Origin of the sequence: Variovorax sp. CCNWLW225 (genome assembly GCF_037204045.1) — a bacterium.
In the GTDB taxonomy this organism is placed as follows: domain Bacteria; phylum Pseudomonadota; class Gammaproteobacteria; order Burkholderiales; family Burkholderiaceae_C; genus Variovorax.
Genome location: NZ_JBBCBV010000007.1, coordinates 1 through 55,243 on the forward strand (window position 1 = coordinate 1; position 55,243 = coordinate 55,243).

At 65.7% G+C, this 55,243-nt stretch carries 58 protein-coding genes and 1 pseudogene (1 of these 59 cut by a window edge); 34 read left to right on the top strand and 25 right to left on the bottom strand.

Annotated elements, in window-relative coordinates; genetic code table 11:
* Positions 1–124: 124 nt before the first annotated feature.
* The gene (locus V9L20_RS13970) at positions 125–1,207 is read right to left on the bottom strand and encodes an aromatic ring-hydroxylating dioxygenase subunit alpha (RefSeq protein WP_337297049.1); all 1,083 of its coding nucleotides are present in this window, start codon (positions 1,205–1,207) and stop codon (positions 125–127) included.
* Between the two features lie 336 nt (positions 1,208–1,543).
* Here V9L20_RS13970 and V9L20_RS13975 point away from each other — a divergent pair, with 336 nt between their 5' ends.
* From V9L20_RS13975 to V9L20_RS13985, 3 genes are read left to right on the top strand one after another with little or no spacing between them, the layout of a single operon-like run.
* Complete coding sequence (locus V9L20_RS13975) at positions 1,544–2,569, top strand: ABC transporter substrate-binding protein (RefSeq protein ID WP_337297050.1); 1,026 nt, start codon at positions 1,544–1,546, stop codon at positions 2,567–2,569.
* 20 nt (positions 2,570–2,589) lie between these two features.
* On the top strand, positions 2,590–3,111 hold the full coding sequence (locus tag V9L20_RS13980; protein ID WP_337297206.1) for a nucleoside deaminase: 522 nt from the start codon (positions 2,590–2,592) through the stop codon (positions 3,109–3,111).
* 24 nt (positions 3,112–3,135) lie between these two features.
* Complete coding sequence (locus V9L20_RS13985) at positions 3,136–3,966, top strand: urease accessory protein UreD (RefSeq protein WP_337297051.1); 831 nt, start codon at positions 3,136–3,138, stop codon at positions 3,964–3,966.
* Positions 3,967–3,979: 13 nt separating this feature from the next.
* Here V9L20_RS13985 and V9L20_RS13990 read toward each other — a convergent pair whose 3' ends face one another.
* Entirely contained in the window at positions 3,980–4,852 is an 873-nt protein-coding gene (locus V9L20_RS13990) for a LysR substrate-binding domain-containing protein (protein WP_337297052.1), read from the bottom strand.
* A 108-nt stretch (positions 4,853–4,960) separates the two neighbouring features.
* Between V9L20_RS13990 and V9L20_RS13995 the strand changes: the two genes are divergently transcribed.
* The 4 genes from V9L20_RS13995 (at position 4,961) to metC (ending at position 9,574) form a co-directional block, all read left to right on the top strand.
* Entirely contained in the window at positions 4,961–5,551 is a 591-nt protein-coding gene (locus V9L20_RS13995) for a mercaptosuccinate dioxygenase (protein WP_337297053.1), read from the top strand.
* Positions 5,552–5,660: 109 nt separating this feature from the next.
* Positions 5,661–7,268: a rhodanese-like domain-containing protein gene (locus V9L20_RS14000; protein ID WP_337297054.1), complete on the top strand. Its 1,608-nt coding sequence runs from the start codon at positions 5,661–5,663 to the stop codon at positions 7,266–7,268.
* A gap of 58 nt (positions 7,269–7,326) precedes the next feature.
* Positions 7,327–8,337, top strand: a complete 1,011-nt coding sequence (locus V9L20_RS14005) for a Bug family tripartite tricarboxylate transporter substrate binding protein (protein WP_337297055.1) — start codon at positions 7,327–7,329, stop codon at positions 8,335–8,337.
* A 34-nt stretch (positions 8,338–8,371) separates the two neighbouring features.
* Positions 8,372–9,574, top strand: coding sequence for a cystathionine beta-lyase (metC, locus tag V9L20_RS14010; protein ID WP_337297056.1), 1,203 nt, complete (start codon positions 8,372–8,374; stop codon positions 9,572–9,574).
* 16 nt (positions 9,575–9,590) lie between these two features.
* Here the strand turns inward: metC and V9L20_RS14015 are convergent, their stop codons facing one another.
* The 8 genes from V9L20_RS14015 to V9L20_RS14050 form a co-directional block, all read right to left on the bottom strand.
* On the bottom strand, positions 9,591–10,424 hold the full coding sequence (locus V9L20_RS14015; protein WP_337297057.1) for an alpha/beta hydrolase: 834 nt from the start codon (positions 10,422–10,424) through the stop codon (positions 9,591–9,593).
* A gap of 33 nt (positions 10,425–10,457) precedes the next feature.
* Entirely contained in the window at positions 10,458–10,805 is a 348-nt protein-coding gene (locus tag V9L20_RS14020; protein WP_337297058.1) for a DUF1161 domain-containing protein, read from the bottom strand.
* Between the two features lie 152 nt (positions 10,806–10,957).
* Positions 10,958–11,377, bottom strand: coding sequence for a sel1 repeat family protein (locus tag V9L20_RS14025; protein WP_337297059.1), 420 nt, complete (start codon positions 11,375–11,377; stop codon positions 10,958–10,960).
* Between the two features lie 132 nt (positions 11,378–11,509).
* Entirely contained in the window at positions 11,510–12,775 is a 1,266-nt protein-coding gene (locus tag V9L20_RS14030) for a glutamate carboxypeptidase (protein ID WP_443098581.1), read from the bottom strand.
* Positions 12,776–12,902: 127 nt separating this feature from the next.
* Complete coding sequence (locus V9L20_RS14035) at positions 12,903–13,109, bottom strand: YbdD/YjiX family protein (protein WP_337297060.1); 207 nt, start codon at positions 13,107–13,109, stop codon at positions 12,903–12,905.
* Positions 13,110–13,117: 8 nt separating this feature from the next.
* A complete protein-coding gene (locus V9L20_RS14040) occupies positions 13,118–15,184 on the bottom strand; it encodes a carbon starvation CstA family protein (RefSeq protein ID WP_337297061.1) in 2,067 nt (688 codons plus the stop codon).
* A gap of 133 nt (positions 15,185–15,317) precedes the next feature.
* Entirely contained in the window at positions 15,318–15,842 is a 525-nt protein-coding gene (locus tag V9L20_RS14045) for a C40 family peptidase (RefSeq protein ID WP_337297208.1), read from the bottom strand.
* A gap of 101 nt (positions 15,843–15,943) precedes the next feature.
* Positions 15,944–16,312, bottom strand: a complete 369-nt coding sequence (locus V9L20_RS14050) for a DsrE family protein (protein ID WP_337297062.1) — start codon at positions 16,310–16,312, stop codon at positions 15,944–15,946.
* A 55-nt stretch (positions 16,313–16,367) separates the two neighbouring features.
* Here V9L20_RS14050 and V9L20_RS14055 point away from each other — a divergent pair, with 55 nt between their 5' ends.
* The 6 genes from V9L20_RS14055 to V9L20_RS14080 all read left to right on the top strand — a co-directional run bounded on the left by V9L20_RS14055 (position 16,368) and on the right by V9L20_RS14080 (position 22,176).
* Positions 16,368–17,384: an AraC family transcriptional regulator gene (locus tag V9L20_RS14055; protein ID WP_337297063.1), complete on the top strand. Its 1,017-nt coding sequence runs from the start codon at positions 16,368–16,370 to the stop codon at positions 17,382–17,384.
* 45 nt (positions 17,385–17,429) lie between these two features.
* Positions 17,430–18,449: an AraC family transcriptional regulator gene (locus V9L20_RS14060; protein WP_337297064.1), complete on the top strand. Its 1,020-nt coding sequence runs from the start codon at positions 17,430–17,432 to the stop codon at positions 18,447–18,449.
* Between the two features lie 147 nt (positions 18,450–18,596).
* Positions 18,597–19,337, top strand: coding sequence for a nitroreductase (locus V9L20_RS14065; RefSeq protein ID WP_337297065.1), 741 nt, complete (start codon positions 18,597–18,599; stop codon positions 19,335–19,337).
* Positions 19,334–20,989 (top strand): AMP-binding protein, encoded by a 1,656-nt coding sequence (locus tag V9L20_RS14070; protein ID WP_337297066.1) that lies wholly within the window; start codon positions 19,334–19,336, stop codon positions 20,987–20,989. The genes V9L20_RS14065 and V9L20_RS14070 overlap by 4 nt, the downstream gene beginning before the upstream one ends.
* Positions 20,982–21,425: a MaoC family dehydratase gene (locus V9L20_RS14075; protein WP_337297067.1), complete on the top strand. Its 444-nt coding sequence runs from the start codon at positions 20,982–20,984 to the stop codon at positions 21,423–21,425. The genes V9L20_RS14070 and V9L20_RS14075 overlap by 8 nt, the downstream gene beginning before the upstream one ends.
* Before the next feature lie 88 nt (positions 21,426–21,513).
* Complete coding sequence (locus V9L20_RS14080; RefSeq protein WP_337297068.1) at positions 21,514–22,176, top strand: dihydrofolate reductase family protein; 663 nt, start codon at positions 21,514–21,516, stop codon at positions 22,174–22,176.
* Positions 22,177–22,194: 18 nt separating this feature from the next.
* On the opposite strand, the gene V9L20_RS14085 is transcribed toward V9L20_RS14080, so the two are convergent.
* Both V9L20_RS14085 and map read right to left on the bottom strand, forming a co-directional pair.
* Positions 22,195–22,566: a VOC family protein gene (locus tag V9L20_RS14085; protein WP_337297069.1), complete on the bottom strand. Its 372-nt coding sequence runs from the start codon at positions 22,564–22,566 to the stop codon at positions 22,195–22,197.
* 71 nt (positions 22,567–22,637) lie between these two features.
* On the bottom strand, positions 22,638–23,384 hold the full coding sequence (gene map / locus V9L20_RS14090) for a type I methionyl aminopeptidase (protein ID WP_337297070.1): 747 nt from the start codon (positions 23,382–23,384) through the stop codon (positions 22,638–22,640).
* Positions 23,385–23,532: 148 nt separating this feature from the next.
* On the opposite strand from map, the gene V9L20_RS14095 reads away from it, so the two are divergent.
* The 7 genes from V9L20_RS14095 (at position 23,533) to V9L20_RS14125 (ending at position 29,330) form a co-directional block, all read left to right on the top strand.
* A complete protein-coding gene (locus tag V9L20_RS14095) occupies positions 23,533–24,027 on the top strand; it encodes a helix-turn-helix transcriptional regulator (protein WP_337297071.1) in 495 nt (164 codons plus the stop codon).
* Positions 24,024–24,431, top strand: coding sequence for a VOC family protein (locus V9L20_RS14100; protein WP_337297072.1), 408 nt, complete (start codon positions 24,024–24,026; stop codon positions 24,429–24,431). Before V9L20_RS14095 ends, V9L20_RS14100 begins: the two co-directional genes overlap by 4 nt.
* 50 nt (positions 24,432–24,481) lie before the next feature.
* Positions 24,482–26,119, top strand: coding sequence for a sensor histidine kinase (locus V9L20_RS14105; RefSeq protein WP_337297073.1), 1,638 nt, complete (start codon positions 24,482–24,484; stop codon positions 26,117–26,119).
* On the top strand, positions 26,116–26,799 hold the full coding sequence (locus tag V9L20_RS14110) for a response regulator transcription factor (RefSeq protein ID WP_337297074.1): 684 nt from the start codon (positions 26,116–26,118) through the stop codon (positions 26,797–26,799). Before V9L20_RS14105 ends, V9L20_RS14110 begins: the two co-directional genes overlap by 4 nt.
* Before the next feature lie 172 nt (positions 26,800–26,971).
* Positions 26,972–27,454 (top strand): SgcJ/EcaC family oxidoreductase, encoded by a 483-nt coding sequence (locus tag V9L20_RS14115; protein WP_443098583.1) that lies wholly within the window; start codon positions 26,972–26,974, stop codon positions 27,452–27,454.
* A gap of 128 nt (positions 27,455–27,582) precedes the next feature.
* Positions 27,583–28,143, top strand: a complete 561-nt coding sequence (locus tag V9L20_RS14120; RefSeq protein WP_337297075.1) for a hypothetical protein — start codon at positions 27,583–27,585, stop codon at positions 28,141–28,143.
* Positions 28,140–29,330 carry a PrsW family intramembrane metalloprotease gene (locus V9L20_RS14125; RefSeq protein WP_337297076.1) on the top strand — a complete coding sequence of 397 codons (1,191 nt, stop codon included), beginning with the start codon at positions 28,140–28,142 and terminating at the stop codon, positions 29,328–29,330. Before V9L20_RS14120 ends, V9L20_RS14125 begins: the two co-directional genes overlap by 4 nt.
* Positions 29,331–29,338: 8 nt before the next feature.
* Here the strand turns inward: V9L20_RS14125 and V9L20_RS14130 are convergent, their stop codons facing one another.
* Positions 29,339–30,235, bottom strand: coding sequence for an AraC family transcriptional regulator (locus tag V9L20_RS14130; RefSeq protein ID WP_337297077.1), 897 nt, complete (start codon positions 30,233–30,235; stop codon positions 29,339–29,341).
* Between the two features lie 98 nt (positions 30,236–30,333).
* Between V9L20_RS14130 and V9L20_RS14135 the strand changes: the two genes are divergently transcribed.
* The 3 genes from V9L20_RS14135 to V9L20_RS14145 all read left to right on the top strand — a co-directional run bounded on the left by V9L20_RS14135 (position 30,334) and on the right by V9L20_RS14145 (position 33,793).
* On the top strand, positions 30,334–31,077 hold the full coding sequence (locus V9L20_RS14135) for an SDR family oxidoreductase (protein ID WP_337297078.1): 744 nt from the start codon (positions 30,334–30,336) through the stop codon (positions 31,075–31,077).
* 151 nt (positions 31,078–31,228) lie between these two features.
* Positions 31,229–32,017, top strand: coding sequence for an extensin-like domain-containing protein (locus V9L20_RS14140; RefSeq protein WP_337297079.1), 789 nt, complete (start codon positions 31,229–31,231; stop codon positions 32,015–32,017).
* A gap of 207 nt (positions 32,018–32,224) precedes the next feature.
* Entirely contained in the window at positions 32,225–33,793 is a 1,569-nt protein-coding gene (locus tag V9L20_RS14145) for a serine hydrolase domain-containing protein (protein ID WP_337297080.1), read from the top strand.
* A 13-nt stretch (positions 33,794–33,806) separates the two neighbouring features.
* Here V9L20_RS14145 and V9L20_RS14150 read toward each other — a convergent pair whose 3' ends face one another.
* A complete protein-coding gene (locus V9L20_RS14150; RefSeq protein ID WP_337297081.1) occupies positions 33,807–34,601 on the bottom strand; it encodes an SDR family NAD(P)-dependent oxidoreductase in 795 nt (264 codons plus the stop codon).
* 57 nt (positions 34,602–34,658) lie between these two features.
* Positions 34,659–35,288 carry a DUF938 domain-containing protein gene (locus tag V9L20_RS14155; protein WP_337297082.1) on the bottom strand — a complete coding sequence of 210 codons (630 nt, stop codon included), beginning with the start codon at positions 35,286–35,288 and terminating at the stop codon, positions 34,659–34,661.
* Positions 35,289–35,458: 170 nt separating this feature from the next.
* Here V9L20_RS14155 and V9L20_RS14160 point away from each other — a divergent pair, with 170 nt between their 5' ends.
* Positions 35,459–35,857 (top strand): VOC family protein, encoded by a 399-nt coding sequence (locus V9L20_RS14160; protein WP_337297083.1) that lies wholly within the window; start codon positions 35,459–35,461, stop codon positions 35,855–35,857.
* A gap of 18 nt (positions 35,858–35,875) precedes the next feature.
* Positions 35,876–36,703 carry a helix-turn-helix transcriptional regulator gene (locus V9L20_RS14165; protein ID WP_337297084.1) on the top strand — a complete coding sequence of 276 codons (828 nt, stop codon included), beginning with the start codon at positions 35,876–35,878 and terminating at the stop codon, positions 36,701–36,703.
* Between the two features lie 21 nt (positions 36,704–36,724).
* Here V9L20_RS14165 and V9L20_RS14170 read toward each other — a convergent pair whose 3' ends face one another.
* A complete protein-coding gene (locus V9L20_RS14170) occupies positions 36,725–37,522 on the bottom strand; it encodes a helix-turn-helix transcriptional regulator (protein WP_443098584.1) in 798 nt (265 codons plus the stop codon).
* A gap of 71 nt (positions 37,523–37,593) precedes the next feature.
* Between V9L20_RS14170 and V9L20_RS14175 the strand changes: the two genes are divergently transcribed.
* A complete protein-coding gene (locus V9L20_RS14175; RefSeq protein ID WP_258501907.1) occupies positions 37,594–38,082 on the top strand; it encodes a DUF3237 domain-containing protein in 489 nt (162 codons plus the stop codon).
* Positions 38,083–38,131: 49 nt separating this feature from the next.
* The gene (locus V9L20_RS14180) at positions 38,132–39,145 is read left to right on the top strand and encodes a Bug family tripartite tricarboxylate transporter substrate binding protein (protein ID WP_337297085.1); all 1,014 of its coding nucleotides are present in this window, start codon (positions 38,132–38,134) and stop codon (positions 39,143–39,145) included.
* Between the two features lie 18 nt (positions 39,146–39,163).
* Here the strand turns inward: V9L20_RS14180 and V9L20_RS14185 are convergent, their stop codons facing one another.
* A complete protein-coding gene (locus V9L20_RS14185) occupies positions 39,164–40,066 on the bottom strand; it encodes a LysR family transcriptional regulator (protein WP_337297086.1) in 903 nt (300 codons plus the stop codon).
* A gap of 130 nt (positions 40,067–40,196) precedes the next feature.
* On the opposite strand from V9L20_RS14185, the gene V9L20_RS14190 reads away from it, so the two are divergent.
* Together V9L20_RS14190 and V9L20_RS14195 are read left to right on the top strand one after the other, a co-directional pair.
* Positions 40,197–40,991 (top strand): SDR family NAD(P)-dependent oxidoreductase, encoded by a 795-nt coding sequence (locus tag V9L20_RS14190; protein ID WP_337297087.1) that lies wholly within the window; start codon positions 40,197–40,199, stop codon positions 40,989–40,991.
* A 15-nt stretch (positions 40,992–41,006) separates the two neighbouring features.
* Positions 41,007–42,215, top strand: coding sequence for an L-dopachrome tautomerase-related protein (locus V9L20_RS14195; protein ID WP_337297088.1), 1,209 nt, complete (start codon positions 41,007–41,009; stop codon positions 42,213–42,215).
* A 1-nt stretch (position 42,216) separates the two neighbouring features.
* On the opposite strand, the pseudogene V9L20_RS14200 reads toward V9L20_RS14195, so the two are convergent.
* The 3 genes and pseudogenes from V9L20_RS14200 to V9L20_RS14210 all read right to left on the bottom strand — a co-directional run.
* Positions 42,217–42,954: pseudogene (locus V9L20_RS14200) on the bottom strand (NADPH-dependent F420 reductase); the annotation flags it as partial.
* A gap of 16 nt (positions 42,955–42,970) precedes the next feature.
* A complete protein-coding gene (locus tag V9L20_RS14205) occupies positions 42,971–43,948 on the bottom strand; it encodes a tripartite tricarboxylate transporter substrate-binding protein (protein ID WP_337297089.1) in 978 nt (325 codons plus the stop codon).
* 30 nt (positions 43,949–43,978) lie between these two features.
* Complete coding sequence (locus V9L20_RS14210; RefSeq protein WP_337297090.1) at positions 43,979–45,145, bottom strand: mandelate racemase/muconate lactonizing enzyme family protein; 1,167 nt, start codon at positions 45,143–45,145, stop codon at positions 43,979–43,981.
* Positions 45,146–45,248: 103 nt separating this feature from the next.
* On the opposite strand from V9L20_RS14210, the gene V9L20_RS14215 reads away from it, so the two are divergent.
* The 5 genes from V9L20_RS14215 (at position 45,249) to V9L20_RS14235 (ending at position 50,874) form a co-directional block, all read left to right on the top strand.
* Positions 45,249–46,145 (top strand): LysR substrate-binding domain-containing protein, encoded by an 897-nt coding sequence (locus tag V9L20_RS14215; protein ID WP_443098588.1) that lies wholly within the window; start codon positions 45,249–45,251, stop codon positions 46,143–46,145.
* 47 nt (positions 46,146–46,192) lie between these two features.
* Positions 46,193–46,447: a DUF7661 family protein gene (locus V9L20_RS14220; protein WP_337297092.1), complete on the top strand. Its 255-nt coding sequence runs from the start codon at positions 46,193–46,195 to the stop codon at positions 46,445–46,447.
* A 158-nt stretch (positions 46,448–46,605) separates the two neighbouring features.
* Positions 46,606–47,259, top strand: a complete 654-nt coding sequence (locus tag V9L20_RS14225; RefSeq protein ID WP_337297093.1) for an alpha/beta fold hydrolase — start codon at positions 46,606–46,608, stop codon at positions 47,257–47,259.
* Positions 47,260–47,273: 14 nt separating this feature from the next.
* Positions 47,274–49,658, top strand: a complete 2,385-nt coding sequence (locus V9L20_RS14230) for a DNA polymerase II (protein ID WP_337297094.1) — start codon at positions 47,274–47,276, stop codon at positions 49,656–49,658.
* Between the two features lie 88 nt (positions 49,659–49,746).
* The gene (locus V9L20_RS14235) at positions 49,747–50,874 is read left to right on the top strand and encodes a sensor histidine kinase (protein ID WP_337297095.1); all 1,128 of its coding nucleotides are present in this window, start codon (positions 49,747–49,749) and stop codon (positions 50,872–50,874) included.
* 13 nt (positions 50,875–50,887) lie between these two features.
* Here V9L20_RS14235 and V9L20_RS14240 read toward each other — a convergent pair whose 3' ends face one another.
* From V9L20_RS14240 to V9L20_RS14260, 5 genes are all read right to left on the bottom strand, one after another.
* Positions 50,888–51,529 (bottom strand): response regulator transcription factor, encoded by a 642-nt coding sequence (locus V9L20_RS14240; RefSeq protein ID WP_337297096.1) that lies wholly within the window; start codon positions 51,527–51,529, stop codon positions 50,888–50,890.
* Between the two features lie 13 nt (positions 51,530–51,542).
* Positions 51,543–52,907 carry a cache domain-containing protein gene (locus V9L20_RS14245; RefSeq protein WP_337297097.1) on the bottom strand — a complete coding sequence of 455 codons (1,365 nt, stop codon included), beginning with the start codon at positions 52,905–52,907 and terminating at the stop codon, positions 51,543–51,545.
* Between the two features lie 60 nt (positions 52,908–52,967).
* Positions 52,968–53,906, bottom strand: coding sequence for a DedA family protein/thiosulfate sulfurtransferase GlpE (locus tag V9L20_RS14250; RefSeq protein ID WP_337297098.1), 939 nt, complete (start codon positions 53,904–53,906; stop codon positions 52,968–52,970).
* 37 nt (positions 53,907–53,943) lie between these two features.
* Positions 53,944–54,954, bottom strand: a complete 1,011-nt coding sequence (locus V9L20_RS14255) for an aldo/keto reductase (RefSeq protein WP_337297099.1) — start codon at positions 54,952–54,954, stop codon at positions 53,944–53,946.
* Between the two features lie 88 nt (positions 54,955–55,042).
* On the bottom strand, positions 55,043–55,243 hold the final stretch of the coding sequence (locus V9L20_RS14260; RefSeq protein WP_337297100.1) for an MFS transporter. It continues 1,059 nt past the right edge of the window; the window shows 201 of its 1,260 coding nt (coding positions 1,060–1,260); the start codon falls outside the window, past its right edge; it ends in the stop codon at positions 55,043–55,045.

Here is a 55,243-nt window from a genome sequence, read left to right on the forward strand (position 1 = left end):
CACCCGCTGGCGGGGTGCCTTGCGCAGCGAAATAAAGGAGGAGGCCGCAGGCCGGGGGACATTCGCGGAGTAAGGTAACCCGTCGGCGGGTGCGCCGCCCCGAACAACCACAGCGCCAAAAAACTCAGGCCGCCTTCGCAATCGGAATGGTCACAGCGTTCATCCCGCGATAAACCTCCGCCTCGCCATGCTTCGCAAGCAACTGCATCAGGTGCTTGCGAATCAGCATCCCCGGCCGATCGGACTCCATCGAATATTCGACTCCCCGCCGCCGCGTATCGACCAGCGCATCAGGGTCCGTCGATTCGAGGATGTCCTTGTCCTCGCGCGTGATCTCCTCGTCGAAGTCGATCAACATCTGCGCCGCGCAATCGGCCTCGGTGTCGTTGCGGAACAGCCATTGGCACAGCTGCATGCGGCCATCGTCGATGGGTGTGAAGCAGTTGATGATGATGTGACGCACGCCGCTCGGGTATTCGATGTCGAGCCGGCGCGAGAACGGCAGGAAGTAGGCGTTGCGCATGTGGCGCGTGGTGATCGGGTCCGTCACGCCGCTGATGGCGTGAAACTTGGCGGGATTGACGGCCTCGATCACGGTCTCCGCATGGAAGCCGTTTTCGTTCTCCACCAGCTCGTATTTGCTCGGCTTCGGGCTTGCGGCCACGCCGAAGGTGGCGCGGTGCACAAAGCTGAAGTGCGAGTTGTCGAATGAATTTTCCAGCGCCCGCATCGGGCTGGTCTGCCACTCTTCATGGAACTGGAAGATGGTGCGGTAGCCCGGGTCGGTGAATTCGGGAATCGCTGGAATATCCGCAAGCGGTTCTTCCAGGGCCACCCATGCATAGCCATAGCGCGCAGTGCAGCGGTAGGCGGTCGTCTTGTATTCCGGCGATATCTTGCGGTCGGGCTCGTACTGCGGAATGCGGATCACCTGCCCGCTGCGGTCGTAAGTCCAGCCGTGATAACCGCACTGGATGGCGCCCTGCCCGCAGGCCTTGCCTTCACCATCGACGCACCAGCCCTTCGAGAGCTTGGCCGTGCGGTGGCAGCAGCGGTCGCGCAGCGCAGCGGGCTGGCCATCCGCATCGATGAAGAGAACGATGTCTTCACCCAGCAGCGTGAAGGGCTTGGGGCCTTGGGCCAGGTCGGCAAGCGGCATGACGGCATGCCAGAACTTGCGGAAGACGGGTTGTTGGGTGACGAGCATGCGTGGACTCCTTCTGTTGTTGCGCGTGGGTACGAACGAACCTGAAAGAGCAATTTCCTGCCGCGGGGGCTGAACGCTTCTACTCTGCGCCACTTGCCATGCAAATTGCGCGCCCGCATTGTGGCCCGGGCCGGCGCAGCCTCCAAGCACCCGACGGCAATGCCCGAGCAAAAGACCGTGGCATGCGGCTTGGCATGGCTCGTGCATGAACTTGCGCAAGAGTAGAAGCGTTCAGCAGCGCACGCACCACGGTTGTGCGCTCGCCCGGAAATTGCTCTTGAAGTGCCTCCTGCCTTGGGCGGGAGGGTTCAAGACCCGAGAATTCCGAGGCCCCACATGCAACGTCGATTCTTTCTTGCGGCCAGTGCCGCCTCCCTTGCCGCTCCTGCTGTGTTCGCCCAAGGCGGCGGCAAGCTGACCCCGCTCAAGTTCACGCTCGATTTCCGCATCAACGGCCAGACCGCGCCCTTCTTCCTCGCGCACAGCAAGGGCTACTACAGGGACGAAGGCCTGGACGTGACCATCGACACCGGCGCCGGCTCGGTCGCGTCGATCACGCGCATCGCAAGCGGTGTCTACCAGATGGGCCTGGGCGACATCAGCTCGCTGGTCGAATTCAATGCGCAGAACCCCGGCACCCCGATGGTGCAGGCCGTGTACCAGTACTACAACCGCGCACCCTTCGTGATCATCGGCCGCAAGGACCGCGGCGTGACCGGCGACTTCAAGAGCCTGGCGGGCAAGAAGGTGGCCGCGGCGGCCGTTGAATCGACCCGCCGCGCCTGGCCGATGGTGGCGCGCAAGCAGGGCATGCGCAGCGACGCGTTCCAATGGCAGACCACCGACTTCAGCGCGCGCGACAACGTGATGGTGCGCGGCGACGTCGATGCAGCCACTTACTTTCACGACTCCGCCATTTCGCTCTTCGCGCGCATGAAGGCCGAGGAGCTGTCGGTGCTCAAGTATTCGGACGCGGGCGTCGACCTGTACGGCAACGCCATTCTTGCGAGCAGCAACCTCATTACGCAGAACCCCAAGCTGGTTGCAGCCTTTCTGCGCGCCACCAACCGCGCCATGGTCGAGACCTTTGCCAACCCGGCGCCCAGCATTGCGGCCATGCGCCAGCGCGAACCCATCCTCGACGAAAAGATGGAGCTCGAGCGCTGGGGCGTCACCGCGCAATACGTGGGCGCCGCCGACACGCGGGGCCACGGCCTGGGCGACATCAAGAAGCTCACGCTCGAGCAGCAGGTCGACGAGGTCGTCGACGTATTCGGCCTCAAGGTCAAGCCCGCGTCCGACGCCATCTTCAACACTTCGATGCTGCCATCGCGGAGCGAACGTACCCTCTCCAAGACATGAGCCAAGACATTACCCAAGGCATGAACATCAGCAACAGCCACACCGTACCCCCTGAAGAAACCAGGCTCGACGAGCGGGACGAGCGCTACCTGCGCAAGGCCATCGTCTGGTCGCATGCGGCGCGCCGGCGTGGCAACCGGCCCTTCGGATCGGTCATCGTCTCGGCCGCCGGCGAGGTGCTGGCCGAGGCCGGCAACAGCAACACCGAGACCGGCGACTGCACCGCCCATGCGGAGGTGAATGCGCTGCGCGCGCTGGCCGGGAAAGGCCTCACGCGCGAAGAGCTCGCAGGCGCGACCATCTATGCATCGGGCGAGCCTTGCGTGATGTGTGCGGGCGCCATCTTCTGGTCGAACATCGGCCGCGTGGTGTTCGGCATCGACGCGGAGCGGCTGCGCGTCTTTCGCGGCGAGCGGCAAGACCAGCGCGATGCGGAGCTGTCGTGCCGCGATGTGTTTCGCGCTTCGCCGCACCCTATCGAATGCATCGGGCCGGCGCTGCTCGACGAAGCGAGTGCCGCGCATGACGGAGCGTGGAAGTAAAGAACGCCCGACTAGACTCCAGGGATGCCCTGGCACGCCCATCTTCATCTCGACTACCGACAGGAATCCGCTCGCAGCGTTGCACGCTTTCGCCATGATGGGCCGCTGCGCATCCTTCAGAGCCTCTATCCCGAAGGCGATCCGATCTGCCACAACGTGCTGGTGCATCCGCCGGGCGGGCTGGTGGGTGGCGACACGCTGGGCATCGACATCGAGGCGGCGGACGGAAGCCACGGGCTCATCACCACGCCCGGTGCTTCGCGCTTCTATCGATCCGAAGGCGAGCTGGCGCTGCAGCGCACGCGCATCCGGCTGGCACAAGGTGCGCGGCTCGAGTGGCTGCCGCTGGAAGCCATCTGCTACAGCGGCTGCCAGGCCGAGAACCGCCTCACCATCGAGGCCGAGCCCGGCGCCGAAATGATCGGGTGGGACGTCACGGCGCTCGGCCTGCCGAATGCCAACCAGCCCTTCGAGCGCGGCACCTATCTGCAGCACATCGAAGTGCCCGGCGTCTGGCTGGAGCGCGGGCGTATCGATGCGGCTGACCAGCGGCTGCTGCAAAGCCCGCTGGGCTTCGGCGGGCATCGCTGCATCGCGTCGCTGTTCTTCGTGTCGGGCACGCCGGCCGCGCGGGCGCGGCGCGAGACGCTGCTTGCGCTCGCGCGCGAGGCCATCGATGCGCACGGCCTGCAGGAGAGCGCTGGCGTGACGAGCCCGCATGCGGCGATCGTCGTGCTGCGCGTGCTGGCGCCGGTGGTCGAGCCCGCGATGCAGCTGCTGCGGCAGGTGTGGCAGGCCTGGCGCGCGGAGCTGTGGCAGTTGCCCGCGAGCTCGCCGCGCATCTGGGCCACCTAGCCCCACCAAGGGTTCAAGCCGGCATGTCGGTGCGCGGCAGCCGTAGGTGCTTCTTCAGCGTCTCGAACACCTGCCGCGTGACCGGATTCACCACGTGGCTGCGCACGTACAGGTAGTAGGCCAGGTCGGGCAGGCGCGGCATGCCGTCACCCGCGCCCAGCACGCGCAGGCCCGCGTCGAGCTGCTCCACGCCGCGCGCCGTCACGCCGAGGCCGGCGCGCAATGCGGCCTTGATGCCGATCAGGCTCGACGAGGTGTAGCGCGGTGTCCAGGCCACGCCCGCGGCATCGAGCGCCTCGTGGCCGATGCGGCGGAAGATGCTCGGGCCATCGGCCATGATCAGCGGCACCGGCTTGGCCGGATCGTGCACATAGCTCGCGGCGCAGAGCCACACGGTCGGTGAATTGCGCAGCACCACGCCATCGAACTGCGGATCGGCGCGGTTGGAGATGATCATGTCGACCTCGCCGCTCTTGAGCGAGGTCATGAGGTAAGGGCTGCGGCCGATGTGGATGTCGAGCTGCAGCAGCGGAGAAGTGCGCGCCACCTCGGACAGCAGCAGCGGCAGCATGGTCTCGGCCACGTCGTGCGGTGCGCCGATGCGCAGGTTGCCTTCGAGTTCGCCCTGCCGGAGGCTGCGCAGCGCCTCGTCGTTGAGCGCGAGCAGGTGGTGCGCATAGGTCAGGAGCCGTTCGCCATGCTCGGTGAGCCGCTTCTGCCGGCCCTGCTTGGCGAACAGCGCGTGGCCCGCCTGCTCTTCGAGCCGCTGCATCTGCTGCGTGATGGCCGACTGCGTGCGCCCCAGGTGCACGGCCGCCGCAGCAAAGCTGTGGTGGCTGACGACGGCCGCGAAGGAGCGCAGCAGTTCTAGATCGAGTGTGGGCATACATTAATTTTATTGATGTATTTCTTGCGCCGGCTGCATTGTCGGGTCACGCCCCGATCACTACAGTGAATGCACGCCAAGACACGCATCCCCACTGGAGAACCCTGCATGAGCACCCTGTCCGACCAACGCCGCGAGGCGGTCGCCGCGTCCATCGCCCGGATGAAGAAAGCCATTGGCGATGCTGAACCAACCCGCGAAAAGCTCGATGCGGTGCTCGACGCGCTGCAAGGGCTGGCCGCGCGCACCGACTACTGGGGCGCCGCCGACTTTCCTGCGCCCGAGGCCGGCGAGCACCAGGCCCGCTACCTGATTGCCGAGGACCCGGACCAGAGCTACGCGCTCTACCTCAACGTGATGCGGCCGGGCAAGAAGATCGTGCCGCACAACCACACCACCTGGGCCTGCATTGCCGCGGTGGAAGGCACCGAGCACAACCGCGTGTACGAGCGGCGCGACGACGGCTCGGTGCCGGGTGTAGGCAAACTCGAAGAAACCGCGCTGGTCGTGGTTGCGCCGGGCAAGGGCATCGCGCTGATGCCTGAAGACATCCACTCGGTCGAGATCCAGGGCGAGCAGGTCATTCGGCACCTGCACATGTACGGCCGCGCGCTCGAAACGCTGAACCAGCGCACCGCGTACGACCTGGCGGCCGGCACGTACCAGACGATGGGCATCGGCGTGCAGACGCGCCGCTGAGCGCCCGCTCTTTTCTTTTGTTTTTGTTTCCGATGCGGGCCGCCGGCGCGGCCTCGCACGGCTTCGTTCGCCCTGCCGCATCCGCTCCACCGATTTTTTCCCCTTGCCCATGACGATCTCCCGCATCGATCCGAAGACCCTCAAATCCTGGCTGCACGACGGCGGCGAGATCGCGCTGCTCGACGTGCGCGAGCACGGCCAGTACGGCGAGGCGCATCTGTTCTACGGCATTCCCCTGCCCTTCAGCCGGCTCGAACTCGACGCACCCCGCCTCGTGCCGCGCCGCAGCGTGCGCGTGGTCGTGTATGACGAGGGCGACTGCGACGTGGCCGAGCGCGCCGCCCGCCGGCTTGCTGTGCTGGGCTACACCGGCGTGCATGTGCTGCAGGGCGGCACCCGCGCTTGGAAGGCCGCGGGCCATGCGCTCTTCGCAGGCGTCAACCTGCCTTCGAAGACCTTCGGCGAGCTGGCCGAAGAGGCCTATCACACGCCCCGCGTGAGCGCCGACCAATTGGCCGAGATGCTGGCGCGCAAGGAGAAGGTGGTGGTGCTCGACGGCCGGCCGGTGAGCGAGTTCCACAAGATGAACATCCCCACGGCCACCTGCTGCCCCAACGGCGAACTCGCCTACCGCGTGCGCCGGCTGGTGCCCGACACCACCACGCCCATCGTCATCAATTGCGCGGGCCGCACGCGCAGCATCATCGGCGCGCAGACGCTCATCAACCTGGGCCTTCCCAACCCCGTCTATGCGCTGGAGAACGGCACGCAGGGCTGGTACCTGAACGACCACGCGCTGGAGCACGGCGGCACGCGGCGCTATGCGGCGGACAGCGGCAACATCGATCTTCGGCCGGCCGCGAAGGCGTTGGCCGAACGCTTCGGCGTGCCCACGGTCACGGCGCAGACCGTGCGGCAATGGGCCGGAGATGCCAGCCGCAGCCTGTTTCTCTGCGACGTGCGCACACCCGAGGAATTTGCAGCCGGCACGCTGCCGGGCGCGCAGCACACGCCCGGCGGGCAATTGATGCAGGCCGGCGACCAGTACATTGGCGTGCGCGGCGCGCGGCTCGTGCTGTTCGACAACGACGGCGTGCGTGCGCCCACCATTGCGCACTGGCTGCGCCAGATGGGGCACGAGGCGAGCGTGCTTGAAGGTGGGCTCGAAGGTGGGCTCGCGAGTGGGCTGTCGCTCGCGCCCGCCGCTGCGCCACCCGAGCCCAAGCCTGCGCTGTCGACGATCGACGCACAGGCGCTGTCCGCCCGCCTCGCGCAGGGCGACGTGGCGCTGGTCGACCTGCGCCCGAGCATGCAGTTCCGCGCCGGCCACATACCGCAGGCGCGCTGGTCGATACGCCCGCGCCTGGCCAACGACATGAAGAACGAAACGCGCCAGCTCGTGCTGGTGGCCGACGACGATGCGCTCGCGGCCTGGGCCGCGGCGTCGGAGCTGGCCGGCCTCTCGCGCGCGCCGCTGCTGCTCGCAGGCGGCATGGCCGCATGGCGCGGCGCCGGGCTTCCGGTGGAAGCCACGCCCGCCCTGCCCGCCGATGCGGACTGCATCGACTACCTGTTCTTCGTGCACGACCGCCACGACGGCAACAAGGAAGCCGCGCGCCGCTACCTGGCCTGGGAGACCGGGCTGGTGGCGCAGCTCGATGCGCAGGAGCGCTCGGCTTTCAGGCTGCCTGCCGCGTCGGAGAGTCCGCACGCCTAGCCCCGCTTGCTCTTCCTCATCCGTGCGCCGTTGTCAGTTCCTTTCCAGGAGTCCCGTCATGTCGTCTGCCTATCGCATTCCGAGCCTTGCCCGCCTTTCCGTCGCTGCCGCATGGCTCGCGGCCATGGCCCTGCAGCCTGCCTCGGCCCAGCCGCTGCCGGCACGCGACGGCTTTCCGTCGCAAACGGTGAAGTTCGTCTCGCCCTTTCCCCCAGGCGGCGGCAACGACGCCACGGCCCGGCTGGTGACCACGCGGCTGGCGGAAATCATGGGCCAGGCCGCGGTGGTGGACAACCGCGGCGGCGCGGGCGGCAACATCGGCGCCAAGTCGGTGGCCGAGGCCAAGCCCGATGGCTACACGGTGCTGACCTCGCAGGTGTCGATCATGGCGGTGAACCCTTCGCTCTACTCGGCGCCCGGCTTCGATCCGCTGAAGAACTTCATGCCGATCACGCAGATCAACGCGGCGCCGCTCGCGCTGGTGGTGGAAGCCAATTCGCCCTACAAGACCTTTGCCGACCTCGCCACGCGCGCCAAGGCGAGCCCCGGCAAGGTCACCTATGCCACGCCGGGCAATGGCACGCTCTCGCACATGGTCGGCGTGGTGCTGCAAAAGAACAGCGGCGTGGACATGACCCACGTGCCCTACAAGGGCGCCGGCCCCGCGCTCACCGACCTGCTCGGCGGGCAGGTCGACGTGCTCGTGACCTCGACCTCCTCGGTCGCGGGCATGGTGCAGAACGGCAAGCTGCGCGTGCTTGCCGTCACCAGCCCACGCCGCATCGGCGTGTTCGCAAAGGTACCCACGCTCGAGGAACTGGGCTACGCCAGTGCCCGCTTCGAAGACTGGTATGGCTTTTTCGCGCCGGCCGGCACGCCGCCCGAGCGCGTGGCCTACCTGAACGAGGCCATCGTGCGCACGCTGCGCCTGCCCGAAGTAACCAAGCTCGTGAACGACGGCGGCAGCGAGGTGGTGGCCAGCACGCCCGAAGCCTTTGCCGCGCAGCTGCGTCAGGACATCGACCGCTGGTCGGGTATCGTCAAGCTTTCCGGCGCGAAGGCGGATTGACGCCCCATAGGGGCCCCGCTCGCTGAAACACACCATGTCCGATTCGTCCAAAGATCCCGCAGACCAGTCCCTCGACACCCGGCTCGTCCACACCGGCAAGGCCCCGGCCTACTTCGGCGGCTCGCCGGTCAACACGCCGCTGGTGCGCGCGAGCACCGTGCTGTTCGACAGCGTGGCCGCCATGCGCGACACGCGCGCGCGGCGCGATGGCGAGCGCGCCTTCAGCTACGGCGCACGCGGCACGCCCACCACCTTCGCGCTCGAAGACGCGGTGAGCGAACTCGAAGGCGCCCACCGCACGCGCCTCTTTCCCACCGGCCTTGCCGCCATCGGCATGGTGCTGCTGTCGTACCTGAAGCCCGGCGACCATGTGCTGATGTCGGACAGCGTGTACGAACCGGCGCGCAACCTCGTGCATTCGTTCCTCGATCCCTATGGCATCCGCTGCACCTTCTTTGCCGCGGACGGCAGCGGCATCGAAGAGCTGTTCGAGCCGAACACCAGGCTCGTGTATGCCGAGTGCCCCGGTTCGCTGGTCTACGAGATGTGCGACCTGCCCAGGCTGGCCGCACTGGCCCACGCGCGCGGCGCGCTCCTGGCGGCGGACAACACCTGGGGCTCGGGCGTTCAATACCGGCCACTCGCGCTGGGCGCCGACATCTCGCTGATGGCCGCCACCAAATACCTCTCGGGCCATTCGGACGTGATGATGGGCACCGTCGCCACCACGCGCGAGGCCTGGCAGCCGCTCAATGAGCGCTGCGATGCCTTCGGCATGACGGTGAGCCCCGACGATGCCTGGCTGGTGCTGCGCGGCATGCGCACGCTGTCCGCCCGGCTGCAAATGCACGAGCGGCATGCGATGGAAGTGGCGCACTGGCTGGAGGCACGGCCCGAAGTGGCGGCGGTGTTCTGCCCCGCGCTGCCGCAGCATCCGGGCCACGCCGTTTGGAAGCGCGATTGCCGCGGTACCAACGGGCTCGTCTCGTTCGAGCTGCAGCCGGGCATCGAGGACGCCTCGGTCGATCGCCTCGTCGATGCGCTGTCGCTGTTCGGCCGGGGCTCGTCGTGGGGCGGCTACGAGAGCCTGGTGGCCTGGGCCAACATGCGTGCAGCGCGCAGCGTGACCGACTGGAGCCGGCGCGGTGCTGTCATTCGGCTGCACGTGGGGCTCGAAGCGCCCTCGGATCTGCTGCGCGATCTTGAATGTGGCTTTGCGGCCCTGGGTGCCGGCTGAAGGCGCCTCCAGCGGCTCAGGCTGCGACCGGCTCGGGAAGGATGGCCGTCAGCGCGAAGTCGACAAGGTGGAGCCAGGTCGCTTCGAGGCCCATGATGCTGTGATGGTCGGAGCCGGGAACGGTCTGCACCGAGATGGGCGTCGGCCATGCGGCGATGAGCTTCTGCGAGCGCTCGGGCAGCACCACATCGTCATGCTCGGCCAGCAGCACCTGCGTCTTGGCGGCCACTTCCTTGCAGTGCGTCAGCGAATCGAAGCGATGCCGCAGCAGCAATGAAAGCGGTACGAGCGGAAAGCGCCTCTTGGCCACTTCCAGCATCGAGTCGTACGGCGTGACCAGTTGCAGGCTCGAGAACTCCTGCTGCGCCACCAGCTGGATGGCAACGCCCGTGCCCAGGCTTCGGCCGACCACGTGCAGGCGCGCCTGCGGAAAGGCCTTGCGCAAGTGGCGGGCGAACTGGATCGCGTCCGCCACGGAGGCAATCTCGGAGGGATGGCCTTGCGAATCGGCCACGCCGCGGTAGTTGACCGCGGCAAAGCCGAAGCCTTCCGGTAGCCAGTGCAATGCCTGCGCGGTGGCGCGCACGTCCTCGCCCCGCCCGGCAAAGTAGATGAAGAGGTCTTGCAGCGCCTCTTCGCCATGCGGGTGATAGACATACCCGCGCACCATGCCGCCCGGCACCGTGTGCGAGTAGGTGGAAAAGTCGTCGGACAGATGAACGACGGGCAGCTTTCGGGCGTTGAACAGAATGTGCCCCTGGCGTGTTGCCAGGAGCGTCCAGTACGCGGCGATGCCACCAATGGCAGCGGCCGACGCCGAGAGTGCAATGCGGAAGGCTTTGGATGACAAGGTTTTCTCCGGAAGAGGCTTTGCGCCGGGCGGCTACTTCTTGCAGTCGCCACCGACGGAAACCGTGCCGTCCTTGCATTCGGTCAGGATGCGTTCGTCGGCCGCGCGCGGGGGCGCGCCGTTCGAGGCGGCTTCCTGCGCGGGTGATGTGGGCGATGCGCCTTCGCGCTGGTAAACGATTTTCTTGCTGCCGAGCTCGCAGGTGCCCACCACCTGGCCGCTCGCCTCGGCGTTGGCGTCGACGGTGGCTACGGTAAACCGCGTGACACCGGCGGCGGCAATCTTCGATTCGATCTGGGTACGCAGTGCTTCGCAGTTTTCAGCAGCAGCGTTGGCGGTGCCCGCCGAAGCAAGCGCGATGTAAATCAACCAGGGTTTCATGATGAGTCTGTCTCGTACCGTGGGTACCGAGGGGTTTGCGAGCCAAGAGTCTAGCCCCGCATTTCCGGAAGAAGCATCCTCGCACACGCTCTGGTAACCGCAGGTCACGGCCGCCAGGATGCAGACTCATCCGTCAACAATTTGTTCGAAGCCTATTCGCAAGCGCTTCTGCCCGCCGGAGACTGGCGCAGCCTGTTCAGAAAAATGAGTTGGCTCTTCGCCGTATCGCTGCCTTGCGACGCCGCCTTCATCATCCAGCCCCGTGCCTCGCAGCGGTTGGCCTTGACGGCCGACCCGTAAAGCGTGGGCCCTGCCAGCAGCACCATGCCCAGCATCTCCTGCGCCTCGGCACTGCCCTCTCCAGCAGCCTGCCGGAGCTCATCGAGCATGGTGCGGTAGTCGCGGGCCGTCTGTGCTTCGAGTGCCAGCTGAAACCGCTGCTCGGCATGCAAGACGATCTTCGGTTCCGCCGGCTGCGCCGCGGAGAGCGCCGCCGTCAGGCAAAGGCCGCTCGCCAGCACGATGCGCCAGCGCAGCGACCAGCTTGCGATTTGATTCAATTCGGATGCCATATCGATGTCCTCCACCGGTTGTTCGGGTGAAGGGCATCGTGGCAGCAAGCGCTTGCAAAAAGAAACTGGAATTCACACAGGCAGGCTCAGGCAGTGCCTGAGTCCGTGCCTTGGTCAGCGATTTATGACGCTTCAGTTGGCGCTCAGGTCCATCAGCATGCGCGACAGCAGATAAAGCCGCGGCACCACGCTTTCGACTTCGGCGTATTCGTCCGGCGTGTGAATGCCGCCGCCCACGATGCCGAAGCCGTCGAGCACCGGCACGCCCACGCCCGCCACCAGGCTGGCATCGGCGGCGCCGCCGCTGCTTTCGATGGTGAGTTTCTTGCCGATCTCGGCGTAGATGCCCTCGGCCATGGCCACGAGCTTGTCCGACGCAGGCGAACGCGGCATCGGCGGCAGGCCGCGGATGAGCCGAACGCGCACTTCGGTGTCGGGAATCAGCTTGTTCTGCGAGATGCGGACCAGGTCCTTCTCGACCCGGTCGAGCTCTTCGGGCGTGGCGGCACGCACATCGCCCCTGGCGCTTGCGGTGGCGGGAATCACGTTGGTCGGCCCGTTGGCATTGAGCACCGTGAAGTTGACCGTGGTCTTCTTCGCCGCATCGCCCGTCTTCGCCAGCTGCAGCACCTGGTGCGCCACTTCCATCGCCGCATTGCGGCCCGCTTCGGGCGCAACGCCCGCGTGCGAGGCGAGCCCCTTCACTTCGATGAGCGCCGTGGCCGAGCCCTTGCGCTCCACCACGAGTCCGTCGGCCGGGCGGCCCGGCTCGAGGTTCAGCGCCACGTCATGCTGCTTGGCAATGCGCTCGATGAGCGCGCTGGTGCCCACCGATCCCACCTCTTCGTTCGTGTCGATGAGGAAAGTGATCTGCCCATAGTCCTTGAAGCCGATCTTCTGCAGGATCTTCAACGCCTGGAGCCCGGCGACCACGCCGCCCTTGTTGTCCATGACGCCGGGGCCGTAGGCGCGCCCGTCCTTGATGTAGAACGGCTTGGCCGCGGCCGTGCCTTCCTTGAACACGGTGTCGATGTGGGCGAGGATCAGGATCTTCTTCTTGCCCTGCCCGGTGATCGTGGCGACCACGTTGGTGCCGGGATGCGGCTCCGCCGGAAAAGTCTCGATGCGCGCGTCGAGCTTGCGCAGTTCTGCAACAACGATTTCGCGCACCTTGTCGAGCCCCTCGGTGTTGGCCGAGCCGGAGTCGATGTTGACCATTTGCTCCAGCAGCTTCAGCGCTTCTTCCTTCTGCTGCGTGGCCGCGTCCAGCGCACCCTGGTGCGGCTTCTGCGCCATGGCGGCGCCAGCGAACAGCGCGCAAGCCAGTACTGCGCCCTGGCAGGCGGCGCGCAATGGCGCGGGTTTGGTGAAGTGATTGCGCTTGTGAAGACGAGTCATGGAATCCGTTCTGTTGTTCGTTCGAAGTTGGACGAAGGAAAGCCCGCTGGTGCGGGCTCCCTCAGGCTATCACCCGCTTTCCGCGCGGGTCAAGCGAACAAAACACGGACGGACCGGATTTCGCGGCCTAGCAGCAGCGGCCCTTGCCTCCGCCGTAGCGCGCTTCGAGACGCTCGCGGAAGAAGGCCTCGTAGCTCATCGGCGGCTGGCCGGGATGCGTGGCCGACATGTGGGTCAGGTAGGCGTCGTAGTCCGGCAGCCCGACCATGAGCCGCAGCGACTGCTTGAGCGAGCGGGCAAAGTAGCGCCCGGCTTCCGGCAATGCGAGGGCCATGGCTGTGCTCAGCGCGCGGCCGATGCGGCCATCGGTTCGAAAGGCGTTTCTTGCGCGGTCGGCCGGTTGGCCGCGCGCGCGGCAAGGCAAGCCTTGATGCTGTACATCAGCACGCTCAGCACCACGAACATGAACAGCGCGCACAGCGCGGCGTCGAGCCGGTCGTTGAAGACGATGCGCGACATGGCCTCAGGCGTCTTCGCGGGCGCCACCAGCACGCCGTTGGCCAGGCCTTCGGTGTACTTGGCCGCGTGCGAGAGAAAGCCGATCTTCGGGTCGGGCGAGAAGATCTTCTGCCAGCCGGCCGTGAGCGTGCAGGCCAGCAGCCATGCGGCCGGCGCAATGGCCACCCACGCATAGCGCTCGCGCTTCATGCGGAACAGCACCACCACGCCGAGCAGCAGCGCCACTGCCGCCAGCATCTGGTTGGAGATGCCGAAGAGCGGCCACAGCGTGTTGATGCCGCCCAGCGGATCGACCACGCCCTGGTAGAGAAAGTAGCCCCAGGCCGCCACGCACAGCGCCGTGGCAAACAGGTTGGCCGGCAGCGAATCGGTGCGCTTGAGCGCGGGCACGAAGCTGCCCAGCAGGTCTTGCAGCATGAAGCGGCCCGCGCGGGTGCCGGCGTCCACGGCGGTGAGGATGAACAGCGCCTCGAACAGGATTGCGAAGTGATACCAGAAGGCCATCATGGCCTGCCCGCCGATCACCTGGTGAAGAATGTGGGCCATGCCCACGGCCAGCGTCGGCGCACCGCCCGCACGGCCGAGGATGGTGGTTTCGCCCACGTCCTTGGCGGTTTGCACCAGCATCTCGGGTGTGACCACGAAGCCCCAGCTCGAAATGGTTTGCGCCGCCTGCTGCGCAGTGCTGCCCACCAACGCAGCCGGGCTGTTCATTGCAAAGTAAATGCCCGGCTCGATGCACGAAGCCGCCACCAGCGCCATGACCGCAACGAACGACTCGGCCAGCATGCCGCCGTAGCCGATGAAACGCGCATGGCGCTCGTTGTCGAGCATCTTGGGCGTGGTGCCCGAAGAAATCAGCGCATGAAAGCCCGACACCGCACCGCACGCGATGGTAATGAACAGGAACGGGAACAGGCTGCCCGACCACACCGGGCCGTTGCCCTGCGCAAACTGCGTGACGGCCGGCATCTGCAGCGTGGGCATGACAAACACGATGCCGATGGCCAGCGCGATGATCGTGCCGATCTTCAAGAAGGTCGAAAGGTAGTCGCGCGGCGCCAGCAGCAGCCACACCGGCAAGCTCGCGGCAATGAAGCCGTAGCCCACGAGCATCCATGTGAGCGCCTTGCCGTCGAAGGTGAAGAGCGGCGCCCACTCGGGGTTCTGGCTCACGGCCTGGCCGCCGAAGATGGCGAGCATCAGCAGCACGAAGCCGATCAGCGACACCTCGCCGATGCGCCCCGGGCGAATGAAGCGCAGGTACACGCCCATGAACAGCGCCACCGGAATGGTGGCCGCCACCGTGAAGGTGCCCCACGGCGATTCGGCCAGTGCCTTCACCACGATCAGCGCCAGCACCGCGAGGATGATGATCATGATCATGAAGGTGCCGAAGAGCGCGATCATCCCGGGCACCGCGCCCATCTCCTGCTTGACCAGGTCGCCGAGCGAGCGGCCGTCGCGTCGCGTGGAGATGAACAGGATGATGAAGTCTTGCACCGCGCCCGCGAACACCACGCCCGCCAGCACCCACAAGAGGCCCGGCAGGTAGCCCATCTGCGCCGCGAGCACCGGGCCCACCAGCGGCCCCGCACCGGCAATGGCCGCAAAGTGGTGGCCGAACAGCACGTTCTTGTCGGTGGGCACGTAGTCGAGCCCGTCGTTGTGGCGGTGCGCCGGCGTCTTGCGGTTGCCGTCAAGCACCAGCACCTTCTCGGCGATGAACAGGCTGTAATAGCGGTAGGCGATCAGGTAGGTGCAGATCGCGGCGGTCACCACCCAGAGGGCGTTGACGCTTTCGCCGCGCGTCAGGGCGACGGTGCCCAGCGCAAAAGCGCCGAGCACGGCCACGGCTAGCCACACCAGGTGGCGGCGGATGCTGTGCATGGGAATGTCTCCTGGAATTGAACCCGGGAGTGTTCCGCGTCGGCCCCGAGCCCGCATCCGTCGCACCGCGCGGCCCGGGTGCGTGGCTTTGCGTAATGGAAAACCCGGAGAAAACCCGAAGGCCGGGCCAAATTCAGAGCCGGCGAACCTGCACCGGCTGACGCGACCAGTACACCCCGTCGAGCCGGTCGAGCCGCACCTCGCCGCCGGTGGACGGCGCATGCACGAACTGCCCCGCGCCTACGTAGATGCCCGCGTGCGACGGCGTGGACGCCCCGAAGAGCACCAGGTCGCCCGATCGGATGTCGGACGCCGCCACCGGCCGGCCGAACCCGGCCAAACGGGCCACCGTGCGCGGCATGGCCTGGCCGGCGCTGTTCTTGTACACGTAGCCGATGAGGCCGCTGCAATCGAACCCACCCTCGGGCGTGTTGCCGCCATAGCGGTACGGCGTGCCGACCAGGCCGAGCGCATGGATCGCGACGCCGTTCGATTGCTCGGCCGTCAGGGGCGAGGTGCTGTAGGTGCCTGTCGAAGGGGGCATGCGCGGACTTGCGCAGCCCAGCGCCAGGAGGCAGGCGCCAATGGAAAGCAGACGAAGCAGCCGGCGCGGCAGCGGCATGCGGGAACGTGGCCTGGGTGCGAGTGCGTCTTGCAAGTCTTGCATGTGGAATGGCGGGTCTTGTGGACGTGGCCAGACTCTAACGCGCCCAGCCCGCGGACCGCCGACCCCACCCGCCTACCGCGGCGCCGCTTTGCCTAGAAGCTCAACGTCGCCGCGCCCCGCTTGATCAGCTCGTGCATCACGCTGGAGCCGGCGATGACCACGCCTTCGAGCAGGCTCTCCTGCGTGTAGCCGCGGCTCTTCACGCAGGGCGTGCAGGCCCAGAGCGTGCCGCCTCGCGAAAGAAAGTCGCGCAGCATGTCGGCCAGCGGTTCCAATGGCTCGACGTGCGTCATGTCGGATGCGCCGCGCCGCACGAGATCGACACCCGCGCTGGTGAGAAAAATGGAGACCTTCAGCCCCGAGGTCATGCCGCCCAGGGCAATGACCAGTCCGACGGAGGACAATTCATGGTCGATGCCATGCGTGATTACAACGACCAGATCGCGTGTCTCGGTGTTCATAGGGGTCTCCATTGAATGAGTGGAGCCAGCGTACGCTTCATGCCGGAGGCAGGCCATGACCAAAATGCCGGAAGTCTTGACCCAAACATCGCCGGGTCGTTCGGGGGACATGCTGTCGGACTTGCTCGAGAGCATGCACGTCACCGGCATGGTGCTGTTCCGTGCCGAGTTCCGCGAGCCCTGGTGCGTGACGAGCGTCGATTCGGGCCAGATGGCCGCGATGCTCGCGCTCGGCTCGAGCCGCGTGATTCCCTTTCACATCATCGGCTCCGGCAGTTGCCGGATCGAGCTGCCCGAGCGTGAACCCATGCGGCTGAACAGCGGCGACGCCGTGCTGCTGCCGTATGGCGGCGTTCACCGCCTGAGCGGCGGCGACGCCACGGCGCCGGCGCACATCGGCCAGTTGCTGCCGCAGCTTCCGTGGGCCGGCATGCCGCTGGTGGAGCATGGCGGAGCCGGCGGCGCCACCAGCGTCATCTGCGGATTCATACGCTGCGACGAGCTGCTGTTTCACCCCGTGCTGCGGCACCTGCCCGACGTGCTGCACATCACGCCGGACACCACGCCGGCCGACCACTGGCTGGCCACCACCATCCGCCATACCGTCACCGAGGCCAGCAAGCCGCAGCCCGGATGGCGCAGCATGCTGCCGCGCCTCACCGAGCTGATGTTCGTGGAAATCCTGCGCAAGCACATGCAGGGCCTCTCGGCCGACGAGGTGGGCTGGTTCGCGGCATACAACGACGCCGTGGTCGGCTCGGCCCTGAAGCTGCTGCACGCAGCGCCGCTGGAAGACTGGAACCTGGAGAGCCTGGCCCGCGGCGTAGGCGTGTCGCGCACCGTGCTGAGCGAACGGTTCAATCACTTTCTCGACCAGCCGCCGATGCAATACCTGGCGCACTGGCGCCTGCAGCTGGCCGCCAAGCACTTGAAGAGCAGCGAGCTGCCGATCAAGATCATTGCCGACCACGCAAGGTACGAGTCGGAAGCAGCCTTCAGCCGGGCGTTCAAGCGGCGCTTTGGCGTGCCGCCGGGAGACTGGCGGCGAAGGCAGGCGCAGGGGCTGGGTTGATCGAGCGATGAACGGCGCCATGGCATCTATTTGCAAAGAGTCCGCATGAAGTCAGCAGGGTTGAAGGGCACTGTCTCCATCGAGCTCGTGCACGAGGCACTGCACGCCGCGGCGCTCAGGAACATGGACATAACCAGCGTGCTTGAAAGCGCAAAGCTGGATCGCGATCTGCTGAATGCACCCCGTGCGCGCATCTCCGCCGCCGCCTACTCGCGCATGTGGGTGGCGCTCGCCGACCTGATGGACGACGAGTTTTTCGGCCTCGACAGCCACGGGCTTCGCCGCGGAAGCTATGCGCTCATGACGCGCGCAGCTGTCAGCTCCAACAACCTGGAGCACGCGCTGCGCCGCATCCTCCGATTTCTTCACGCCACATTGGACGACTTTCATGGCGAGCTGGTCCGCTCGGCGGACGAGGCCTGTGTCATCTTGCATGACGGCGGCGTGCTGCGACGGCTGTTCGGCTACGGCACCTGGTTCATCCTCGTTCACGGCCTGGCATGCTGGCTCGTGCACAGGCGTATTCCCCTGCGCGAGATGCAGTTCCGGTGCCCGCCTCCCGGCGACGACAGCCACTACCGTACGCGGTTCTGCGAGAACGTGAAGTTCAACGGCGAGACCACGCACATCACGTTCGCAAGCGATCTGCTGGATTTGAAGATCGCGGAATCTCCGGACACGGTCGACAACTTCTTGCGCGCGGCGCCGGCCAACCTGCTGGTCAAGTACCGCAATGACGCGAGCACCAGCGCGCAGGTTCGCAACAGGTTGCGCAGCCAGTTGCCCGATGCCTGGCCGGAGCTGGAGAAGCTGGCGCAGGAACTCTGCGTTTCCGGCACCACCCTCCAGCGCCGCCTGCAGCAAGAGGGCGTGAACTACCAGCGTGTGAAGGACGACCTTCGGCGGGACATTGCCATCGACCTGCTGTCGAGCGCGACCTTGACGGTGGCTGAAGTCGCAGCCCGGACGGGGTTCCAGGAGACAAGCGCTTTTCATCGCGCGTTCAAGAAGTGGACGGGTGTCAGCCCCGGCGCGTATCGCTCCTCCCGCCCCGGGCGGGAATAGGCGCTTCCAGGGAGGCGTTCGCATGCCCAAAGGCCCCGATGGAATCGAGGCGTCCGGGCATGGGCTTCGGTTGCTTGCAGAACTAACCTCCGCTCGCACCCGCAGCTTGCGTGTGCCAAGCGCTTGTTGAAAGCAAGGAACCCTGGAATGAACCGAATGATGGCACCGCCGCTCGGCGCAGAAACGCTGCGAGCGGCAGTCGATTGGGCAATTGCCACCCGGCGCAGCGTGAGAGCGTATTTGCCGAGGCCTGTGCCACGGGAAGAAATCGAAGCGATTCTCGCGACCGCGCGCTACAGCGCTTCGGGCATGAACATGCAACCCTGGCATGTGCATGTGCTGACCGGGCCCGCGAAGGCGAGCTTGTCCGCGGCCATTGCGGCGCTCGACGACGATCCCCGCCGATCGGACGAACTGCTGGAGCCTTACGACTACTACCCGCGGGAATGGTTCTCCCCTTATCTCGAGCGGCGGCGCAAGGTCGGCTGGGACCTCTACGGCCTGCTTGGCATTGCCAAGGGCGACAAGCAGCGCATGCACCTGCAGCACGGGCGCAACTATCGGTTCTTCGATGCGCCCGTGGGCCTGTTCTTCACCGTCGACCGCTCGCTCCAGGAAGGAAGCCTGCTGGACTACGGCATGTTCCTGCAGAGCGTGATGGTGGCCGCGCGAAGCCGGGGCCTTCACACCTGCCCCCAAGCGGCCTTCCTGAAGTTTCACCGCCAGATCGGCGAGTTGTTGGAAATACCCACGGGCCAGATGCTCGTTTGCGGCATGAGCCTGGGCTACGCGGACGAGTCGTCGATAGAGAACTCGCTGGTCACCGAGCGGGAGCCGGTTTCGTCATTCACGACGTTCCACAACAATGCAAAGGAGACAAGAGCATGAGCGCGGAATCCTATGGCAAGAGCCTCGACCGCTGCGAGGCCAATCATGTGCCGCTGACGCCACTCGGCTTTCTCGATCGCGCCGCGCTGGCGCATCCGGAACGCCTGGCTGTGGTGCACGGCGATCTGTCGCGAACCTGGGCGCAGACGCGCGAGCGCTGCCATCGCCTTGCCTCGGCACTGGTGATCCGCGGCGTTCAGCCGGGGGACACCGTTTCAGTGCTGGCGCCCAACACACCCGCCGTGCTGGAGGCGCATTTCGGCGTGCCGCTGGCAGGCGCCGTTCTCAATGCGATCAACCACCGACTGGATGCCGAAGCGATTGCATTCATCCTGCGCCATGGCGAGTGCAAGCTGCTGATGGTCGACCGCGAGTTCTCTGCAACGGTCGCGGCTGCCTTGAAGCTGCTCGACGAGCCTCCAGCGGTCATCGACATCAACGACCACCTCGCGCCGGCCGGTGAACGCATCGGCGAAACCGACTACGAATCCTTGCTGGCGAGCGGAGACCCACACTTTGCCGGGCGCTGGCCGAGCGATGAATGGCAGCCCATTGCCCTGAACTACACCTCCGGCACCACGGGAGATCCGAAGGGCGTGGTCGCCAGCCATCGCGGCACCTACCTCATGAGCCTGCTGCAGATCACGAACTGGGCCATGCCGCGGGCGCCGAAGTATCTGTGGACACTGCCCATGTTCCATGCGAATGGATGGTGCTTCACCTGGGCCGTGACGGCGGCGGCGGGCACCCATGTGTGCCTGCGAAGAGTGTCGGCCGAGGCGGTGCTACAGGCTATCGACAGGCACGAGATCGATCATCTGTGCGCGGCGCCGGTCGTCATGGCCATGCTCGCGGACTCGGCGCAAGACATCAGACTGTCCCGCCCCGTGCGCGTGCTCACCGCGGGATCCCCTCCTCCGCTTGCCGTGCTCAACAGTGTTTTGGCCATGGGTTTCGATGTGGAGCACGTCTTCGGCATCACGGAGGTTTGCGGCACGCCGGTGAGCTGCGTATGGCAAGACGGCTGGGACGATCTTCCCAAGGCCGAGCAAGGAAAGCTGCGGGTGCGCCAGGGCGTGCGCGCCGCCATGTTCGAAGGCCTCATGGTCGGCGATGCGGACACCCTGGCGCCCGTTCCTCAGGACGGAAAAACCGCGGGGGAGCTCATGCTGCGCGGCAACACGGTGATGATGGGCTACTTCAAGAACGAGGCCGCAACGCGCAAGGCGCTCGCCAACGGATGGTTCCGCACCGGGGACGTCGCGGTGCTCCACGGCAACGGCTATGCGCAGATCACCGATCGTTCGAAGGACGTGATCATCTCCGGCGGCGAGAACATCTCTTCCGTCGAGGTCGAGGACGTGGTTCACGGGCACCCAGCCGTCTTGCATGCCGCCGTGGTCGCCCAGCCCGACGAAAAATGGGGCGAAGTGCCCTGCGTGTTCATCGAACTCAGGGCCGGTGCCGCGGCACCGTCGGAGCAAGAAATCATTGCCTTCTGCCGCGAGCGGCTGGCTCACTTCAAGTGTCCGCGCCGCGTGATCTTCAGCAGCCTGCCGAAAACGGCCACGGGCAAGATCCAGAAATTCCGCCTGCGCCAGCAAGCTGGAAGCCAGGAAGCCATCACCGGGCTCGCGAGGCCGCATGACTGAATTCGAACCCGCCGCCCGGGCGCCCATAGAGCCCGGCTACCGCTTCTCGCGGACCCACGCCTTCGACGAAGAGCAAGTCAGGAGGTTTGCCCTGGCCGCGGGAGACGACAACCCACTGCACCATGACGCGGAGTTTGCAAGAGGCACGCGCTTCGGCGGATTGATAGCAAGCGGCACGCACACCACGTCGCTGTTGATGGGACTGACCGCCAGTCACTTCGCCAAGAAAGGAAACGTGCTCGGAATCAACTTCTCGGTCGACCTGCTGCGCCCCGTAAGGGCGAGCGAGACGGTACTCATCGAATGGAACGTCTTGTCGATCGCGGCCCGTCCGAGAGGCGGCAGCATCATCGAGATGCAGGGCTGGGTGAAAGGCGCGGATGACCGGACCAGCGTTCTTGCGCATGGCACGGTGCTGCTCAATGAGCACAACTGAGGCATCCCCTCGCGTCTTTGGCAGAAAACGAGGCTTTGTTGTCATTGCCGAGCCACCGCGCAGCTCCTAGACTCGCCGCTTCAATGCCATGGAGCAAGGGGCTAATGCCATGTCAAAGCTTCGATTCAGGATCTCGATTTCGCTGGACGGGTTTGTCGCCGGTCCGCACCAAAGCTTGCAGGAGCCGCTCGGGGTTGGTGGCGAGCAATTGCATGAATGGGTGGTCCAGCTCGAGGCATGGCGCCGGCCGCACGGCCTGGATGGCGGCGTGGTGAACGAGAGCACGGCGGTGATGGAAGACGAACTCGCCGACATCGGCGCGACCATCATGGGCCGCAACATGTTCGGCGGCGGCCCAGGGCCGTGGGACGACACGAATCCCTGGAACGGCTGGTGGGGCCGCAATCCGCCGTTTCGTCACCCGGTATTCGTGCTGACCCACCACGCGCGCGACCCGTTGATGATGGAAGGCGGCACGAGCTTCACGTTCGTGACCGAGGGCATCGAAAGTGCGCTGGGCCAGGCCCGGCGCGCGGCAGGCGGAAAGGACGTGGCACTGGCGGGTGGGGCCAACGCTGCGCAGCAGTACCTGAAAGCCGGCCTCGTCGATGAAATGCAGCTGCACCTCGCGCCGATCTTGCTCGGCGGTGGGGAACGCCTGTTCGACGGCGTCAACACCCTGCATTCCCTTGCCCTGGTGAAGACGATCGCGGCGCCGGACGTGACCCACCTGAAATTCGCGAGGAAGTAAAAGCGCTGTGTGCGCGCGCTAGCGCAATGGCTGCTGCACAAGCTGGAGCTCGTTGCCCGAGGGGTCGCGCAGCGTCGCAAGAATGCCGCCCCATGCCTGCTGCTCCGGAAGCCCGCTAAACGCAACGCCGAGCGAGGCAAGCTCGCTGTACTTCGACTGAACGTCCGCCACATCGAAAGACAGCCCTGTGAAACGCCCGATAAGGGCCTGGTCCTCCGCGGGGGCATCCGCGTCGACATGCTCGACGACCAGGCTCATCGGTCCTGCGTCGAACACGCGAAAGCTCTCTTCGCTTCGCGGCGACTTGAGCTGCAACCCGAGCAGCTCCTCGTAGAAACGGGACGCGCCCGGCAGGTCTCGAACAAAAATGCGTGCGGTGCGAAGCTGCATGGTTTCTCCTGGCGAGCGTTGGTGAATGGCTAGGGCATACGAGAAAACGGAGGGCTACCCTTTATTTGCAATCAGTGCAGCGTCACGACGATAGGAGCACCCTTGGTGATGATCATCGTGTGTTCATACTGCGCGGACAAGTTTCCGCTTGCGCCTGCGAGCGTCCAGCCGTCAGGCGCTTCCGTCACGATGCGGCTCTTGGTCGAAAGAAACGGTTCGATGGTGATGACCATTCCTTCTTGCAGGATCCGTTTGTCCGAGGGATCGAAGTAGCCGGCGATGTGCTCCGGCTCCTCGTGCAGCGCGCGGCCGACGCCGTGGCTCCCTAGGTTTTCGATGATCTTGAAACCATAGGCCTTTGCAGTGCGCTCGATGGCGGCGCCGATGGCATTGATCGGCTGCCCCGCCCTGGCGCTCTTCATCGCTTCGGCAAGGGCTGTGCGCGTTGCGTGGCAGAGGCGGGTCTTCTGCGGATTGGTCGGGGGCACCACTCTGGTTCCGCCTGTATCGGCAAAGTAGCCGTCGAGTTCGGCCGACACATCGATGTTCAGGACATCCCCTGCCTTGATGATCCGGTCCCCCGGAATGCCGTGCGCCGCCTCTTCATTGATGCTGATGCAGGTCGCACCCGGAAAGTCGTATGTCAGCCTCGGTGCGGACCGCGCGCCCTGTTCTTCCAACAGCTGCTCGCCCAGCGCGTCGAGCTCGCGCGTGGTCATGCCGGGTTCTGCGGCATCGAGCATCTGGTGCAGCACGAACGAGACGATTCTGCCGATCCGTTTCAATGCTGCGACGTCGTCTTGGGTTTCGATGGTCATCTGAGATATTTGTGGAAGATTCGGTTGGAAGATCTTTTTTAGCTGGCGCATGGGCCTTCAAGGGCATTATCCGTTGCCTGATTCCGCTGTACGAGCCCAACAAACCAGGGAGAGCCTTGAACGTGAATTTGCATCTTCAGGGGGCCGCGTGAGCGAAGCCCCTGCCCTGCAGGACCCCGACCTGCTGCGCCGGCTGCTGCGCGCAAAAGACCGGATGGACGCCGCATCGCACGAGGAGTGGCCGGTGGGTCGTCTCGCAGAGGTAAGCGGCGTGTCCGAGGCCCACTTCGCGCGATCGTTCAAGCAGGCCTTCGGCGTTCCGCCGCACCGCTATCTGCTCACCCGGCGCATCGAGCGGGCAATGGCGCTGCTGCGCGAAACCGACCGGCCCATCACCGACATTGCCTTCGATACGGGCTGGGCAAGCCTGGGCACCTTCGGGCGCACCTTTCGCGACATTACCGGCCACAGCCCGAGCGCGGTGCGCTCGCAAGAAAAACAGGCGGTGCGCGAACTCGGCCCGGTGCCCGAGTGCATCGTGAGCGCCGCGCGCCGGCCCGGGCTCACGACCGCAGTTTCGGAGAAGCGGCGCCAGGCGGCAAACGGTACAAACAGGCCCGAACAAACACAGGAGAGTTCATGAAGCAGGGCATTGATGTAGTCGGTTTGTATGTGCGCGACCAGGACGAGGCGCTTTCGTTCTATGTAGACAAGCTGGGGTTTCGTGTTCACACGGACGTGGGCAACGGCGGCTATCGCTGGCTCACGGTGCAGCACCCGGAGCAGCCGTCGTTCCAGCTTGGGCTTTTTCTGCCCGGCCCGCCGGTGCACGACGAGGCAACGGCGCAGGCGCTGCGCGCCATCGTGGCCAAGGGTGCGATGCCTCCGCTCGTTCTCACGGTAAGCGACTGCCGCGCGGCCTACGACCGGATGCTCGCCCTGGGGGTGGAGTTCACGCAGGAGCCCGTGGAGCGCTACGGCACCGTGGACGCGGGCTTTCGCGATCCTTCCGGCAATGGGTGGAAGATGATCCAAGGCCGCGGCTGAGGCCTGCGGCACGCCATCGCACGGCCTCGCGGGCTTGCTAAAGTCCGCGCATGTTCAGATCAAGGCTTTCGCTGGCGTTCGCCGCACTGGTTACGCTGGTTTGCATCCAGGCGGCCTTCGTCTACTGGGGCTCGGCACGCGTCAATGTCTATACGCAGCACAGCCGCCTGGCGAGCGACATCCTCTCGGAGCTGCTGGAACTGTCGGCCAACAAGCAGCGGCTGCGCGTATGGGCGTCGCAGCAGTTGATGAACGCGGGAGCCTCCAGCGAAACGCGCGACCGCTGGTTGGCGGGCATGCAGGCCAGCGCGGCCCGGCTCAACGAGCTGGCGCATCGCGACCTGGCCGTGTGGACCGAGATCGCGGCCAGCGATGGCTCCGCGGTACCCGCGGAGGTCACGCAGCTGGTCGATGCGGTTGAACTGCTGGACGCCAACATTGCCGACGTGCACGAGCGGCTGCTGCGCCTGACGCCGCTGGAGCGAGGCGCCGAGTTCTCCGCCGTATGGCAGGAGCTCAACCAGGTGTTCGACGTGACGCGCGGGCGCGACCTGCGCGAACTGGTGAACGGCGCCATCGAGCGCCAGCGCCGCACGGTGCCGGTAGCCCGTGCCGCCACCGAGCGCGGCCTCGAGGCGCTGCGCCTGAAGGCCATTGCGCTGGCGGCGCTCACGCTGGCCGCGGCCGTGCTGATGGCGGTGCACCTGAACCGCCGTCTGCAGCGGCCGCTCGACCGCCTGCTGGCCGGCACGCAGGCCCTGCAGGCCGGCAATCTCGACCACCGCTTGGCCCTCGGGTCGCACGACGAGTTCGACCGGGTGGCTGAGCATTTCAACGCCATGGCGGTCGAGCTGCAGCAGCACCGCAATGCCGCCGAAGCCGCCCGGCGCCGGCTGGAAGATGCGGTTGAAGCGCGCACCGCAGACTTGCGCAGCGCGCACGACACCCTGCAGCAGATCGACCAGCGGCGCCGGCAGCTTTTTGCCGACCTCAGCCACGAGCTGCGCACGCCGGCCACGGCCATTCGCGGCGAGGCCGAGATTGCGCTGCGCGGAAGCGACAAGCCGCTCGCCGAATACAAGCAGACGCTGGGGCGCATCGTCGGCGGCGTGAAGCAGCTGGCCGGCGTGATCGACGACCTGATGCTGATCGCCCGCGCGGAAGCCGACCAGCTCGTGATGCGGCCCGGCGAGGTCGAATTGCAGCAACTCGTCGCCGACGCCGCCGAGCAGGCCGAAGCGCTCGGTGCGCTGCACGGCGTGCGGGTGCAGCTCGAAGCGCAAGACGGCACCGCGGCGCAGCCGGTGCACGTGCATGTGGATGCCGACCGCCTTCGCCAGGCGCTGATGATCGTGCTGGACAACGCGGTGCGCTATTCACACGCAGGCTGTACGGTGCGCCTTGGCTGGCGCGAGCGCGGCGAGCAGGTCGACATCGTCGTGCAGGACGAGGGCATCGGCATCGACCCGCACGAGATGCCCACTGTGTTCCAGCGCTTCCACCGCGGTCGGCGCGCGCGCGACCATCGGGTGGAAGGCACCGGCATCGGGCTGTCGATTGCGCAGGCCATCGTGGGCGCACACCATGGCCACATCGGCATCGACAGCGTGCCCTTTGCCGGTACCACTGTCAGCATCAGCCTGCCGAAATCGCACGGCGACCAGGCCGCTTCGCTGGAGGCGGCATGAACATCCTCATCGTGGAAGACGATCCGCGCGTTGCCGATTTTCTGCTGCGCGGTTTGCGCGCCGAGGGCTATGGCGTGCAGCTCGCGCGCACCGGCACCGAGGGCCTGGAGCGCGCGCGCGGCGGCGATCTCTCGCTACTGGTTCTCGACCTGATGCTGCCCGGCCTGAGCGGCCTGGAGCTGTGCCAGACGCTTCGCGCCGAAGGCCGCCATGTACCGGTGCTGATGCTCACCGCCATGAGCACGCTCGAAGACAAGGTAAAGGGCCTGCGGCTGGGTGCCGACGACTACCTTACCAAGCCCTTTGCGTTCGAGGAACTGCTCGCGCGCATCGAAGCGCTGATGCGCCGCGGCCGCGAACAGCGCCCCAAGGCCAGCACGCTGCAGCTGGCCGACCTGGTGCTCGACCGCGAGCGCATGCAGGTCACGCGAGCCGGCCGGCCGGTTTCTCTCACGGCGCGCGAACTGGCCTTTCTGGAGCTGTTGATGAGCGCCCCGGGCCGCGTGTACAGCCGCGAACGCATCCTGTCGAACGTGTGGGGCACCAACGAGGACCCGCTGACCAATGTGGTCGATGTGTATGTGCGCCGCCTTCGCAGCAAGATCGACGACGGCCATGCGCTTGCGCTGCTGAAGACCGTGCGCGGCTTCGGCTACCGGCTCGACGCACAGGAAAGCTGAAAAGAAGCTCGCCCGCGTTCATGCGCTGTTCATCTGCGCGTTAACCGTTTGTCATTCCGCGCAGAGGCTCGCGTTCATGCACGCGGCCAACACTTGATTCCTGCGCCGCGATGCGGTGCAGCGCCGGCACAACACGGCGTCGCTTTCATCTCACTGCACAGGAATCAAAAAAATGAAGATGCGACTTCTCGCCACCACCGCCGCCACCAGCCTGCTGGCCCTTAGCTTCGCCACCGGTGCCAACGCCGCGCTCGGCGCGGCGGCTTGCGCTCCTGTGACCCAAGCGCAGGTCAGTGCGCTGTTCGACCGCTGGAACGATTCGCTGCGCACACTCGACCCGGACAAGGTCACCGCCAACTACGCACCCGACGGCGTGCTGCTGCCCACCGTGTCGAACAACCCGCGCAGCACGCCCGCGGAAATTCGCGACTACTTCGTCAAGTTTCTGAAGGGCGAGCCGCGGGGCACGATCGACAAGCGCATCATCCGCATCGGTTGCAACGTGGCGCAAGACGTGGGCACCTATACCTTCAAGTTCAAGGACGGCACATCGGTGCACGCGCGCTACACCTACGTGTATGAACTGGTGAACGGCCAATGGCTCATCGCCCATCACCACTCGTCGGCAATGCCCGAGTCCGTTGCGGGAAAGTAAACGGCCGCACGCGCTGCCGCTGGAGATGCGCGCGGGGTTCCTCCTCACCGCCATTTCCAGCGTCGGCGGATGATCGTCGTCCGCCGGGGGCGATGCAAGAGCAGCCCGCCGTGTGGCACGATAAAAGCATGCTCGAGCCCTCACGCCGCATTCCATACCGCACCTGGCCAGGCGCGCTTGCCGTTCTGCTTGCCATTGCCGGGTATGTCGGCGGCCTGAAATTGTGGGACAGCCGCACCCCCGGGAGCCGGCCGCTGCCCGCGGGCGAAACGGTGGCGGTCGGGCACGCGCGGTTCGTTCCCGCCGAAGGATGGGAAATGGACGTGTCCCGCTCCAGGGCGGGCAGGTCCCTGATGCTGTTCAAGGGCGGCCACAAGTTTTTGGTGACTACCGGGTCATGGGCAGGCGGGCCCGACGGGCCGATGACGCGGCAGCAAAGGTTGATGGAACGCGGCCAGGGCTTGCAGATCGACGGCGACGTGTCCGGCTTTGTCACGCCGTGGGGCCTGCAGGGCAAGACCTTTGCCTACTACGGGTCGAAGCTGGCGGGGCGGTTCTGGCAGGTGGTCGACCTGCAGCGCCGCTCGCTGGTGCAGATCGACGTCTACGGCGCGAGCGACGGCTTGAACGAGGCCATGGCCGATGCACGCAGCATGCTCGAATCGATGGACCTGGAGGCTCCGCAGTGAAGCTCGAACTTCCCGAGCAACAGGATCGCGCCGAATGGCCGGTGGGCACCGATTCGTTCTTTCAGCCGCGCCGCGCGGCCTTCTGGCTGCTGGCGGCGCTGATCGTCAACGGGTTGTTCTACACCTTCAACATGTTCTCGGTGGGGTTCCGGGTCGTCCCCATCACTGCGTTGCTGGGACTGCTGGTGTGGGGCATCTACACGCTGGTTTTTCTGCTGGTGTTTCGCACGCTCGATTTGCTCGAGCAGCATCCGCCGGAAGCTTTTTTCCTGGCATTCGCGTGGGGCGGCCTGGGCGCGGTCTACTTTGCCGCGCCGGCGAACATTGCCATTCAGAGCCTGTGCGCCAAGCTGGTGTCGCCCGATTTCGTGGCGATCTGGGGACCGGCCATTGCGGGCCCGATCACCGAGGAGTTCTTGAAACTAGCGGGCGTGGTGCTGCTCATTCTTGTGGCGCGCAACCAGTTCCAGACCTACCTCTCGGTGCTCATCGTCGGGGCCATGACCGGGCTTGGCTTCCAGGTGGTCGAAAACCTCACCTACACCGTCAACGCTTCCATGCACTTTCCGCTCGAGAACCAGGTGTACCCCGTGCTGCTGAACCTGCTGACGCGCGGTCTGCTGAGCGGGCTGTGGAGCCACGCGGCCTACACCACGATCGCGTCTTTCGGCCTCGCCTGGTTCCTGCTGCACCCTGAACGCCCCATGGCGGCAAGAATCGGCTGCGCCCTTCTGTGCTTTGCGCTGGCCTGGGCCATGCATTTCATCTGGAACTCGCCATGGCTCGAAGATCTTTTCGACGGTGGCTACGGCGAGATGGCGGTGCTGCTTGTCGTCAAGGGCATTCCCGCGATGATTGCGGCCGGGCTCTTCTGGCGCGTGGCCGCCCGTGAGAACGGCGCCTACCTGCACGCCCTTGCGGCCTACTTCGTACCCGAGCGCGATCTGATCCGCGACGACGAGTGGGTTCGGCTGGGCGCGCCTCTGTCGCGCTACAGGGTTCGCATTGAAATGGGCTGGACCTTCGGCCTGCGCGCGAGGCGCCTGAAAACGCAGCTGCAGCGCGAGCAGTTGCGGCTTATCCGCAAGGCAATGACCTACGGGCGCGGGGCGCAGACGCTGCGGCACGAGGTGGCGATAAGGCGGCTGCGCGCCATGCTCGACCCGCTCATCGCACCCCAACCCTGAGGCACCCGCTAGCCCTGGCGTGCAAAGCGACTCGGCGGCCGGCCCACATGGCGGCTGAACGCGGTGCTGAATGTGCTGGCGGAGCCGTAGCCCACGCGCTCGGCAACTTCCGCAATGCCGACGTCGCTGCGGGCCAGCAGGTCTTTGGCGAGCGCCATGCGCCAGGCGAGCAGGTACTCCATGGGCGGCAGGCCCACGGCGCGAGAGAAGCGTTCAAAAAAAGCCGACCGCGACAGTGCGGCCTTTCTTGCAAGATCGGCCACCGTCCACGACTGCGCGGGATCGCCATGCAGGTGCCGCAGCGCGGTGGACAACCGCGGATCGGCCAACCCGCGAAGCAGCCCCGGAGGCGCGCGCTCCCCGGGGGTGGAGCGGAGGGCTTCGATCAGCAGCAATTCAACGAGGCGTTCAAGGACGAGATCGCGCCCCGGTTTCTGCTGGAGCGATTCCTCCCTTACGAGCTGCACCAGCACTGAAAGGCGCCCGATGTCGCGCACGTGCAGCAGCGCTGGAAGCAGCGAAGCCAGCAACGACGCGTCCGGCGATTCGAAGGCAAAGTAGCCGCCGAGCATTCGCATGTCCGGGGGGCCTTCGCGCCTGCCGTGGCGAATTTCTTCCGTTGGCGCGGGCACCTTCCTGGCGTCCACAAACACCGGCTCCGCAGGTTCGAGGCCCGACATGGTGAACCCCGGCGTGGCGGGCATGAGCACGAAGTCGCCCGCGGCAAGGGCAAGAGGCTCTTGTCCGTCTACCGCAAGAACGCATTCGCCTTCGAGCATGGTGCAGAAGCTGGGCTCGCCGAACGCCGAATAGCGAACCGCCCATGAGCCCGCGCCGCTGATGACCTTCGAGTACACCGCGCGCGGGCGCAGCAGCTTGACGACATCGGCGAGTGGATCGGACATGCCGGACTCCTGCAAACAAAACATGGACTATAGGTTATTCAAAGTCCTGCCCTGCGCCGATATCGTGACGCACCTTCACCCAAACTCAAAGGAACCCAATGAAGACCGTCCTGATCACCGGCTGCTCGTCTGGCTACGGCCTGGAAACCGCGCGCCACTTTCACGCGCAAGGCTGGCACGTCGTTGCGACCATGCGCACGCCGCGCGCCGAGCTCCTGCCTGTGTCGGAACGCCTGCGCGTGCTGCCGCTCGACGTGACAAGGCCCGAGAGCATTGCCGCGGCGCTCGAAGCCGCCGGACCTATCGATGTGCTGGTCAACAACGCGGGGCTGGGGCTCTTCGGTGCATTCGAGGCAACGCCCATGGCCAGCGTGCGCGAGATATTCGAAACCAATACCTTCGGCATGATGGCGATGACCCAGGCCGTGCTGCCGCAGTTCCGGCTCAGGAAGTCGGGCGTGGTCATCAACGTCACGTCCACGGTCACCCTCGCACCCATGCCGCTGGTGGCGGCCTACACCGCGAGCAAGACCGCCATCGAAGGCTTCACCGAGTCCCTGGTGTTCGAGCTCGCGCCTTTCAACATTCGCGCAAAGCTCGTCGAGCCCGGGTATGGCCCGGGCACGCAATTCACCGCCAACGGAGCTGAACGCATGCAGGGCTTGATTCCCGAGGCCTATGCCCCGCTGGCGCACAGCGTGTTCGCGGAACTGGGCAACCCGGCGGCAGTGACTAGCGCGGCCGACGTGGCCGAGGCGGTGTGGCACGCCGCTAACGACCCCGCGCCGACGTTGCGGTATCCCGCCGGTGCGGATGCGATCGCACTCGCCGGCAGCAAATAGGAAAGCCCGAGGCCCGCCGGCACCTGACCGCACAGCAGAAAGCCACGTCAGACTACAGCCGAGTAACGCCAGGCCTTCTAGCGTTCTGCTTTTTGCAGAGCTTCAGCATGGCTGATCCAATCCAGCCTGGCGCTGCATCGGAGCGCTTGCCTTGAACCTTTCTGATGATGCGGCAAAGCCGACGCCCTCGAGGCGCAAGCGCTGGCTCGGCACGGCGTTTGTGTGCGTCGTGCTCGCTGCACTTTTGCTGGGCGCGTGGGCGGTCGCTACCGGCAGGCTGAAGATCCCGGAGCGCTTCAATCCATGGGCGCCGCTCGACGTTAGTGCGCCGCCCGGTTGGCTGACCGGCTACAAGCTTTCGCGCGCCCGCAGCGAGCCTGCGCGCTGCCTGGCCGCGCTGGCGCAAACCGGCATGCAGTACGACCTGCTGCCCGACCGAACCACCGCCCCCGGCTGCGGCTTCAAGAACGCGGTGAGGCTGCGCTCCGCCGGCGTGCGGCTGGGCACGGCGCCTTCGCTGAGTTGCCCCATGGCGCTGTCCTTCTTCATGTGGGAGAGACACGCACTGCAACCCGCCGCCCTGCAGCACTTCGGCCAACCAGTGGCGGCCATCGACCACCTGGGCAGTTACGCCTGCCGCAACGTGAACCGCGGCGAAGGCGCCGTGCCGGGTGCTTCGCGCAGCCGGCATGCGACAGCCGATGCGCTCGACGTTGCCGGCCTGACGCTTGCCAACGGCCGGCGCATCACGGTGCTGCAGGCATGGCCTCGCGGCGGCTCCGCCGACGCGGCAAGCACCAGCGATCCGGCCGCGCTGCTGGTGCGCGATGCGCACCGCGGCGCCTGCCGGTTCTTCAACGGCGTACTCGGCCCCGACTACAACGCGGCGCACCGGGACCATCTTCATCTGGAAACCGGCGGGTATGAGGTGTGCCGCTGACAGCGGCTTCTCTCCCAACCCGCGTCATCGCAAAGACGTGTTTGATGCGCCTTGCTGAACAGGTGAGAACCTTGGGGCTACATCGCTCGCGCTTCCCCGAAAAGAGCTAGGCGGCCGCATGGGATTCACACACAATCCCGCCGGTGTCGGAGTTTGCGCACGGCAAACACCCACCGCTCCCATCGCAAAGCTACCCAAGGACCGCCAATGCATTGCCCGATCCGCCGTTCCCTTGCCACAACCGCTGCGGCCCTGAGCCTGGCAACCCTGCTGGCCTCGTGCGGTGGTGGTGGTGGCGGCGGGGGTGGAGGCGGCGGAGTGGTCGGTGTTCCGGTGACACCGCCGCCCACCACGGCCCAGCTGCCCGAACGCGACGCGCTCATTGCCCGGGCCCGGGCGCTCGAACTGAACACACCTTATGTGCCACCGCCCGGCAACGTGCTCGAGCACCACACCTCTGGCTATGCCAAGACGATGTGTTCCGCCGTGTTCATCACGGGCATCGACCCCGACGTTGCCGCCGAGAGCCTCGGCTACTTCGTGGGCCCCTATGAGCAGCGCAAGAACGTTGGCAAGCCCGTGGTCGATCGCGTGAAGAAAGAGGTCCGCATCTCGATTCCCAACGGCCCGACGTTGGTCGCGCGCCACTTTGGCTCGCAGGGCTGCGTCACGCTGCCGGCGGGCAGCGACGGCGTTTTCTTCGCGCCCGTCGAGGTGAAGAGCACCCTGCCCGACCCCGCGACCCAGCCCTGGCCGATGGGCGACGTGCTGCCTGGCGACCCGCCGCCCGCGGAAGTCAACATGGCGAAGGTGAACGAGGCGGTCGAGGCGGCGTTCGGAGTGACGGAGGCCTACACGGCGGCCTTCGTGGTCACGCACAAAGGGCGCATCGTTGCGGAGCGCTACATGAACGGCATCGGGCCGACGACGCCGCTCGAATCATGGTCGATGGGCAAGAGCGTCGTTGCCACCATGATGGGCGTGCTCATCAAGCAGGGTGTGTACAAGCTCGACCAGCAGGCACCGATCCCCGAGTGGCAAGGGGCCGGCGACGGCCGCCAGCAGATCAAGATCTCGGACATCCTGCAGATGTCGAGCGGGTTGCGCATCAAGGCGCCCGACGACCCGGACTTTGACCCCAACGGCACCTACCCCGATCACACCTACTACTACACCGGCCGCATCAACGCCTTCAACTATGCCGCCACCCGCCCGCAGCAATGGCCGCCCGGCGCGGTAGGCCGCTACCGCAACACCGACCCCGTGCTTGCCAACTACCTGGTGCGCCTTGCGGTGGAAAAGCGCGGCGAGGAGTACCTCTCGTTTCCGCAACGCGCGCTGTTCGACAAGATCGGCATCCGCTCGATGGTCATCGAGACCGACCCCTACGGCAACTTTCTCACGCAAGGCTACGACTTCATGTCGGGACGCGACTGGGCCCGCCTGGGCAACCTCTACCTGCAGGACGGCGTGTGGAACGGCGAGCGCATTCTTCCCGAAGGCTTCGTCAATTTCGTGAGCAGCGTTGCGCCGGCGTGGGCCGCGGACAAGCGCCCCATCTACGGCGGCTTCTTCTGGATCAACGGGATGAGTTCATTGGCCGCGCCGACGTCGGCCTACTACATGCTTGGCGCGGGAGGCCAGTTCGTGCTGGTGATTCCTTCGCACGATCTCGTCGTGGTGCGCATCGGGCATTCCAAGGGCCAGTGGTTCGCAACCTCGACGCTGAACAAGGCGCTTGCGCTGCTGACCGCCGCGGTGCCGCGCGTGCGCTGACAGCGGTAAGCAATCAGGACGTGGGCGCGCCCTTGCGCAAGGTGGGCAAGCCCACGCCGGCGGCATCGAAGCCGCCGTCTACCGCAAGCACCTGGCCGTTGATGAAGCTGGCCTCGTCGCTGCACAGAAAGCCCACCGTGTTGGCCATCTCTTCCGTCGTGCCGTAGCGGCCCAGCGGGATGGTGTCGTAGTAGTCGGAGCGGATTGCCACGGTGTGCACGAGCTTGGCCATTTCGGTTTCGACCGGCCCCGGCGCGATCACGTTCACGCGCACGCCGGCGTTGCCGAGTTCGACCGCATGCTGCTTGGTCAGGTGGATGAGCGCCGCCTTGCTGGTGCCATACGCCACGCGCAGCGTGCTCGCGCGCAGGCCGGAAATGGAAGCGACATTGACCACCGCGCCACGCCCGCGCGCCACCATCAGCGCACCGAAAGCCTGCGTGCACAGAAAAGCGCCGTCGAGGTTGGTGCCGAGCACTGTGCGCCACTCTTCGAACGAAGTCTGGAGCACCGGCTTGAACACCGCCACGCCTGCGTTGTTGACCAGCGCATCGACATGGCCGAAGCGCTCGACGACGGCCTTGGCGGCGCTGGCGACCTGCGGCGGTTTCGAGACGTCGCAGTGCAAGCCGAGCACCCTCTCGGGTTGAGCCAGATCGGCCACCGCCTGATCGAGCGTGGAGGCATCGATGTCGAGCAGCGCGACGTTGTAGCCATGTGCCAGAAACCAGCGGCCGATGGCCAGGCCGATGCCGCGTGCACCTCCGGTGACGACAGCGACGCGAGACGAAGCGGAGAGATCAGTCATGGAAGTTTCTACGGTGAGCGGAGTGGTGCAGGCGGAATTGTGCGCCCCGCGGGCTAGTCAGCGGCCGAACACCAACAGCAGGTTGTTCGCAGGCATCGCCTGGCGTTCACGCAATGAGAGGCCCGCTGCGCGCGCTTCTGCCGCCACATCTTTCAGGCGGCGAATGCCCCAGGCGGAATTGCGTGAACGCAGGTCTTCATCGAAGGCGAGGTTGCTTGGTGCGGGCACGGCGTCTTCTTCAAAGTAAGGCCCGTAAGTGATCAACACCCCGCCGGGAAGCAGGTGCCGCGCGGCCCCGTGCATCAGCGCGACGCATGCGGCCCACGGTGCGATGTGCAGCATGTTGGCGCAGTAGATCGCGTCGAACTTCGTTTCTTCTTCGCCTTGGCCGAACGCAGCGCCTTGCGAGGGCCACTGCGGCGCCGTTACGTCGAGCAGGAGCGGCGGCCTGAGATTGGGCAGTGCGGCTTCTTCGACGCGCGCCTCAAGAGCGGGGAGCATGCGGGCGTCTGCGTCGGTAGGCTGCCATGTCCATCGGGGCATTGCCGCTGCAAACCAGGCGGCATGCTGGCCTGTGCCGGATGCGATTTCCAGCGCGGCGCCACGCTCGCCGAGGATGCGTGTCAATGCCTCGAGGATGGGCTGCTTGTTGCGGTCGGCAGCTGGGCTGTGGGGTAAATCGGGCATTCTGGAATCGGCGCGGATGGAATGATCTGGAGGGTATCAGGACGAGGTCCGCTCGACGATGTGAGCGGATCGGCACTGAATTTGAGCGACTTTGAGCTATGAGCGCCCTCAATGCGTGCCTAAACTCGCTTCCTTGTCAAATTGTCCAAAAAGCAGAAAAGGAGATACCAATGTTCAATCACATCATGATCGGCAGCAACGACATCGAGCGCTCTCAACGCTTCTACGATGCGGTTCTTCGCGTGGTCGGCGCGGAGAACGGGCCTGTCCGCAACGTTGCGGCAACCGGCCATGTTCGCCTGTTCTACCGGCACGACGGAAGTACGCTGGGGATCAGCGAGCCCATCGACAACCAGCCTGCCACGTGTGCGAACGGAGGCACCATCGCGTTCAAATGCGCGAGCCCCGAGCTGGTGAAAGAGTTTCATGACACTGCGGTGGCGCATGGCGGCGTATCGATCGAAGATCCGCCGGGTTTGCGTGACGAGGCGTTGGGCCGCTATTACCTCGCCTACGTGCGCGACCCCGATGGCAACAAGCTGTGTGCCATTCACCGGGTGCGTTCCTAGCCTTCATCACCGCTGGTCGTGACGAAGCACGTCTCGGTAAGGTCCCTGGTCTCGCGCCCGGAGATCGGCACGACGGCCAATGTCGTTCAGCACAGCACGCTCCGAATCAGCCAGCTGGCGCTCGACAGCCCTGCCCTCATACTGCTGCGGCACGGCAAGAAGACGCTCCAGTCCGGCCAGCGCCGCTGGAGCCTGCAAGGCGGCGAAGCCATTGTGCTGGCCGGCGGCCAGACCTTCGACGTGTTCAACCAGCTGTCGGCACAAGGTCTTTTCGAAGCACGCTGGCTCCTTTGGGACAAGGCGATCATCGAAGCTTTCGAGCAGGGTTGCCGCGAAGCGCGGCCCCTGCGCCAGGCGGCCGTGCTCCGGGGCGCCGGGCGGGAGTTCCACGATTCCGTCGACCGCGCCATCGAAGCGGTGTCCTCCAACGCTTCCCAGGTTCCCGCCGAGATTGCAAGGCACCGGATGGCGGAGGTGTTGGTGTGGCTGTCCTTGTTCGACATCGCGCTCGCGGCCCCGCAAGGCGCAACAACGATGGTGGCAAGGCTGCGCAGCTTGTTCGCCGGCTCGCTTTCAGAGCCGTGGACGATGGCCTCGGTGGCCGCTCGGCTTGCCATGAGCGAAGCAACGCTCAGGCGAAGACTGAGTACGGAGGGAGCGACCTTCGCGTCGGTATTGACCGATGCACGCATGTCGTTCGCCATGACGTTGCTCCAATCGACCGACCATGCGGTCACCCGAATCGCATCGAGCGTCGGCTACGATTCGGCGTCGCGATTTTCGGTAAGGTTCCGCGCACGGTTTGGATTTGCCCCGACGGCGGTTCGCGGCCATCGCAGGACCTGAACGCGAACAACAAGCACGCGGTCAAACCCCGGCTTTGCCTGCCCCGCGCTCGGGCAGCATGAGCGCGAACAGCTCGCTGCGAAAGTGGATTCCGAGTCTGTTGAAAGCCCGGTTGCGATAGGTCTTGACCGTTGGCAGCGCCAGGCCCATATCTGATGCGATGCCCTCCTGGGTCATGCCGCGCAGCAGCCGAAGGCACACGTTCAACTCCTGCGTCGTGAGGGCCGGACAACGGGCCAGCAGCCGCGCCCTGAGTTCGTCGGCCACGTCGACGCGTGTCAGGGCGATGTGCTTTCGGGCCAGGGCCATGAGCAGGCGCCCGGCAATGCCGAAGTCGGCCAGCTGCGCATCGCTGAGCGGACGCTGATGGGTATGCCGATAGAAGTTGACTGCAAACAGCGCATCGTCGCACGCCGCAGGCTCCTCCTCGACCACGGACACGCGTTCCACCACGCCATGGGCTTCATACACCTTGGCACGATGTTCGGCGGGCACTTCCGGCGCGGTGATATGGCACACGCGCAGTTGCGGCGCACTCGTTTCGCGCAAGGTGCGGTCGCTTCGGATGGGGCCCGAGAGGTAGGCGCGCCAACAGTCCCGCGTGGTGTCGGGCATGCCCCGGCTGCCGCTCAGAAAGATCGCCGGCCGCGAGCCGGTGCGGTAGACCGAGAACGAGCCCACCGGCAATGCCGAGGCCATGGCCTCCAGAAGGCAGGCCCCGAACCCCGGTTCGCCCACCGCGGGCACCACCATCGGCAGGCGCTGCAGCAGCGGCGCTCCGACAGGTTCGGCGGACAAATCAGGAATCCAGGTGCGCATGGGGCAATACGGGGAATCCCGTCATCTTCCAGGATGACAGCGCTGCCCGGCCACCGGACTTACGCTAGGGCATGGCTCCCATCCCTCAGCAAGACGATCCGCTTGCCGCGCCGCGGCTCACCTGGTTTGCCGACATATCCGTCGACGTCGGCGAGCCGATGGTGCTCAGCGAGGGCGCCCAGGGGCTGCGCCGCGTGGTGCCCATTCTGGGTGGCCATGCCAAGGGTGAGGGCTGGACCGGACGCGTGCTGCCAGGCGGCGCCGATTTTCAGCGCATCGCGAGCGACACGGTCTCGGAACTGGACGCGCGCTACGGCCTGGAGACGGATGCGGGCGACCGCATCTACGTGCGCAACCGCGCGATGCGCACGGCACCGGCCGAGGTCATGGCGCAACTGCTGCGTGGCGACCCTGTCGACCCGGCGCAGGTCTATTTCCGTTGTGCGCCCTCGTTCGAAACGCGCAGCGAGTCGCTGCGCTGGATCACCGAGCGGATGTTCGTCGGGGTCGGCGTGCGCCACCCGGCCCAGGTCGTCATGCGCTTTTTCGTGCTGCAGTAATCCCACGCGCCGACCCGCCTCCCTATTTCAACACCGACAGGAGACCTGAATGACCACCGCCCTTTCCACGGGCGCGCGCCGCCGCGCGCTCATCGCCGCCACCACGCTGATCGGGCTCGCAGGGATGTCGTGGGCGTCGCAGGCGCTCGCCCAGACAGCCGCTTATCCCCAGCGGCCGGTGCGCCTTGTCGTCGGCTTTCCGGCCGGCAGCGGTCCGGACATCGTGGCGCGGCTGCTGGCCCAGAAGCTGTCCGAGGGATGGGGAAATCTCGGCGTCATCGTCGACAACAAGCCGGGCGCCGGCGGGCTGATCGCCGCTTCTGAGGTGGCGCGTGCGCAGCCCGACGGCTACACGCTCATGCTCGGAGAAACCGGCCAGCTGGCCATTGCACCCAGCAGCTACAGCAAGCTCTCCTACGACCCGAAGAAAGACTTCGTGCCCGTGAGCCAGGTGGTTACCTCCAACTTCATGCTGGTGGTCAACCCTGCCAAGGTGCCGGCGCGTGACGTGAAGCAGTTCGTGGAATGGAGCCGCGGGCAGAAGGGACTGTTCATGGGCACATTCGGCGCAGGCACGCCGGGCCACTTCGGCGCGTTTCTCTTCGGCGACGCCATCGGCATCAAGCCGGAGCCGGTGCACTACAAGACCACGGGCGATGCGCTGGGCGGCCTGTTCAGCGGCGATGTGTCGGGTGCCTTCGCGAGCGTGGGCCTGTCGGCAGCCAACGTGAAGGCCGGCAAGCTGATCGCGCTGGCCTCCAGCGGCGATACACGCAGCGCCAGCCTGCCCGACGTTCCGACCTTCAGCGAGCAAGGTTTTCCGCAGCTGGCTTTCAACTCATGGTTCGGCGTCGTCGCGCCGGCCAGAACGCCGCCCGAGATCGTCGCCCGGCTGGAGACGGACATCCGCAAGGCCGTCCAGTCAGCCGAAGGCAAGGCGAAACTGGAGGATGCGGGCTTCAGCGTCACGGGCACCACGTCGCAGGAGTTCGCCCGCGTGATCGCGGCGGACACGGCAAGCTGGGGCAAGGTGGTCGCCGCGACAGGCTTCAAGGCGGATTGAGCCCGGAGGAGGCTCGCATCACGTTTGCTTTTCGGCCAGAAAATCGATCAGCGCACGCGACGCGGACGAGAGCCGGCGGTGCGGTGCATAGATCACCGAGAACGGCCGTGTGCGCCCGCGTGACTGCGCCAGCACCTCGACCGCACGGCCCTGAGCCACGAGCTCGCGTGCGATGAAGTCATAGGTCTGGCAGATGCCCAGGCCGTTCAGGGCCAGCGAAACCACACCCATCACATCGTCCGACACCTGCAGGCTGCCGTGCGGCAGCCAGTCGAGGTCGCGTCCATCCTCACGCAGCAGCCAGGGCGACACACGGCCGGTGCTCGGCATCACGAAAGGCAGGCAGCTGTGGTGCGCGAGTTCGGCCACGCTGCCCGGCGCGCCCGCGCGTTCGATGTAGGCCGGCGCCGCGAGCAGGCACATTGGCGCGTCTTCGAGCTTGCGGGCGACCATGCCGCTGTCGGGCAACTGGCCCAGCCGGATCGCGAGGTCGTAGCCCTCGGCCACCAGGTCTACGTTGCGATTGGTGATGTTCAGTTCGACGCGCACTTGCGGATGCCGCGCGGAAAAACTCAGCAGCAGCGCCGGCAGCCGATGATGGCCGTAGGTGGTCGGCACGCTCAGGCGCACGCTGCCCGCCAGCGCGTCGCCAGGGCCCTGCATCGCCCGCTCGGCATCGTCGATCAGCGCGAAAGCCGCGCGCGACTGCTCGAGGTAGGTGCGCCCTTCTTCGGTCAGGCCCAGGCGCCGCGTCGTGCGGCGCAGCAGCTGCACACCAAGCCGCGCTTCGAGCCGGGTAATGGCGCGGCTGAGCACCGACGGCGTGGTGGCGAGCGCCACGGCAGCGGCCGTCATGGAGCCCTTCTCGACCACTGTGACGAAGGTTTCCACATCTCCCAGGTGATCGAATCGCCGCCCCATCTTGACTCCTGAAGAACAAATGTTTTCCTTTGAGGCCAGTTTATCGCCTGTTCAGCCATCAATACAGTCGAACCCTGACTTGGGCCACGGCCCGAGCCTCTGAAACAAGCCATCAAGGAACACCTGCATCATGGATCTGCAACTCAGCGGCAAGACCGCCATCGTCACCGGCGCAACGGCCGGCATCGGCCTGGCCATTGCGACCACGCTTGCGCGCGAAGGCGTGTCGGTCACCATTACCGGGCGCGGCGGCGACAAGCTGGACGCCGCAGTGCAGCGGATTGCAGCCGCGGCGCCGGGCAGCCGGGTAACCGCCGTGGTCGCCGACCAGAGCAGCGCAGAGGGCGCGGCCCGGCTGATCGAAGCGCAGCCGGACGCGGACATCCTGGTGAACAACCTCGGCTACTACGAAGCCAAGCCCTTCGCCGAAATTACCGACGAAGACTGGCTGCGCATGATCGAGGTCAATGTGATGTCGGGTGTGCGCCTGTCGCGCCATTACTTCCCGCGCATGCTGCAGAAGAACTGGGGCCGGGTGATCTTCATGTCGAGCGAGGTCGGCGCATTCACCCCGCCGGACATGGTGCACTACGGCGTCAGCAAGTCGGCGCAGCTTGCGGTGTCGCGCGGCTTGGCCGAGTTGACCAAGGGCACCGGCGTCACCGTCAACAGCGTGCTGCCTGCGGCCACCCGCTCCGAAGGCATCGTGGAGTACCTGCGGCAGACGGCGCCGCGCGCCGGCATGACCGACGCGCAGATCGAAGCGCACTTCTTCCAGGCCTACCGGCCCAGCTCGCTCATCGCCCGGATGATCGAGGCCGACGAAATAGCGGCCATGGTGGCGCTGCTGGCCAGCCCGTTGGGCGCAGCGTCCAACGGCGCCGCGGTGCGCGTCGAGGGCGGCTCCTTCCGCTCCATTCTCTGAACCGGAGATTGCACCATGTCGTCTCCGCTCGTTGTGCTGGCCGCCGCCCTCGCACTTTCCACCGCGTCCACCGCGGCCTCTGCCACCGACACCGCGCCCCTCGAACGCTGGCGCAGCTACGCCGGCGTGAGCTGGGAGGCGCCGAAGGACGGCGCCGATCCGGCGCCTTTCGAATCGTCGGTCAACGCACCCATTGCGGGCTTGCATTTCGATGCACAAGGCGCCGCCTACGTCAGCACGCCGCGGCTGGTGTCTGCCGACGCACCGGCAACCCTCAGCAAGCTGGACACCCGCGTGCAAACCGGGCCAGCGCGACTGACGGCATTTCCGTCGAAAGAGGGCAACGCCGTGAAAGGCGCGCCGGACCAGAGCTTGCGCAATGTGCTGGGCTTTCACGTCGACCGCAAGAACGGATGGCTGTGGGCGCTCGACCTGGGCTTTGTGGCGGGCGAATCCGAAGCACCGCCGGACGCCCAGAAGGTGCTTGTGCTCGACCTGAAGTCAGGCCGCACGGTGAAGCGCATCGGGCTGGACGGCGCGGCCGACCGCAAGGGCAGCTTTCTCAACGACATTGCAGTCGACGAACAGCGCCGCGTGGCCTATATCTCCGACAGCGGCATGCGCCGCGCACCGAACAACATGGTGGGCTTGATCGTGGTGGACTTCGCCTCAGGCAAGGCGCGGCGCGTGCTGGACAGGAACCCGAACCTGCAGGTCGAGCCCGGCGTGAAGGTGGTTGCTCATGGTGCGGAGATTTGGCCGGGCAACCCGCTGCTGCTCGGCATCAACGGCATTGCGCTGTCGCCCGATGCCCGCACGCTCTACTGGACAGTGACGACAGGGACGCGCGCCCGTGCGCTTCCGACGGCGATTCTGCGCAAGGCCGGTGCGAGCGACGACCAGATTGCCACGGCGACCCGCGATCTAGGCAGCGTAGGCGGCAACACCGACGGAATCGCGACGGATTCGGCGGGCGGGCTCTACATCACGGACGTTACGCGCAACGGCATCGTGAAGTACGACCCTCGCACAAAGTCGATGTCGCTGATCGCGTCCGATGAAGGCGTGCGCTGGCCCGACACCGCCGCAATCCATCCGGATGGCGACCTGGTCTTCACCTCGAGTGCCTTGAACGATCATTTTGCGGGAGCGGTCAAAAGCGGAGAGGAGCGATATGAGCTGTGGCGCTTGCGGATCGACGGGAAGATGGCACGGCCGCGCTGATCTATGCGGTAGCACTCCGGTTTCGCGCCACGATTTGCGCGTGCGTCAGCGCGCCGCCTGCCGATGCAAACTCCTTCATCAAGGCATCCCGATTGCGGGGCGCGCGCTCCCTTTTCGCTGCTTCGACCGCCAGCTTCAACTCACCGATCGTCAACTCGGTGCAGTATGCGGGCGTTCCCGGCTGCTGGCGCCAGGAGTCCTGGAGGCCCCCGGCGTCCAGCGCGTCGAACCCTGTTTGATCGACCAGCTGCCGGGCTGTCGCCGTTGCCGTCGCATCGTCTCCAGCCACGGGAATCGCGAGACGACCGGGCGTACCTGCAGGCCGTCCCCCTGCTTCCAAGGTCGCGGCCAGAACGGCGTTCCATGCCTTCACCACGGGACGTCCGATCTGTTCCTGGCTCCATGTGCTTTCAGGCTTTCCGCCGTCCACCTCGGCAATTGCGCCATCGCGGGTTGGATAGTAGTTGGAGGTATCGATGACCACGGCCTCCTGCGCCACGCTCTCGAACAGGTTCGCGAGGTCCCGATGACTTGCAAACGGAATCGCAAGGATGACGACCTCGGCGTCGGCCACCGCCTTTTCCTTGGTCACCGGCGTGGCACCGACTTCGGCGGCGAGGTCCCGAATGGTTTGCGGCCCCTTCGAGTTGGCAAGCCTCACGTCATGGCCGCTGGCGGCGAGCTTGCGGGCGAGGCACGCGCCGATATTGCCGGCGCCGATGATTCCGATCTTCACGCTCTTTCTCTCCTCGCACTCAGTCGGCGTATTCGCCGGCGTCCTTGATCACTTTCGCCCAGCGGGCCTTCTCAGCTTCGACGAATTTCCTGTGGCCGGCCGGGGCCAGGCGCTCGTCATTCACCACGGTAAGGCCCAGCGCCTCTTCACGCTTGATGAGTTCCGCGTCCTTCAAGGCGACGCGAAGTGCCGCGTTCAGCTTCTCCAGCACCGCGGGCGGCGTTCCCTTGGGCGCATACAAGCCGTGCCAGACCTGCACGTCGAAGTCCTTGAGGCCGGACTCCGACAGCGTGGCGGTGTCCTTGAGCGACGGCAGTGGCAGGCGCTTGAGGCTTGTCACGCCGTAGACCTTGACCTTCTTGCCCTCGATCTGCGGAACGGCGTTGGTGGCCTGCTCGCACATGAGATCGACCTGCCCGCCAATAAGGTCCGTCATGGCTGGCGCGGTTCCCTTGTAGGGCACGGCCGTCATGGTGGTCTTCAAGGCGCTTTGGAACATCAAGCCGCAGAGGTGCGATGCAGAGCCCAAGCCTGCATGGGCCAGGTTGACCTTTCCGCCGTTCGCGGCAATCCACTTGAGCAGGTCCGCGAAGCTGTTGGCTTCCAGGGTCGGCTTGCCGATCACCACCGAAGGCGCTTCGTTGATCACACCCAGCATTTCGAAGTCATCGGGCACCTTGTAAGAGAGCTTGCGATACAGCGCGGGCGCTGTTGCCATGCCGATGTGATGCACCAGCAGCGTGTAGCCGTCCGGGGTGGCGCGCGCCACCTTGGCCGAGCCGATGGTGCCGCCCGCACCGGCAGCGTTTTCGACGACCACGGTCTGGCCGAGCGGCTTGCGCAGTGCCTCGGCCAGGTCACGGGCGATCTTGTCGCTCGGGCCGCCGGCCGCGAACGGGACCACCAGCGTGACGGGCTTGTCCGGAAACTCTGCGGAGGCCAACGCAGCCGAAGCGAACAGGCCGAGGCCGGCGGCGTAGCGCCAAATGCTTTTCATGGTGTTGTCTCCTTGGGTGGGTTATTTGCTTCAGGCTGAAAGCGCTTGCATCTCCCGGTACAGATCGGCCTTGCCTTCGAAGCCGATTCCCGGCAAGTCAGGCAGGGTCACAAAGCTGTTCTCGACCTTCACGCCATCCGGGAACCCGCCGAACGGCTGAAAAAGGTCAGGATACGACTCGTTGCCGCCAAGGCCAAGGCCGGCCGCAATGTTCAGCGACATCTGGTGACCGCCGTGCGGGATGCAGCGGCTTGCCGACCAGCCATGTTCCTTCAACATCTCCAGCGTGCGCAGGTACTCGACCAGGCCGTAGCTGAGCGCGCAGTCGAACTGCAGCCAATCGCGGTCCGGGCGCATGCCGCCGTAGCGGATCAGGTTGCGCGCATCCTGCATCGAGAAAAGGTCTTCCCCCGTGGCCATCGGGTTCTTGTAGAAATTGCGCAAGGCAGCTTGCAGTTCGAAGTCCAACGGGTCGCCCGGCTCCTCGTACCAGAACAGGTCGTACTGCGACAGGGCCTTGGCATAGGCAATCGCGGTTTCCAGGTCGAAGCGGCCGTTGGCGTCGACGCAGAGCTTCTGGCCGTCCTGCAGCACTTCCATGATCGAGTCGATGCGGCGCAGGTCTTCGTCGAGCGAGGCTCCGCCGATCTTCTTCTTCACGACCGTGTAGCCACGGTCGATGTAGCTGCGCATCTCGTCCTTCAGCTTTCCGTGGTCTTGCCCCGGGTAGTAGTAGCCTCCTGCTGCGTAGACGAAGATCTTGCGGTTGGGCTTGCCGTCGCCGTAGCGGTCGGCCAGCAACTGGAACAGCGGCTTGCCTTCGATCTTGGCCACCGCGTCCCACACCGCCATGTCGATGGTGCCGATGGCCACCGAGCGCTCGCCATGGCCGCCCGGCTTCTCATTGGTGAACATCGCGCTCCAGATCTTGTGCGGATCGAGGTTGTTGCCGCTCTCGTCGACGAGAGACGACGGGTTCGCTTCCATGATGCGCGGGATGAACCGCTCGCGCATCAGCTTGCCCTGGCCATAGCGGCCGTTGGAGTTGAAGCCGTAGCCGACGACCGGCTTGCCATCGCGGATCACGTCGGTGATCACTGCGACAAGGCTCAGCGTCATCTTGCTAAAGTCGATGTAGGCGTTGCGAATGGGCGAGCTGATGGGGATGGTCTTCTCGCGGATTTCGACGATCTTCACGGTTGTCTCCAGAACGGGTGAGTGGGAGACTGAATGGTCGGCCGCGCCGCCTTTTTCGGCCAATGTTCAATTTCTCAACTTCTATGCGCTGGACGAACCGGACATGAACCTGATCTGGCTTGACGACTTCCTGGCGTTGGCGGCAACAGGCAACTTCTCGCGCGCAGCCGATGAACGCCATAGCTCCCAGCCCGCATTCAGCCGCCGCATTCGCGCGCTGGAAGAGTGGATCGGCGCCGACCTGTTCGACCGCAGCACGCAGCCCGCCACGCTCACCGAAGTGGGCGAGTGGTTTGCCGGCGTGGCGCAGGAATTGAGCGCGAGGGTGGCCCGCGTACCGGGTGACGCGAGGAAGATTGCGGAGGCCAGTTCGGTGACCCTGCGCATCGCGTGCACGCATGCGCTTTCCATGACCTTCCTGCCGCGATGGATTCGAAGCCTCGAGTCGAGCATCACGCTCGGGCCGGTGCAACTCATGTCCGACGTGCTTCAGCGTTGCGAATCGCTGATGCTGCAAAGCAAGGTTCAGTTCGTTCTGAGCCACGCACATCCCGATGCGCATGGCGCGCTCGATGCAGACACATACGAATCAGCCCGGATCGGTGGGGACATGCTGATTGCAGTGTCCGCACCCGATGGCTCCGGCAAGCCGCTGCATCAGCTTTCGCGCAAAGGCGCATCGGCCGTGCCGGTGCTCTTGTACAGCGAGGAATCGGGGCTGGGGCGCATCATGCGCGCCTTGGTGAGACCGCGGCTGGAGTCGCTCAATGTCCAAGTCGTTTTCACGGCCCACCTGGCCTCGGTGCTCAGGACGATGGCGCTGGACGGCAGGGGCATCGCATGGCTGCCGCAGACCCTCGTGGAAGAAGACATCGGCCAAGGGCGCCTTGTCGCCGCAGCGAGCAGCGAGTGGGCCGTACCGCTGGAGATCAGGCTCTATCGGGACAGCGAGCTCCTGGGGAAGGCGGCGAATGAATTCTGGAGTGCTGCGATCAGGTGAGCAGCCACTAGTGGTCGTTGACCAAGGTTGTTGAGAATGGATGCTCTATGCGATACCGCTTCAACGTTTTCGGGCGAATCATTGCCATCGAGCGAGTCGGCAACGCATGGGCCGCTCACCTTTCAGGAGACGATGGCAAGCGTCGGCCAGCAGGACTCGCGATTCCGTCCGATGTGCCTCACGCCGAGCTGGCGCAGTATCTCTACGACATCTACCATGAGTCTGCGACGCCCACGAACGGCGATGTCTTCGAGATCGAGCCCCGAGGTCAAGAACCCATAGAGACTCGTCGCCGACAATAGGTGAACGGCAAGATTCCGAAGGCCGCAACCGCCTATGCGGAAGGGCCGCCGAGCGATGCGCGAACGCTATCTCCAAACGACAATGGCGCGTGTTGAACGTGCTGCGGTCCGATGGCTCAACGCTGGCTCCGCCGCCTCATTCGAGAGGACAAAATCAGATGGCAAGATTCGTTTTGGTGCCGGGAGGTTGGCACGGGGCATGGGCCTTCGACGATGTGAGCAAGGTGCTCTCGAGCGAAGGCCACGAAGTGCAGGCGCTCACGCTCTCCGGCCTTAGCGATGAGCCTGCGAACGGGGTCAATCTCGAACGTCACATCGACGAGGTGGTTCAGGCGATTCGGGGGCACGATACGCAGGCCATTCTTGTCGGTCATTCGTATGGAGGAATGGTCATCACGGGTGCGGCCGACAAGGAGCCGTCGCGCGTAGAAGCGATCGTTTACGCCGATGCCTATGTGCCGGACAACGGCGCGTCGGTTTGGTCGCTCACCACCCAGAATTATCGGGAGCGTTTCATTGCGGGCGTGGCGGCGGATGGCTTGAGCTGTGCGCCTTCGGCTCATCTTGACAGGCGATGCCGCTCGCACCCCATCGCGACCTTTCTGCAGGCGATCAAGTTGACGGGCGCGTGGCGCAATGTCCGAAGCAAAGCCTTCGTTGCCGCGTTCGGCTGGGAAGGGAGTCCGTTCATCGAGCTGTACGAACGTCTGCGGCTGGACGCCGAATGGGCTACGCATCGTCTGGACTGCGCACACGATATTCCGCGGCTTGCCCCAGAGCCTTTCGCGAGAATCCTCCTGGAGTACGTATAGGAAGCCGAGCTCTCGTGACATCAACCGAACTCCAGGGCTTCATCCTTACCCGCCACTGGCGTGACGCGCCCGCCGGTACAGAGATCGAGTACTGGCTGGCAACCGATGCGGGGCCGAGGAAAGTGTTGCTGACCTCGCGCCGCAGCGTCGCGTTCGTCGCCAATCGGCATCGGGGAGCGGTGGAAGCCCACCTCACGGCCATGCCGGACGTGCAGTTGCGTGAGCTTGAACTGAAGACGTTCCATCAGGAACCTGTCCTCGGTGTGTATGCGAAGCACTTCCGCCAGCTTGGCCGGTTGGCGCGCGCCCTGCAGGCCCAGGGCATTTCCTTGCTCGAGGCCGACGTGCGCCCGCACGACCGCTACCTGATGGAACGCTTCATCACCGCCGGCGTGCGGGTGGAAGGCGGGCGGGTAGAGCGCGCCACCATCGTCGACTGCAAGCTCAAGCCCGCGCCCGAGTACCGTCCCGTGCTGAAGGTCGTGTCGCTGGACATTGAGACGAGCCAAGACGAAGCGCTCTATTCCATCGCGCTGGACGGCACGCCGGAGCGCGTCGTCTTCATGCTGGGCGAGCCGCCGCCAGCGCCGGCAGCCGGGTCTGACGAACCCATGGCCTTTTCGCTGATCTATTGCGCGTCCCGCAAGGCCATGATCGAAAAGCTCAACGACTGGTTCGAGCGGAATGACCCTGACGTCATCATCGGCTGGAACGTCATCCAGTTCGACCTGCGCGTGCTGCAGAAGACGGCCAACGACTGCGGCGTGCAGTTCCTGCTGGGGCGGGAGGGCCGCCCGATCGAATGGCGGACCCATCCGGGCAAGCAGGGCTACCTGTTCGCGCCTACATCGGGCCGGGTCATCATCGACGGCATCGACGCGCTCAAGGCCGCGGTGTGGAGCTTTCCGTCCTTCAGCCTGGAGACCGTCTCGCAAGCGCTGCTCGGTGAAGGCAAGGCCATCGGCGATGAGTACGACAAGATGGCGGAGATCGAGCGGCGCTACCAGGAAGACAAGCCCGCGCTCGCGCTCTACAACATCCGGGACTGCGAGCTGGTCCTGCGGATCTTCGACAAGGCCAAGCTGCTGCAGTTCGTGATGGAGCGGGCCCAGACCACCGGCCTTCAAGCCGACCACTTCGGCGGCTCCATTGCAGCGTTCAGCCACCACTACATGCCGCGGATGCACCGCCTGGGCTACGTGGCGCCGAATGTGGGCGAAATTGCGAGCAAGGCCTATCCGGGCGGGTACGTGATGGACTCCAAGCCGGGCTTCTACGACTCCGTCGTGGTGCTGGACTACAAGAGCCTCTACCCTTCCATCATCCGGACCTTCCTGGTCGATCCGGTGGGCCTTGTCGAGGGAACGAATGCCAGCGACCCGGCCGTGTGCATCAGGGGTCCGAAGGGGACAGTCTTTTCGCGGGACAGGCACTGCCTGCCCGAGATCGTGACCACGCTCTGGCGCGCCCGGGACGAGGCCAAGCGGACGAAGAACGAGCCGCTGTCGCAAGCGCTGAAGCTGCTCATGAACTCCTTTGCCGGCGTGCTGGGCGCGGCCGAGTGCCGGTTCTTCAACCCCGATCTGGTGTCCGCCGTCACCCTGCGCGGACACGAGATGATGAAGCTCACGCGCGAGTTCGTGGAGAGGCGGGGCTACGAGGCCATCTATGGCGATACCGACTCCATCTTCATCTGGCTCAAGCGCACCCACACCAACGAGGAGGCGCACGCCGTCGCGGCAAGCCTGGCGGCCGACATCAACGACTGGTGGACGCGCACCCTTCGCGACGGGCAGGGCCTGGAGAGTTTTCTGGAGATCGAGGTGGACACTCACTACAAGAAGTTCTTCATGCCCACCATTCGCGGCTCGGAGGTCGGCAGCAAGAAGCGCTACGCGGGCCTGAGTGTCGATGCCACCGGCAAGGAGGAGATGGTGTACCGCGGCCTGGAGATGGCGCGCAGCGACTGGACCCCGCTGGCGCGGCAGTTCCAGGAGGGCCTGCTTTCACGCATTTTTCAGGGCGCGCCCTACAAGGAATTCGTGACCGACTATGCGAGGTCGACACTGGCCGGCGCCAAGGACGACCTGCTCATCTACCGCAAGCGCCTGCGCCATCGGCTCGACGCCTATCTGGTCAACGTGCCGCCGCAGGTGCGAGCCGCTCGCATTGCCGACGAACACAATGGCCGCATCGGCCGGCCCAAGCAGTATCAGAAAGGCGGCTGGATCCAATACGTCATGACCAGGAACGGGCCGGAGCCGCTGGAAACCCGCCATTCGCACATCGACTACGAACATTACCTGACCAGGCAGCTCCAGCCGATTGCCGACGCCATTCTCCAGCCCATCGGAGAGAGCTTCATGGCCTTGACGACTTCGCAGCGCGGGCTTTTCTAGCCGAGATCGAAGCGGCGAATGCAGGCAGAATGCGGCACGGTCTCCTCGCTTTCGGTCATCTACCTTGTCACTGCTCTCGAAGGCACCTATGCGTCTGGCTGAATTCATCAACATCCATAGCGAGACGATCGTCGCCGAGGCGGCACGGTACGCGCGTACGCTGGCGCCCCTTGCACATGAATCGGAGCTGACCCTCAGGGATCACATCCCGAAGATCCTCGAGGCGATCGTGCTCGACCTCGAGAACAGCCAGTCGTCCAACGAAGCGCATGCCAAGTCCCTGGGCCAAGGGGCGGCCCTTTCGGGTACCGAAGATTCCGCTGCTCAAACGCATGGGCGCCAAAGAGCGAGAAGCGGCCTTCAAATGACCCAGCTCGTCGCCGAGTACCGCGCCCTCAGAGCGGGTGTGCTCAGGCTGTGGGCAGAAAAGGAGCCTGTTGCGGTTTCTGTGGTCGACGTCATCCGGTTCAACGAAGCCATCGACCAGGCCGTGGCGGAGTCCGTCGAGTTCTTTTCCGAGGAAACCGATCAGCTCAGGAACGTATTCCTGGGTGTACTGGGGCATGACTTGCGCGGCCCCCTGAATGCGATTCTTCTCACCGCGGAGCTCATTTCGAGAAAGACAAAAGAATCGCCGATGTCCGAAGTGGGTGTGCTGATACGCAGCGGACGGCGAATGGCCTCGCTCCTGGACACTTTGCTGCAGTACAACAGGTCAGCGTTGGGTGGAGGCATGAAGATTCACCGGGAGCACACCAACCTGGGCGAACAATGTGCCGCAGAAGTCGAACTGTTGCGCGCTGCGCTTCCCGACGCGCACATCGATTTTTCGGCAGGAGCGGATACAGAGGGCTTGTTCGACGCCTCAGCCGTGCGCGAAGCATTGGGGAACCTGGTCAACAACGCGGCGACCTACGGCGACGCCGGGCCCATTTCGGTGACTTTGACCGGCGGCGTGGGTGCCGTCTTGCTGAAGGTGGCGAATACGGGTCAGGAGATTCCTTCCGCCGAAATTCCCAAGTTGTTCAAGGCCCTTGAGCGAGGTTCCGCAGCCGACGCCTCCGGCAATCGAACAAATCTCGGGCTTGGGCTCTTCATCGTGCAGCAGATCGCTGTTGCACATGGTGGCCAGGTGCGATGCGTGAGCTCCGCGGCCACCACGACCTTCGAGCTGGAACTGCCCCGAGTCGAGGTGAACGCATTACCGGCAGCGTAAGAGGCCCAGCGGCTCACCCGCCCCCAAACTCCCTTGCATGCTCCACCGCATACTTGATCAGCTCAGCCTGCCCCTCGATCCCCAGCCGCCGTTTGATGCTCTGCCGGTGCGCTTCCACCGTGCGAACGCTCAGCCCGAGGTCGCGCGCAATCTGCTTGCTGGATTCACCCCTGCCCAGCGCCGTGAGTATTTCGCTCTCGCGCGGCGTGAGCAGCGGCTTGGGTGCTTGGTTGCGGAACAGCTTTTTTGAAACGGCCGGGCTCAGGAAGGTGCCGCCAGCCGACACGGCCTCTATGGCGGCGACGATTTCGGCGGCGGGCGCGTCTTTCAGCACGTAGCCGCGCGCGCCCACCTGCAAGGCCTTCTGCACGTACTCGGGGTTGTCGTACATGCTGAGCATCACCACGTGCGGCGCGGGCTGGCGTTGCAGCACGAGCGCGGCCAGGTCGATGCCGTTCATGTCCTTCATGCCGACATCCATCAGCAGCAGGTCGGGGCGCAGTTCTTCGACAAGCGAAAGCGCCTCGGCTGCACTGCCCGCCTCGCCGACGATCTCGAGGTTGGGCATGGAGCCGAGCCGCGCGCGCAGGCCGTCGCGCACCAGCGGGTGGTCGTCGACCAGAAAGAGGCGGATGGTTCGGGCGGCGTCTTTCATCGCAGGGGTCCGGCTATTCAGGCTTGGCGCTCTGGGTCGGCACTTCGGCCACGATGGTTGTTCCGCCTTCGCCAGACCGCACGCTGAGGCGCCCGCCGATCGACTCCATGCGTTCGCGCATGTTGCGCAGGCCGATGCCGCGGCGCGGGTCGAGCTGCATGGCGTCTACGTCGAAGCCATCGCCGTCGTCGCCGATCTCGAGCCGCACGCCGTCTTCGTCCGAGAAACCGAGGGCAATGTGCACGCGGTTCGCCTTTGCGTGCTTGCGCACATTGGTCAGCGCCTCTTGCGTGACGCGGAAGAGCGCGGTCTTGGCTTCTTGCGAGAGCTCGAAGGCCTCGCCTTCGATCATGATCGACGCATCGATGGCGCCCTCTTCCGCAAACTCGTCACCCAGGCGTTGGAGCGCGGCGGGCAGGCCAAGGGTGTCGAGCAGCGCCGGGCGCAGCCGGTGCGAAATGCGCCGCACTTCGAGCAGCGAATCATTGAGCCTTTGCAGCGCCTTGGTCAGTGCGGGCGGTGACGCCTGGCTTTCGCGGTCGAGTGCATCCACGGCGGATTCGATGAGCAGCTTGGCGGACACCAGCGTCTGGCTGGTGCCGTCGTGCAGCTCGCGCGCCAGGTGGCCGCGCTCTTCTTCTTGCGACTGAACCACGCGCCGCGCGAGCAGCCGCAGCTTGGCCTCGGCCACGCGGTGTTCGCTGAGGTTGAGCAGCAGGCCGGTGGCGCTCACCACGCCCAGGCACAGCGCGGCAATGCCGGCAATCCAGAGCAGCGTGGTGGTGACGTTGGCGCTCATCTGCCGGTCGAGCGCCTGCATGGTGGTTTCGATGTCGTCGAGGTACAGGCCGGTGCCGACCATCCAGTTCCAGCGCGGCAACGCGGTGACGTAGCCGAGCTTGGGCGCCATCTGCTCGCTGGAGGGCTTGCGCCATTCGTACTCGACATAGCCGCCGCCCGCGCGCGCGCCCGCAATCAGGTCTTGTATGGTGAAGCGGCCGCGGGAGTCGCGCAGGTCCCAGAGGTTCTTGCCCACGAGGTCGGGCTGGCGCGAATGCATGAGGGAGCGGCCCTGCATGTCGTAGACGAAGAAGTAGCCGTCATCGCCGTAGTCGAGCGCGGCCAGGCGGCGCAGGGCTTCGTTGCGGGTTTCTTCGTCGTCCAGGCCGGCGTCGTACAGCGGCCGCACGATGCTCACGGCCAGGTCGACATAGCTGCGCAGTTCGCTGCGCCGCTGGTCCATGTAGCTTTTTTCGATGAGCGCGCGCTCGCGCCGCGCCAGGTCGTGCTCCTGGTGGCGCACCGCCAGGGCAACCAGCACCAGCGCGATGAGCAGCGGTGCAACGGCCAGCGCGACGATCTTGGTGCGGAGGTTCATCGGAGGGCAAGACTACCACCGGGGCGGGTCCTGTCCTGCCCGATGACGCGGCTGGACCGATCAGTGCAGGCTGGTGGGCCGACCCGAGGCTACCCATGCGTCGAGCCCGCCTGTGAGCGGCAGTGCGCGGCGTGCGCCGCGGGCCAGCAGCACGCGCGCAGCCTGGGCGGCCGACACCTCGTTGGGGCAATTGCAGTAAAGCACAACGTCACGCCCGCCCACCAGCGGCAGCTCTCCATGCCGCTGCTGCAGCGCCTTGAGCGTGTATGAAAGCGCACCCGGAATGCGGCGCGGGTCGACCTGCAGGCCGGCCTCTCCACGCACATCGATGACCAGCGGCGGTGCCTCGCCGGCCAGCAGCTCGTGCAGCTCGTCCACGGTGATGCGCGGCATGCCGGTAAGCCGCATGAATGCGCGGCGGCGCCAGTAGCGCACAACCAGCATCACGGCCAGCACAACCACAAGCGCAAGCGTCGCAATGCCGCCGGCCTGCGCGAGCATGGCCAGCACCTCCTGGATCTGGTCGCGAAAAGCCCAGCCGAGCCCGAGGAAAACGCCGGTCCAGATGAGTGCGGCGCCAATATCGAACCCGATGAAGCGCCACACCGACATGCCCAGCGCACCGGCCATCGGCGGCGCCACCACCGAGACGCCGGGCACGAACTTGGCGGCCACCAGCGAGAGGCCGCCCCACCGGCCGATGAGCGATTCGCCGCGCCGCACGCATGAGTCGGGCGACAGCGAGATGCGGCACAGAAGGCGCATGAAGCGGTAGCCAAAACGCCGCCCGGCATAGAACCACGCGCCGTCGCCCAGCAGGTTGGCAAGCACCGCAGCCACCACCACGCCCACCACCGAGACATTGCCAGCCGCCAGCAACGCGCCCGAAACCACCAGCACGGCTGCGGCAGGCACGGGCAAGCCGAGGCGCGCGGCAAAGCTCGCCGCGAAGACGATCGCGATCGCGTTCTGCACCAGCAGCGACATCAGTTGTGCCATGGCAGCAGCGCGAGGTGGGGGTTCACTCGTTCAGGGCCTAGCGGGGCGCGTCGCCCTTGCGGTATTCGGCCGTGAGCTCGTCGAGCTTCTGCTTCAGTGCCGGGTCGAGCTTGTATTCCGCGGCTGCCAGCGTGGCGTCGAGCTGTTCGGGCCGGCTGGCGCCCAGCAGCGGCGCGGTGATGAGCGGGTTGGCCATGACCCACGCGACCGCCAGCGTGGCCAGCGGCACACCGGCTTCGTCGGCCAGCTTGTGCAGCTGCGTCACCGTGTTGAAGCTGCGCTCGTTCCAATAGCGGTCCTGGTACATGCCGCCCGCGGTGCCGAGCGTGAAGCGCGTGTTTTCCTCAGGCTTGGCACCGGGCTTGTACTTGCCGGTGAGCAGGCCGCCGGCCAGTGGGTTGTAGGGAATTACGCCCAGGCCCTCTTCGGCCGCGAGCGGCAGCAGCTCGCGTTCGATTTCGCGGAACAGCAGGCTGTAGCGCGGCTGCACCGACACATAGCGCGTGAGCTTGTGCAGCTCGGCCTTGCCGAGCGCGCGGGCCAGCCGGTAGGCCAGGAAGTTGGACACGCCGACGTAGCGCGCGCGGCCGGATCTGACGATGACGTCGAGCGCCTCCAGGCTCTCTTCGAGCGGTGTCTCGCGGTCGTCGCTGTGCAGCTGGTACAGGTCGACATGGTCGGTCTGCAGCCGCTTGAGCGAGGCGTCGATGGCGTCGAGCAGGTGCTTGCGCGATGCGCCCTGGTCCCAGCTGTTGGGGCCGACCTTGCCGACCGCCTTGGTGGCCACCACGAAGCGGCGGCGGCCGGTGGGGCCTTGCTTCTGCAGCCAGCGGCCGATGATTTCTTCGGTGCGGCCGGTGGTCTCGACGGTGCCGCCCAGCGGGTACACGTCGGCCGTATCCAGAAAGTTGATGCCGCCTTCCGCGGCCTTGTCGAGAATGCTGTGCGACACGGCCTCGTCGGTCTGCAGGCCGAAGGTCATGGTGCCGAGCGCAAGGCGCGACACGGTCAGGCCCGTGCGGCCGAGCCGGGTGGTGGGAATGCTCATGGTGGTCTCGATCCGAAGAGATGAGAGAGGTGTGGAAGGGCGGCGGTCATCATAGACACGGCCGCGCAATCCTGCATGCGCCGGCTTTTCAGGTGGCTTCGAGCCGGCCGCCCTGCCGGGCGCCGGCGCGTGCGCTCATCACCGCCCAGCCGAAGATGCCGATGCCGGCCAGTGCCAGCAGCGCCCCGACCCATCCGGTCGAGGTCCAGCCCAGGCCCGCCGCAATGGCCACGCCGCCGAGCCACGCGCCGAGCGCGTTGGCCATGTTGAAGGCCGAGTGGTTGAGCGC

Bases quoted from the DNA above. Each gene is read 5' to 3' on its own strand.
- V9L20_RS13970 (WP_337297049.1), bottom strand. From the start codon at position 1,207: ATGCTCGTCACCCAACAACCCGTCTTCCGCAAGTTCTGGCATGCCGTC.
- V9L20_RS13975 (WP_337297050.1), top strand. From the start codon at position 1,544: ATGCAACGTCGATTCTTTCTTGCGGCCAGTGCCGCCTCCCTTGCCGCT.
- V9L20_RS13980 (WP_337297206.1), top strand. From the start codon at position 2,590: ATGAACATCAGCAACAGCCACACCGTACCCCCTGAAGAAACCAGGCTC.
- V9L20_RS13985 (WP_337297051.1), top strand. From the start codon at position 3,136: ATGCCCTGGCACGCCCATCTTCATCTCGACTACCGACAGGAATCCGCT.
- V9L20_RS13990 (WP_337297052.1), bottom strand. From the start codon at position 4,852: ATGCCCACACTCGATCTAGAACTGCTGCGCTCCTTCGCGGCCGTCGTC.
- V9L20_RS13995 (WP_337297053.1), top strand. From the start codon at position 4,961: ATGAGCACCCTGTCCGACCAACGCCGCGAGGCGGTCGCCGCGTCCATC.
- V9L20_RS14000 (WP_337297054.1), top strand. From the start codon at position 5,661: ATGACGATCTCCCGCATCGATCCGAAGACCCTCAAATCCTGGCTGCAC.
- V9L20_RS14005 (WP_337297055.1), top strand. From the start codon at position 7,327: ATGTCGTCTGCCTATCGCATTCCGAGCCTTGCCCGCCTTTCCGTCGCT.
- metC (WP_337297056.1), top strand. From the start codon at position 8,372: ATGTCCGATTCGTCCAAAGATCCCGCAGACCAGTCCCTCGACACCCGG.
- V9L20_RS14020 (WP_337297058.1), bottom strand. From the start codon at position 10,805: ATGAAACCCTGGTTGATTTACATCGCGCTTGCTTCGGCGGGCACCGCC.
- V9L20_RS14025 (WP_337297059.1), bottom strand. From the start codon at position 11,377: ATGGCATCCGAATTGAATCAAATCGCAAGCTGGTCGCTGCGCTGGCGC.
- V9L20_RS14030 (WP_443098581.1), bottom strand. From the start codon at position 12,775: ATGACTCGTCTTCACAAGCGCAATCACTTCACCAAACCCGCGCCATTG.
- V9L20_RS14035 (WP_337297060.1), bottom strand. From the start codon at position 13,109: ATGGCCCTCGCATTGCCGGAAGCCGGGCGCTACTTTGCCCGCTCGCTC.
- V9L20_RS14040 (WP_337297061.1), bottom strand. From the start codon at position 15,184: ATGCACAGCATCCGCCGCCACCTGGTGTGGCTAGCCGTGGCCGTGCTC.
- V9L20_RS14050 (WP_337297062.1), bottom strand. From the start codon at position 16,312: ATGAACACCGAGACACGCGATCTGGTCGTTGTAATCACGCATGGCATC.
- V9L20_RS14055 (WP_337297063.1), top strand. From the start codon at position 16,368: ATGACCAAAATGCCGGAAGTCTTGACCCAAACATCGCCGGGTCGTTCG.
- V9L20_RS14060 (WP_337297064.1), top strand. From the start codon at position 17,430: ATGAAGTCAGCAGGGTTGAAGGGCACTGTCTCCATCGAGCTCGTGCAC.
- V9L20_RS14065 (WP_337297065.1), top strand. From the start codon at position 18,597: ATGAACCGAATGATGGCACCGCCGCTCGGCGCAGAAACGCTGCGAGCG.
- V9L20_RS14070 (WP_337297066.1), top strand. From the start codon at position 19,334: ATGAGCGCGGAATCCTATGGCAAGAGCCTCGACCGCTGCGAGGCCAAT.
- V9L20_RS14075 (WP_337297067.1), top strand. From the start codon at position 20,982: ATGACTGAATTCGAACCCGCCGCCCGGGCGCCCATAGAGCCCGGCTAC.
- V9L20_RS14080 (WP_337297068.1), top strand. From the start codon at position 21,514: ATGGAGCAAGGGGCTAATGCCATGTCAAAGCTTCGATTCAGGATCTCG.
- V9L20_RS14085 (WP_337297069.1), bottom strand. From the start codon at position 22,566: ATGCAGCTTCGCACCGCACGCATTTTTGTTCGAGACCTGCCGGGCGCG.
- map (WP_337297070.1), bottom strand. From the start codon at position 23,384: ATGACCATCGAAACCCAAGACGACGTCGCAGCATTGAAACGGATCGGC.
- V9L20_RS14100 (WP_337297072.1), top strand. From the start codon at position 24,024: ATGAAGCAGGGCATTGATGTAGTCGGTTTGTATGTGCGCGACCAGGAC.
- V9L20_RS14105 (WP_337297073.1), top strand. From the start codon at position 24,482: ATGTTCAGATCAAGGCTTTCGCTGGCGTTCGCCGCACTGGTTACGCTG.
- V9L20_RS14110 (WP_337297074.1), top strand. From the start codon at position 26,116: ATGAACATCCTCATCGTGGAAGACGATCCGCGCGTTGCCGATTTTCTG.
- V9L20_RS14115 (WP_443098583.1), top strand. From the start codon at position 26,972: ATGAAGATGCGACTTCTCGCCACCACCGCCGCCACCAGCCTGCTGGCC.
- V9L20_RS14120 (WP_337297075.1), top strand. From the start codon at position 27,583: ATGCTCGAGCCCTCACGCCGCATTCCATACCGCACCTGGCCAGGCGCG.
- V9L20_RS14130 (WP_337297077.1), bottom strand. From the start codon at position 30,235: ATGTCCGATCCACTCGCCGATGTCGTCAAGCTGCTGCGCCCGCGCGCG.
- V9L20_RS14135 (WP_337297078.1), top strand. From the start codon at position 30,334: ATGAAGACCGTCCTGATCACCGGCTGCTCGTCTGGCTACGGCCTGGAA.
- V9L20_RS14145 (WP_337297080.1), top strand. From the start codon at position 32,225: ATGCATTGCCCGATCCGCCGTTCCCTTGCCACAACCGCTGCGGCCCTG.
- V9L20_RS14150 (WP_337297081.1), bottom strand. From the start codon at position 34,601: ATGACTGATCTCTCCGCTTCGTCTCGCGTCGCTGTCGTCACCGGAGGT.
- V9L20_RS14155 (WP_337297082.1), bottom strand. From the start codon at position 35,288: ATGCCCGATTTACCCCACAGCCCAGCTGCCGACCGCAACAAGCAGCCC.
- V9L20_RS14160 (WP_337297083.1), top strand. From the start codon at position 35,459: ATGTTCAATCACATCATGATCGGCAGCAACGACATCGAGCGCTCTCAA.
- V9L20_RS14170 (WP_443098584.1), bottom strand. From the start codon at position 37,522: ATGCGCACCTGGATTCCTGATTTGTCCGCCGAACCTGTCGGAGCGCCG.
- V9L20_RS14175 (WP_258501907.1), top strand. From the start codon at position 37,594: ATGGCTCCCATCCCTCAGCAAGACGATCCGCTTGCCGCGCCGCGGCTC.
- V9L20_RS14180 (WP_337297085.1), top strand. From the start codon at position 38,132: ATGACCACCGCCCTTTCCACGGGCGCGCGCCGCCGCGCGCTCATCGCC.
- V9L20_RS14185 (WP_337297086.1), bottom strand. From the start codon at position 40,066: ATGGGGCGGCGATTCGATCACCTGGGAGATGTGGAAACCTTCGTCACA.
- V9L20_RS14190 (WP_337297087.1), top strand. From the start codon at position 40,197: ATGGATCTGCAACTCAGCGGCAAGACCGCCATCGTCACCGGCGCAACG.
- V9L20_RS14195 (WP_337297088.1), top strand. From the start codon at position 41,007: ATGTCGTCTCCGCTCGTTGTGCTGGCCGCCGCCCTCGCACTTTCCACC.
- V9L20_RS14205 (WP_337297089.1), bottom strand. From the start codon at position 43,948: ATGAAAAGCATTTGGCGCTACGCCGCCGGCCTCGGCCTGTTCGCTTCG.
- V9L20_RS14215 (WP_443098588.1), top strand. From the start codon at position 45,249: ATGAACCTGATCTGGCTTGACGACTTCCTGGCGTTGGCGGCAACAGGC.
- V9L20_RS14220 (WP_337297092.1), top strand. From the start codon at position 46,193: ATGCGATACCGCTTCAACGTTTTCGGGCGAATCATTGCCATCGAGCGA.
- V9L20_RS14225 (WP_337297093.1), top strand. From the start codon at position 46,606: ATGGCAAGATTCGTTTTGGTGCCGGGAGGTTGGCACGGGGCATGGGCC.
- V9L20_RS14235 (WP_337297095.1), top strand. From the start codon at position 49,747: ATGCGTCTGGCTGAATTCATCAACATCCATAGCGAGACGATCGTCGCC.
- V9L20_RS14240 (WP_337297096.1), bottom strand. From the start codon at position 51,529: ATGAAAGACGCCGCCCGAACCATCCGCCTCTTTCTGGTCGACGACCAC.
- V9L20_RS14245 (WP_337297097.1), bottom strand. From the start codon at position 52,907: ATGAACCTCCGCACCAAGATCGTCGCGCTGGCCGTTGCACCGCTGCTC.
- V9L20_RS14250 (WP_337297098.1), bottom strand. From the start codon at position 53,906: ATGGCACAACTGATGTCGCTGCTGGTGCAGAACGCGATCGCGATCGTC.
- V9L20_RS14255 (WP_337297099.1), bottom strand. From the start codon at position 54,954: ATGAGCATTCCCACCACCCGGCTCGGCCGCACGGGCCTGACCGTGTCG.